The sequence below is a fragment of the Bacillus sp. BSL6 genome (assembly GCF_052928345.1).
Map to the genome: position 1 here is coordinate 115,344 of NZ_JAVGCW010000001.1, position 57,671 is coordinate 173,014.

At 37.8% G+C, this 57,671-nt stretch carries 63 protein-coding genes and 1 other annotated feature (1 of these 64 only partly in view); of the genes, 43 read left to right on the forward strand and 20 right to left on the reverse strand.

Annotation, left to right across the window (positions count from 1 at the left end; genetic code table 11):
• Positions 1-19: the 3' end of a tetraprenyl-beta-curcumene synthase family protein gene (locus RCJ96_RS00735; protein WP_001102453.1), read on the forward strand. The gene continues 1,046 nt to the left of window position 1, outside the view; only the last 19 of its 1,065 coding nucleotides appear in the window; its start codon lies off the left edge, out of view; its stop codon occupies positions 17-19.
• 60 nt (positions 20-79) lie between these two features.
• Positions 80-292: a hypothetical protein gene (locus RCJ96_RS00740; protein WP_270796646.1), complete on the forward strand. Its 213-nt coding sequence runs from the start codon at positions 80-82 to the stop codon at positions 290-292.
• 36 nt (positions 293-328) lie between these two features.
• On the opposite strand, the gene RCJ96_RS00745 is transcribed toward RCJ96_RS00740, so the two are convergent.
• The 6 genes from RCJ96_RS00745 to RCJ96_RS00770 form a co-directional block, all read right to left on the reverse strand.
• The gene (locus RCJ96_RS00745) at positions 329-1,630 is read right to left on the reverse strand and encodes a PepSY-associated TM helix domain-containing protein (protein ID WP_270796645.1); all 1,302 of its coding nucleotides are present in this window, start codon (positions 1,628-1,630) and stop codon (positions 329-331) included.
• Positions 1,631-1,785: 155 nt separating this feature from the next.
• On the reverse strand, positions 1,786-2,460 hold the full coding sequence (locus RCJ96_RS00750) for an aspartate/glutamate racemase family protein (protein ID WP_416504477.1): 675 nt from the start codon (positions 2,458-2,460) through the stop codon (positions 1,786-1,788).
• Between the two features lie 24 nt (positions 2,461-2,484).
• Positions 2,485-3,165: an ABC transporter permease gene (locus RCJ96_RS00755; RefSeq protein ID WP_139872601.1), complete on the reverse strand. Its 681-nt coding sequence runs from the start codon at positions 3,163-3,165 to the stop codon at positions 2,485-2,487.
• Positions 3,166-3,183: 18 nt separating this feature from the next.
• Entirely contained in the window at positions 3,184-4,017 is an 834-nt protein-coding gene (locus tag RCJ96_RS00760) for an ABC transporter ATP-binding protein (RefSeq protein ID WP_074610482.1), read from the reverse strand.
• Between the two features lie 191 nt (positions 4,018-4,208).
• On the reverse strand, positions 4,209-4,781 hold the full coding sequence (locus tag RCJ96_RS00765; protein WP_000764489.1) for a class I SAM-dependent methyltransferase: 573 nt from the start codon (positions 4,779-4,781) through the stop codon (positions 4,209-4,211).
• On the reverse strand, positions 4,778-5,737 hold the full coding sequence (locus RCJ96_RS00770; protein ID WP_416504476.1) for a TIGR01212 family radical SAM protein: 960 nt from the start codon (positions 5,735-5,737) through the stop codon (positions 4,778-4,780). Before RCJ96_RS00770 ends, RCJ96_RS00765 begins: the two co-directional genes overlap by 4 nt.
• A gap of 111 nt (positions 5,738-5,848) precedes the next feature.
• Here RCJ96_RS00770 and RCJ96_RS00775 point away from each other — a divergent pair, with 111 nt between their 5' ends.
• The 11 genes from RCJ96_RS00775 to RCJ96_RS00825 all read left to right on the forward strand — a co-directional run bounded on the left by RCJ96_RS00775 (position 5,849) and on the right by RCJ96_RS00825 (position 18,652).
• On the forward strand, positions 5,849-6,112 hold the full coding sequence (locus RCJ96_RS00775) for a YtzC family protein (RefSeq protein ID WP_071728744.1): 264 nt from the start codon (positions 5,849-5,851) through the stop codon (positions 6,110-6,112).
• Positions 6,113-6,127: 15 nt separating this feature from the next.
• Positions 6,128-6,277: a glycogen biosynthesis protein GlgD gene (locus RCJ96_RS00780; protein WP_074610480.1), complete on the forward strand. Its 150-nt coding sequence runs from the start codon at positions 6,128-6,130 to the stop codon at positions 6,275-6,277.
• Between the two features lie 135 nt (positions 6,278-6,412).
• Positions 6,413-7,435, forward strand: coding sequence for a DUF418 domain-containing protein (locus tag RCJ96_RS00785; protein WP_270796669.1), 1,023 nt, complete (start codon positions 6,413-6,415; stop codon positions 7,433-7,435).
• Positions 7,436-7,772: 337 nt separating this feature from the next.
• Positions 7,773-8,534 carry an ABC transporter ATP-binding protein gene (locus tag RCJ96_RS00790; protein WP_000165840.1) on the forward strand — a complete coding sequence of 254 codons (762 nt, stop codon included), beginning with the start codon at positions 7,773-7,775 and terminating at the stop codon, positions 8,532-8,534.
• A gap of 18 nt (positions 8,535-8,552) precedes the next feature.
• Positions 8,553-10,412 carry an FtsX-like permease family protein gene (locus RCJ96_RS00795; protein ID WP_270796639.1) on the forward strand — a complete coding sequence of 620 codons (1,860 nt, stop codon included), beginning with the start codon at positions 8,553-8,555 and terminating at the stop codon, positions 10,410-10,412.
• 329 nt (positions 10,413-10,741) lie between these two features.
• A complete protein-coding gene (locus RCJ96_RS00800) occupies positions 10,742-11,308 on the forward strand; it encodes a tyrosine-type recombinase/integrase (RefSeq protein ID WP_270796638.1) in 567 nt (188 codons plus the stop codon).
• A 33-nt stretch (positions 11,309-11,341) separates the two neighbouring features.
• A complete protein-coding gene (locus tag RCJ96_RS00805) occupies positions 11,342-11,839 on the forward strand; it encodes a cation:proton antiporter regulatory subunit (protein WP_001026041.1) in 498 nt (165 codons plus the stop codon).
• 3 nt (positions 11,840-11,842) lie between these two features.
• A complete protein-coding gene (locus tag RCJ96_RS00810; RefSeq protein WP_416504475.1) occupies positions 11,843-13,066 on the forward strand; it encodes a cation:proton antiporter in 1,224 nt (407 codons plus the stop codon).
• 367 nt (positions 13,067-13,433) lie between these two features.
• The gene (locus RCJ96_RS00815) at positions 13,434-14,627 is read left to right on the forward strand and encodes an MDR family MFS transporter (RefSeq protein ID WP_074610797.1); all 1,194 of its coding nucleotides are present in this window, start codon (positions 13,434-13,436) and stop codon (positions 14,625-14,627) included.
• Between the two features lie 186 nt (positions 14,628-14,813).
• Positions 14,814-15,036: a binding site (T-box leader), on the forward strand.
• A 65-nt stretch (positions 15,037-15,101) separates the two neighbouring features.
• A complete protein-coding gene (leuS, locus tag RCJ96_RS00820; RefSeq protein WP_270695414.1) occupies positions 15,102-17,510 on the forward strand; it encodes a leucine--tRNA ligase in 2,409 nt (802 codons plus the stop codon).
• A gap of 203 nt (positions 17,511-17,713) precedes the next feature.
• Positions 17,714-18,652, forward strand: a complete 939-nt coding sequence (locus tag RCJ96_RS00825; protein ID WP_446699713.1) for a hypothetical protein — start codon at positions 17,714-17,716, stop codon at positions 18,650-18,652.
• A gap of 44 nt (positions 18,653-18,696) precedes the next feature.
• On the opposite strand, the gene RCJ96_RS00830 is transcribed toward RCJ96_RS00825, so the two are convergent.
• From RCJ96_RS00830 to RCJ96_RS00850, 5 genes are all read right to left on the reverse strand, one after another.
• A complete protein-coding gene (locus tag RCJ96_RS00830) occupies positions 18,697-19,119 on the reverse strand; it encodes a hypothetical protein (RefSeq protein ID WP_000180554.1) in 423 nt (140 codons plus the stop codon).
• A 188-nt stretch (positions 19,120-19,307) separates the two neighbouring features.
• On the reverse strand, positions 19,308-19,493 hold the full coding sequence (locus RCJ96_RS00835) for a hypothetical protein (protein ID WP_000038782.1): 186 nt from the start codon (positions 19,491-19,493) through the stop codon (positions 19,308-19,310).
• A gap of 92 nt (positions 19,494-19,585) precedes the next feature.
• Entirely contained in the window at positions 19,586-20,671 is a 1,086-nt protein-coding gene (locus RCJ96_RS00840; RefSeq protein ID WP_074610791.1) for a Ger(x)C family spore germination protein, read from the reverse strand.
• Positions 20,641-21,741, reverse strand: a complete 1,101-nt coding sequence (locus tag RCJ96_RS00845) for a spore germination protein (protein ID WP_074610789.1) — start codon at positions 21,739-21,741, stop codon at positions 20,641-20,643. Before RCJ96_RS00845 ends, RCJ96_RS00840 begins: the two co-directional genes overlap by 31 nt.
• 17 nt (positions 21,742-21,758) lie before the next feature.
• Positions 21,759-23,885, reverse strand: coding sequence for a spore germination protein (locus RCJ96_RS00850; RefSeq protein ID WP_416504759.1), 2,127 nt, complete (start codon positions 23,883-23,885; stop codon positions 21,759-21,761).
• A gap of 152 nt (positions 23,886-24,037) precedes the next feature.
• On the opposite strand from RCJ96_RS00850, the gene RCJ96_RS00855 reads away from it, so the two are divergent.
• A complete protein-coding gene (locus RCJ96_RS00855) occupies positions 24,038-25,162 on the forward strand; it encodes an alpha/beta fold hydrolase (protein ID WP_416504758.1) in 1,125 nt (374 codons plus the stop codon).
• A 49-nt stretch (positions 25,163-25,211) separates the two neighbouring features.
• Here RCJ96_RS00855 and RCJ96_RS00860 read toward each other — a convergent pair whose 3' ends face one another.
• Positions 25,212-25,394, reverse strand: coding sequence for a hypothetical protein (locus RCJ96_RS00860; RefSeq protein ID WP_000171893.1), 183 nt, complete (start codon positions 25,392-25,394; stop codon positions 25,212-25,214).
• 200 nt (positions 25,395-25,594) lie between these two features.
• On the opposite strand from RCJ96_RS00860, the gene RCJ96_RS00865 reads away from it, so the two are divergent.
• The 6 genes from RCJ96_RS00865 to RCJ96_RS00890 all read left to right on the forward strand — a co-directional run bounded on the left by RCJ96_RS00865 (position 25,595) and on the right by RCJ96_RS00890 (position 31,662).
• Complete coding sequence (locus RCJ96_RS00865) at positions 25,595-25,900, forward strand: rhodanese-like domain-containing protein (protein WP_000141212.1); 306 nt, start codon at positions 25,595-25,597, stop codon at positions 25,898-25,900.
• A gap of 77 nt (positions 25,901-25,977) precedes the next feature.
• Positions 25,978-26,199, forward strand: a complete 222-nt coding sequence (locus tag RCJ96_RS00870) for a spore germination protein (protein ID WP_074610782.1) — start codon at positions 25,978-25,980, stop codon at positions 26,197-26,199.
• Positions 26,200-26,222: 23 nt separating this feature from the next.
• Positions 26,223-26,546 (forward strand): hypothetical protein, encoded by a 324-nt coding sequence (locus RCJ96_RS00875; RefSeq protein WP_001110853.1) that lies wholly within the window; start codon positions 26,223-26,225, stop codon positions 26,544-26,546.
• A 595-nt stretch (positions 26,547-27,141) separates the two neighbouring features.
• Complete coding sequence (locus tag RCJ96_RS00880; RefSeq protein ID WP_446699741.1) at positions 27,142-29,445, forward strand: beta strand repeat-containing protein; 2,304 nt, start codon at positions 27,142-27,144, stop codon at positions 29,443-29,445.
• A gap of 173 nt (positions 29,446-29,618) precedes the next feature.
• Positions 29,619-30,632: a GTP 3',8-cyclase MoaA gene (gene moaA / locus RCJ96_RS00885; protein ID WP_074609925.1), complete on the forward strand. Its 1,014-nt coding sequence runs from the start codon at positions 29,619-29,621 to the stop codon at positions 30,630-30,632.
• Positions 30,633-30,648: 16 nt separating this feature from the next.
• Positions 30,649-31,662, forward strand: coding sequence for a molybdopterin-synthase adenylyltransferase MoeB (locus tag RCJ96_RS00890; protein WP_046198214.1), 1,014 nt, complete (start codon positions 30,649-30,651; stop codon positions 31,660-31,662).
• 38 nt (positions 31,663-31,700) lie between these two features.
• Here RCJ96_RS00890 and moaC read toward each other — a convergent pair whose 3' ends face one another.
• The gene (moaC, locus tag RCJ96_RS00895; RefSeq protein WP_000094140.1) at positions 31,701-32,186 is read right to left on the reverse strand and encodes a cyclic pyranopterin monophosphate synthase MoaC; all 486 of its coding nucleotides are present in this window, start codon (positions 32,184-32,186) and stop codon (positions 31,701-31,703) included.
• 83 nt (positions 32,187-32,269) lie between these two features.
• Between moaC and moeA the strand changes: the two genes are divergently transcribed.
• The 9 genes from moeA to RCJ96_RS00940 all read left to right on the forward strand — a co-directional run bounded on the left by moeA (position 32,270) and on the right by RCJ96_RS00940 (position 38,574).
• Positions 32,270-33,559, forward strand: a complete 1,290-nt coding sequence (gene moeA, locus RCJ96_RS00900) for a molybdopterin molybdotransferase MoeA (protein WP_000229682.1) — start codon at positions 32,270-32,272, stop codon at positions 33,557-33,559.
• Positions 33,523-34,047, forward strand: a complete 525-nt coding sequence (gene mobB, locus RCJ96_RS00905; RefSeq protein WP_416504756.1) for a molybdopterin-guanine dinucleotide biosynthesis protein B — start codon at positions 33,523-33,525, stop codon at positions 34,045-34,047. Before moeA ends, mobB begins: the two co-directional genes overlap by 37 nt.
• A gap of 44 nt (positions 34,048-34,091) precedes the next feature.
• Positions 34,092-34,358, forward strand: coding sequence for a MerR family transcriptional regulator (locus RCJ96_RS00910; protein ID WP_000816197.1), 267 nt, complete (start codon positions 34,092-34,094; stop codon positions 34,356-34,358).
• Positions 34,355-35,512 (forward strand): RNA-guided endonuclease InsQ/TnpB family protein, encoded by a 1,158-nt coding sequence (locus RCJ96_RS00915; protein WP_270796736.1) that lies wholly within the window; start codon positions 34,355-34,357, stop codon positions 35,510-35,512. The genes RCJ96_RS00910 and RCJ96_RS00915 overlap by 4 nt, the downstream gene beginning before the upstream one ends.
• A gap of 155 nt (positions 35,513-35,667) precedes the next feature.
• Positions 35,668-36,132, forward strand: a complete 465-nt coding sequence (moaE, locus tag RCJ96_RS00920) for a molybdopterin synthase catalytic subunit MoaE (protein WP_270796734.1) — start codon at positions 35,668-35,670, stop codon at positions 36,130-36,132.
• A 2-nt stretch (positions 36,133-36,134) separates the two neighbouring features.
• Positions 36,135-36,368 (forward strand): molybdopterin converting factor subunit 1, encoded by a 234-nt coding sequence (gene moaD / locus RCJ96_RS00925; RefSeq protein ID WP_000621794.1) that lies wholly within the window; start codon positions 36,135-36,137, stop codon positions 36,366-36,368.
• Positions 36,369-36,461: 93 nt separating this feature from the next.
• On the forward strand, positions 36,462-36,881 hold the full coding sequence (locus RCJ96_RS00930) for a DUF3888 domain-containing protein (RefSeq protein WP_074609935.1): 420 nt from the start codon (positions 36,462-36,464) through the stop codon (positions 36,879-36,881).
• A 36-nt stretch (positions 36,882-36,917) separates the two neighbouring features.
• Positions 36,918-37,775 (forward strand): glucose uptake protein GlcU, encoded by an 858-nt coding sequence (gene glcU, locus RCJ96_RS00935; protein WP_416504755.1) that lies wholly within the window; start codon positions 36,918-36,920, stop codon positions 37,773-37,775.
• A 13-nt stretch (positions 37,776-37,788) separates the two neighbouring features.
• A complete protein-coding gene (locus RCJ96_RS00940; RefSeq protein WP_074609938.1) occupies positions 37,789-38,574 on the forward strand; it encodes a glucose 1-dehydrogenase in 786 nt (261 codons plus the stop codon).
• Positions 38,575-38,646: 72 nt separating this feature from the next.
• Here the strand turns inward: RCJ96_RS00940 and RCJ96_RS00945 are convergent, their stop codons facing one another.
• On the reverse strand, positions 38,647-39,141 hold the full coding sequence (locus RCJ96_RS00945) for a CarD family transcriptional regulator (protein ID WP_001982618.1): 495 nt from the start codon (positions 39,139-39,141) through the stop codon (positions 38,647-38,649).
• A gap of 255 nt (positions 39,142-39,396) precedes the next feature.
• On the opposite strand from RCJ96_RS00945, the gene RCJ96_RS00950 reads away from it, so the two are divergent.
• The gene (locus RCJ96_RS00950) at positions 39,397-39,633 is read left to right on the forward strand and encodes a DUF2553 family protein (protein ID WP_000533800.1); all 237 of its coding nucleotides are present in this window, start codon (positions 39,397-39,399) and stop codon (positions 39,631-39,633) included.
• A 1-nt stretch (position 39,634) separates the two neighbouring features.
• Positions 39,635-39,817, forward strand: coding sequence for a sporulation protein Cse60 (locus tag RCJ96_RS00955; RefSeq protein ID WP_000621751.1), 183 nt, complete (start codon positions 39,635-39,637; stop codon positions 39,815-39,817).
• A gap of 34 nt (positions 39,818-39,851) precedes the next feature.
• On the opposite strand, the gene RCJ96_RS00960 is transcribed toward RCJ96_RS00955, so the two are convergent.
• Entirely contained in the window at positions 39,852-40,079 is a 228-nt protein-coding gene (locus tag RCJ96_RS00960) for a DUF3973 domain-containing protein (protein WP_000498984.1), read from the reverse strand.
• A gap of 425 nt (positions 40,080-40,504) precedes the next feature.
• Between RCJ96_RS00960 and RCJ96_RS00965 the strand changes: the two genes are divergently transcribed.
• A complete protein-coding gene (locus tag RCJ96_RS00965) occupies positions 40,505-40,936 on the forward strand; it encodes an SRPBCC family protein (protein ID WP_270796731.1) in 432 nt (143 codons plus the stop codon).
• Positions 40,937-41,260: an ArsR/SmtB family transcription factor gene (locus RCJ96_RS00970; RefSeq protein ID WP_000098837.1), complete on the forward strand. Its 324-nt coding sequence runs from the start codon at positions 40,937-40,939 to the stop codon at positions 41,258-41,260.
• 31 nt (positions 41,261-41,291) lie between these two features.
• Here RCJ96_RS00970 and RCJ96_RS00975 read toward each other — a convergent pair whose 3' ends face one another.
• The gene (locus tag RCJ96_RS00975; protein WP_074609942.1) at positions 41,292-42,728 is read right to left on the reverse strand and encodes an MDR family MFS transporter; all 1,437 of its coding nucleotides are present in this window, start codon (positions 42,726-42,728) and stop codon (positions 41,292-41,294) included.
• A gap of 223 nt (positions 42,729-42,951) precedes the next feature.
• Positions 42,952-44,223 (reverse strand): NAD(P)/FAD-dependent oxidoreductase, encoded by a 1,272-nt coding sequence (locus RCJ96_RS00980; RefSeq protein WP_074609946.1) that lies wholly within the window; start codon positions 44,221-44,223, stop codon positions 42,952-42,954.
• Between the two features lie 253 nt (positions 44,224-44,476).
• Here RCJ96_RS00980 and RCJ96_RS00985 point away from each other — a divergent pair, with 253 nt between their 5' ends.
• Together RCJ96_RS00985 and RCJ96_RS00990 are read left to right on the forward strand one after the other, a co-directional pair.
• The gene (locus RCJ96_RS00985) at positions 44,477-46,129 is read left to right on the forward strand and encodes a putative polysaccharide biosynthesis protein (protein ID WP_416504754.1); all 1,653 of its coding nucleotides are present in this window, start codon (positions 44,477-44,479) and stop codon (positions 46,127-46,129) included.
• A gap of 41 nt (positions 46,130-46,170) precedes the next feature.
• Positions 46,171-46,899 carry a pseudouridine synthase gene (locus RCJ96_RS00990; protein ID WP_001234931.1) on the forward strand — a complete coding sequence of 243 codons (729 nt, stop codon included), beginning with the start codon at positions 46,171-46,173 and terminating at the stop codon, positions 46,897-46,899.
• Between the two features lie 81 nt (positions 46,900-46,980).
• On the opposite strand, the gene RCJ96_RS00995 is transcribed toward RCJ96_RS00990, so the two are convergent.
• Positions 46,981-47,202, reverse strand: coding sequence for a DeoR family transcriptional regulator (locus tag RCJ96_RS00995; RefSeq protein ID WP_000805512.1), 222 nt, complete (start codon positions 47,200-47,202; stop codon positions 46,981-46,983).
• A 357-nt stretch (positions 47,203-47,559) separates the two neighbouring features.
• Between RCJ96_RS00995 and pepV the strand changes: the two genes are divergently transcribed.
• The 4 genes from pepV to RCJ96_RS01015 all read left to right on the forward strand — a co-directional run bounded on the left by pepV (position 47,560) and on the right by RCJ96_RS01015 (position 53,037).
• Positions 47,560-48,966 (forward strand): dipeptidase PepV, encoded by a 1,407-nt coding sequence (pepV, locus tag RCJ96_RS01000; RefSeq protein ID WP_446699714.1) that lies wholly within the window; start codon positions 47,560-47,562, stop codon positions 48,964-48,966.
• A gap of 219 nt (positions 48,967-49,185) precedes the next feature.
• Positions 49,186-49,731, forward strand: coding sequence for an RNA 2',3'-cyclic phosphodiesterase (gene thpR, locus RCJ96_RS01005; protein WP_000433233.1), 546 nt, complete (start codon positions 49,186-49,188; stop codon positions 49,729-49,731).
• Between the two features lie 137 nt (positions 49,732-49,868).
• Positions 49,869-52,010, forward strand: coding sequence for a type I pullulanase (gene pulA / locus RCJ96_RS01010; protein ID WP_416504752.1), 2,142 nt, complete (start codon positions 49,869-49,871; stop codon positions 52,008-52,010).
• Between the two features lie 229 nt (positions 52,011-52,239).
• Positions 52,240-53,037 carry a phosphotransferase family protein gene (locus RCJ96_RS01015; RefSeq protein ID WP_001055736.1) on the forward strand — a complete coding sequence of 266 codons (798 nt, stop codon included), beginning with the start codon at positions 52,240-52,242 and terminating at the stop codon, positions 53,035-53,037.
• A 3-nt stretch (positions 53,038-53,040) separates the two neighbouring features.
• Here RCJ96_RS01015 and RCJ96_RS01020 read toward each other — a convergent pair whose 3' ends face one another.
• Positions 53,041-53,319 (reverse strand): YtzH-like family protein, encoded by a 279-nt coding sequence (locus RCJ96_RS01020; protein ID WP_001122234.1) that lies wholly within the window; start codon positions 53,317-53,319, stop codon positions 53,041-53,043.
• Between the two features lie 232 nt (positions 53,320-53,551).
• Between RCJ96_RS01020 and trmB the strand changes: the two genes are divergently transcribed.
• Both trmB and RCJ96_RS01030 read left to right on the forward strand, forming a co-directional pair.
• Complete coding sequence (gene trmB, locus RCJ96_RS01025) at positions 53,552-54,205, forward strand: tRNA (guanosine(46)-N7)-methyltransferase TrmB (RefSeq protein ID WP_001239380.1); 654 nt, start codon at positions 53,552-53,554, stop codon at positions 54,203-54,205.
• Positions 54,206-54,274: 69 nt separating this feature from the next.
• A complete protein-coding gene (locus tag RCJ96_RS01030) occupies positions 54,275-55,129 on the forward strand; it encodes a YtnP family quorum-quenching lactonase (RefSeq protein ID WP_416504751.1) in 855 nt (284 codons plus the stop codon).
• A 195-nt stretch (positions 55,130-55,324) separates the two neighbouring features.
• Here RCJ96_RS01030 and RCJ96_RS01035 read toward each other — a convergent pair whose 3' ends face one another.
• A complete protein-coding gene (locus RCJ96_RS01035) occupies positions 55,325-55,636 on the reverse strand; it encodes a PepSY domain-containing protein (protein WP_000118540.1) in 312 nt (103 codons plus the stop codon).
• Between the two features lie 148 nt (positions 55,637-55,784).
• Between RCJ96_RS01035 and RCJ96_RS01040 the strand changes: the two genes are divergently transcribed.
• Both RCJ96_RS01040 and RCJ96_RS01045 read left to right on the forward strand, forming a co-directional pair.
• Positions 55,785-56,858 carry a M42 family metallopeptidase gene (locus RCJ96_RS01040; RefSeq protein ID WP_002170155.1) on the forward strand — a complete coding sequence of 358 codons (1,074 nt, stop codon included), beginning with the start codon at positions 55,785-55,787 and terminating at the stop codon, positions 56,856-56,858.
• A gap of 280 nt (positions 56,859-57,138) precedes the next feature.
• Positions 57,139-57,648 (forward strand): DUF84 family protein, encoded by a 510-nt coding sequence (locus RCJ96_RS01045; RefSeq protein ID WP_416504750.1) that lies wholly within the window; start codon positions 57,139-57,141, stop codon positions 57,646-57,648.
• Positions 57,649-57,671 lie beyond the last annotated feature (23 nt).

The following is a 57,671-nucleotide window of genomic DNA, read 5'->3' on the forward strand; positions in this document are numbered from 1 at the left end:
AAAGAAAACGGCGCAGTGATGAAGAAAACCACTCATGTAGAGTGGTTTTTTGTTGTAATATGGTAAAGGTGGTGGCGAAATGAAGCAATTGTTTCAAAAGCTATATGACCATATTGAAATAACATTACTCGTGCTACTCTCCATTTCATTTGTAACTGGAATGTATATGATGATGAATAGGCCGAGTGGTCCTACTATAATGGATTACGTACCACAAGTAATAATTGGCGCAATTATTATAGTAGATATTGTTTTTTTAATAAGTAGTAGAAAAAAAGAAAATAGTAAATAAAAAGCATTTGTACATGGGAGTACAAATGCTTTTTCATTATGATCGTATTTTGGAAAATACATATATAAGAAGTTCAATCGCAAAAATAACTAAAACAGACAATCCGAATAAAGGCATGACAGCGCCTAGTATAACCATCATGATAAAGAAAACGATTATGCTTTTCTTATCTCTTTGTTTTGGTGGTGCTGCTAATTTTCCTTTCGGCTTTCTTGCTAACCACATTTTTATTCCGTAATAAATAAGAAGTAATAAAGATAATGTCGTTAGTAAGCATAATATTTTATTTGGCCATCCGAATAAATGACCTTCGTGAAGCGGGATACCGTAAGTGAACCATTGTGCAAATAAGCCATAATCGCGGTAGTCCGTTTTGGAAATGAGCTCTCCACTATATTGATCAAAGTAAGCTGTTATTTCTTCATTTGGTGCGACATCCATACCTGTAATACCAGAACCGCTCGATTTCGAAACGGTGAACACACCTTTCGGATCAGCTGGTAGTGAAATAACATATGGTTTCTTTATTTTAATTCCGTTTCGCAATTCATCGACAGAAATTGCTTTTGGCTCATTTGAATTCGATTCAGGAGGTGCTTCTTTTCTAGTTGCCCACGGCAATTCTTTTACCTGCGATTCAGGAGGTGCCATATACAATTTTGGATATCCGAGTGATTCATTTGACGATGCAATTTTATAAATTTGGTTACCCATAAATCCTGACCACGGCAATCCAGATGCAACTAACAAAACGAGAGGAATTGTAAATATAATACCGATAATAGAATGACGTCGTTTTGCTTTTTCTCTCTTATTGGATGCCGGTGTGTTTTTGAATTGGCGTATACTCATATACAACCCAGTCACAATTAAAAAGATTGTCCAGCATGCCGCAAGTTCTACCGTATAGTTAACGACAGTGCCACCAACTAAAAGAGAACTATGTAATTCCCTCATAATATTGGCAAACGTTTCACTTGCGTTTTGATCCCCAACAATTTGATTATTACTATCTAAATACACATATTTTTGTTGTCCAGTATACTCATTTGCAATCGTAAGTCTCGTATTATAATCCCCATCAAACTCACTAATTTTCGCCACACTATAATGTGGATATTTTTTCTCTGTTAAGGAAATAGAATCAGCCATCGAAATAGATTCTGTTTGGGCGCTCTTCCCAAAATATAAATCTTTATAGATGTAATCTTCAACCTCTTCCCGAAATAAATACCCAATTCCGCTCAGTGACAAAGTAATAAGAAGCGGCGTAATAAAAAGCCCAGCATAAAAATGCCAACGCCAAAAAATATAATGAAGCGAACGATTTACTTTCATACTCTTTGTTCCCCTAACCTTCCCTATATGAATAACTACTTATTTAATATAGCGGGATTAAGTGTGATTACTTTGAAAGAATTGTGAAGAAAGTTAAAAGTTTTGGGGATTTTTATCAAACAAAAAACACATTTCAAAAGTGATGTTTTCTATGTTTATGAAGATCTCTTTGTATTTGATAGATACATCCTAACAACCGCTTTCGCAAGACATTGAGAGGAATCAACAAAATCCTCATTCGCCACCACATTCAAATCGGTACATGCAATAATTGCGGTATCGACTTCATCTCTCAATTGTAAAACGAGCGTATTCCACAATTCGTGAGCTTTTTCAATCTCTCCAGATTTAATACAAGTAATAATTTGATTAATCATTTCCTGCCATGTTTCATGATGAATGTATTCTATATTCCGCTTTGCAATCCCATCTTGGTAAATACCAGCTTGAACAGTAGCTTCTGTTGCAAGAAGAGCGACTCTTTTTGCAGTTTCAGGAATCGCTTGTAACGTTTCATCAACTATATTCAAAATAGGAATAGAAAGAGATTGCTGTAATTCTTCAAAATAAAGATGCGCTGTATTGCACGGCATAGCGATAAAGCTTGCGCCAGTACTCTCGAGTTTTTGTGCTCCTTCAATAATCGCTTTTTTCATCGCTTCATGATCAATAGGGCGATCCATGTAAAACGGTGTTTGGCACGAATAGATCATCATATGAGGAAAGTCCATGTCATGCTTTGCTCCGTATATTGTTTGGCACTCTGCTACAACTGTATCGACGAATGGTCCAGTTGATTTTGGCCCCATTCCTGCTAGTATTCCAATCATTGTTTCGTCTCCTTTCATATGTAATTAAAAACGTTTTTTGCGAACGATAAAAAGAAATAAGGTAAATAATAAAAATGAATATACGATAGCCCATGCTGTCAGCCATAGCGTGTGAGTCAGTATATTATATTTGTATTGTCCAAGCATTAGAAAGCTTTCGACAGGTGGTAAAAACCATAAGAACTCTTTTTTAAACCGGATAGATGCAATCGTTATAAGCAATATAAATGTAAGGCTAAGCCAAGCAGTGCCTGCTTTTTGAATCGTATTTCTAGTAAATAATGTTGCGATTGAAATTCCTAGTATAGAGAAAGACATGTGAGAGAGAAATCCGACTAGAAATAAAGAAGCTGTCATTTTCTCATTAAACATTTGCAAAATAATGGGATAGATTACGGATATAAAAGATAATACAGTACAAATGAGAAGAGCCGTAATATATTTACCAACGTATAATGCGGAAATGTTATTTGTATGTGAAATAGTGATTTGCTCTTGTACAGGGTCTTCCGTATGAAAAATTGTAACTGTAATCCAGGCAGATAATAAATAAAGCGCGAGAGCTGTTTCTAAATATGTCGGTACAATAGGAGTCGGTTTATATGCATATACAAAAAGTAAGCTCATAAAGTACATCGCAATAGGAGGGACGTACTTATACGATTTTGTATAGTCGAGAAAGTGATAACGAATAAGGGCAAACATAATGAACCTTCTTTCGATTTAAAAGTTAGGTTGTAGCAGTGTGATAGATGCTTTTTTATGTAATAAAAACTGAAGCATTTCGTTTGTATATTCTTTTTCGATTTGTAATTGAATAAGGTTTTGATTTGAATTGTGTGCAACGTGTATAAAACCGGATTGTTTTTGTAGTTCTATCGCTGAAAATGTTTCGTGAACAATTGCTTCAATATAGACTTGTTCTGCTCCTTTTTGTGCAGAGATATTTTCTGTGATTGTATGATTTGCTAACGTCACAATTCTATCAGCGAAGTTTTCTAATAGTTGTTTTTCGTGACATGTAAATAACACGGATATACCTTGTTGTTTTAATGAGAGTAAAATATGTTCTAATTCTTGCTGAGAGTTAGGATCGAGCCCAGAAAGCGGTTCGTCTAAAATTAATAAATGTACGTCCGTAAGTAACGCTTGCATAATGCCTGTTTTTTGTTTCATACCTTTTGAAAAGTTTCGTACAACGGAATGTCTTGCATGAAGTAAATGAAACCTTTCAAGAAGCAGCGGAATTTTATCTTTTACATATTTTGTTGATAAACCGTGAATGCGGCCGAGATGAAATAGATAATCCTCTAATGTAAAACGAATCCCTTCAGGAAAATGCTCAGGTACATAGCCGATTTGTATATGTTCTTTCCTTTGAATTGTCCCTGCCGTAGGTGAAATAAAGCCTGCAATTATTTTGAGTAGAGTACTTTTTCCAGTCCCGTTCCCGCCAATAATGGCGAGTGCTTCTCCTTCTGGAATGGATAAATCAATCTTGTCTAGTATAAGTGATTTGCCATACTTCTTTTGAATTCCCTTTAGTTCTACTAGCAAAGTTCTATCCTCCTATACAGTGTATATATCAATTATATAGGAGAATAAAAAAAGACGTGCAATAAGTGCACGTCTTTTTTTGTTATGTTTTGTCGATAAGTCGATATAGTGTGTCGAATCGTCGATATATCGAAAAAATCGTTGATATATTCTAAGTTACGATAGATATAATTGAAAAATCGTCGATATATTTATCGCTTCTCAATCGCCACAATAAATGGCGGGTTATTTTGTTGGTTAATAAAGCCGTATCGCAGTACGTGAGCTTGTTTTTGGTCTAGTTCTTCGGCAAATTTGAGAACAGCGTCGCGTTCTACTTGTCCTTCTGGGTGTCCATGGTAAATAACAAGGACGATGATACCTTCAGGTGCCATTACTTCTAATAATTGTTCGATTGCTGAGATTGTTGAGTTCGGTTTTGTAACGATATGCTTGTCTCCGCCTGGAAGGTAACCTAAGTTGAAGATAGCGCCTGTTACTTTTCCTTTTGCATCTTCTGGTAATACGGATAGAAGTGTATCGTGACTATCGTGAACTAAAACAGTACGTTCGAAAAGTTCTTTTTCTTTTAGACGAGTTGTTGAGCTTTCAATTGCTTCTTTTTGAATATCAAATCCAAATACTTTTCCGTTATCGCCAACGATTTCAGCTAGGAAGCAAGTGTCATGCCCATTGCCTAAAGTTGCATCTACAGCGTAATCGCCTTCTTTAACAGCCGTTTGCAGAAGCGTGCGAGCAAACGGTAATACACGTTCTAATTTCATTTTTGTTTCTCCTCATTTGCATATTTTCCTTGCCAGCTTCCGCGGCGCACAAATTCTGCATCGATGGAATTTAATACTTCCCATTTATTTAAGCTCCACATTGGACCAATCATTAAATCAGGTGGACCGTCACCTGTGATGCGGTGCACAATTACGTCCTCTGGAATGATTTCAAGTTGATCAACAACGAGACTTACGTAATCCTCAAGAGAAAGGAACTCGAGTTGTCCTTTTTCATATTGCTTCACCATTGGCGTTCCTTTTAATAAGTGAAGTAAGTGGATTTTAATTCCTTGTACATCAAGCTTCGCTACTTCACGAGCTGTTTCCATCATCATGTCGTAATCTTCAAGAGGAAGACCGTTAATAATATGAGAGCAAACTCTAATGCCATGCTTGCGTAATTTATTTACACCTTCCACATAAGAAGGATAATCGTGAGCACGATTAATAAGGTTTGCAGTACGTTCATGAACCGTTTGTAGTCCGAGTTCAACCCAAAGATACGTGCGTTTATTTAAGTCCGCTAAATATGCAATGACATCGTCCGGTAAACAATCTGGGCGAGTCGCGATAGAAAGACCGACAACGTCTTTTTCTGCTAGAAGCGGTTCGAATTTTTCTTTTAACACTTCAAGTGGTGCATGTGTATTTGTGTACGCCTGGAAATAAGCGATACATTTTCCGTCTTTCCACTTTGAGCGCATTTTTTCTTTCATTTCATGATATTGCGTTATAACATCATCGCGGCGATCGCCAGCGAAGTCACCAGATCCGGCAGCACTGCAAAATGTACAACCGCCGAAAGCAACTGTACCGTCACGGTTCGGGCAATCGAAGCCAGCATCTAATGAAACTTTAAAGATTTTTTCACCAAATTCATTTCGTAAATGGTAATTCCATGTATGATAACGTTTATTGTCGTTTGTATATGGAAAAGGGTTTTGAACCTTCATTACTTTCCCTCCTAAGCCGAGTCAAAATGAAACAAAATCCATTATAACATACTCATAAGGTAGAGATGGAAGGGACACACTAAAGGGGAATTGAAGCAAGGAGGGACAATTATGGCAGAGCGTCAATCACTTGAATCGTATATTACACAAGCGGAACAAGTTGTGGAATATGCGAAAGAACAATTAGATCTTGGTATGAGACAAGAACATTATAATACGATGGAGTATGCAGATGCGCAGTTACAATTAGAACAAGCATATAACGATTTACAAACGATGCAACAACATGCGAATGATGAGCAACGTGAGCAGTTAAATAGAGCGCGTATGGCAATTCGCCAATTGCAACATCAAATGATTATTACACCGCACTAATAAGGAGTGAATGTAATGGCGAAACGTTCAGATCAAAATAATCCAGAACAAAAAACGCAAAATGGACATAACGCAGAGTTTTCGAATGAATTTGATCCAGTGGTTCAAGTAAAACAGCGTAATAGTAAAAAAGGACAACCGCAAAAATCAAAACAATCAGAGTAAACCAGGTCGCAATATGACCTGGTTTTATTTTGCTATATGACAATAATGTAAGATTGCTGTAAGGTTTACCGATAGTTGTAAAATCACATTTCCAGTAGAGTAAGGGAGGATTAAATTTTGGACAAGGAGTTGCTTATGGGGAACAATATTACAAACAAACGAATTGATGAGTTAGATTACATTCGTGGCTTTGCACTACTGGGAATTATTTTAGTAAATATTCTTGCACTACTTAACATTAAAATTCCAGATCCTAATACAGTGGATGCTAGTTATCAAAGGTTTTTATACTTATTTGTAGAAGGGCGTTTCTTCTCAATCTTCTCATTCTTATTTGGAGTGGGATTCTATATCTTTATCTCTAGAGCAATTGCAAAGGGGAAAAATGGATATGTTTTATTTTTCCGCCGCTTAGTTGCACTATTTATTTTCGGTTTGATTCATCAAATGTTTCAGCCTGGAGAAGCACTAGCGTTATACGCAATTTGCGGGTTAATTGTTTTACCGTTTTATAAGGCGAAAAAAGAAGCGAACCTAGTACTAGGGCTTATTTTAACAATTACCTTCAGTGTAATGGGAGCGAAAGAACTATTACCACTTGGCTTAATTTTATTAGGGCTTGCTGCAGGACAGTATCGTGTATTTGAAAATCTTACGCAGAACATAAAGAAAGTCGCTATTTTTACAGGTATTATGTTTGTTTTAAGCGTAATAGCTGTATGGTATCAATATGGGCACGTTCCTGCTATCCCATTTATAAATGGGATAGTGGAAATTGAAGATGGAACAGTGGATGCTGCAAGCCAATTTTTAAAAATTGGTATTACAGTTGGACCAATTATTTCAGCTTTCTATGTTGGAGCATTAATTTTACTACTACAATTAAAACTAGTTCAAACATTGTTAGCACCACTGAAATACTACGGTCGTATGGCTTTAACAAATTATATCGGTCAAACTGCAATGATTTTAATTGCAGGCAGTGTATGTAACTTTGCAGGAAATTTAACTTACATGCAGACGTTATATGTGTGTATTGCAATTTATGCAATTCAAATTGTGTTTAGTGTGATTTGGATGAAAATCTTTAAAATGGGTCCATTAGAATGGATTTGGCGTGTTATTACGTATTGGACGGTAACGCCTTTAAAGAAATAAAGAGAGAAGTGGGCTGTTCCTTTTGGGGAACAGCCTCTTTATATTGTCGGCTTTTGTCGATAAGTCGATATATTTTGAAAATCGCCGATAAAAGTGAGGGAATCGCCGATATATTTTGAAAATCGCTGATAAAAGTGGAAGAATCGTCGATATATTTGAAAAATCGCCGATATAATTTCATTTACCGATTCACTATGTCACTAGTAGTAAAAGCCAAGCTTACAAACAAACCTTTTTATCTTACAAAAGTGTAAGGTAAATGTAATGTTAACAAATAGCAGTTCAGCTCCAAAAGGCGCAAAATAGGTAATGGAAAAACAAGCGTAGGAGGATATATATGACGAAACCAGTTGTAGACGTGAAAAACGTTCAAAAAGTGTACGGTAAAAAAGGTGAGAACCAATCACACGCATTAAAAGGTGTATCATTCTCAATTCAAGAGGGTGAGTTTGTTGGCATTATGGGACCATCTGGTTCTGGTAAAACGACATTATTAAATGTAATTTCAACGCTTGATAAAGCAACGGGCGGCGTTGTTGAAATTGCGGGTACGGATATTACGAAAATGAAGCAAGGTGAGCTTTCTGATTTCCGCTCGCAAAAATTAGGATTCATCTTCCAAGACTTTAACTTATTAGAGAACTTATCTATTTATGAAAACATCGCATTGCCACTTTCACTTCAAGGTGTTCCATCGCGTAATATTGGGCCGAAAGTAGAAAAAGTAGCAGATATGTTAGGTATTTCAGCAATTCTTCAAAAGTATCCATCTGAAGTATCTGGTGGACAAAAGCAACGTTCCGCAGCAGCACGGGCTTTAGTACATGAGCCAGCTATTATTTTAGGGGACGAGCCAACAGGAGCGCTTGATTCTAAAAACGCGACGAGTTTACTTGATGCGATGACAAACTTAAATCAAGAGCAAGGCGTATCTATTATGATGGTTACTCACGATCCGTTTAGTGCAAGTTACTGTCAGCGTATTTTATTCATTCAAGATGGTGAGCTATATAAAGAAATTCACCGAGGTGGTACACGTGAAGAGTTTTATAAAGAAATTTTAGATGTGCTAGCAGACTTAGGCACACAAAAAGCGTAAGAAAGGAGGTTCTAAGGCATGTTATTTAAACTTTCCATGTCAGGACTAAAGAGTAAGCTGAAAGATTATATCGTCTTACTTGTTGGTCTTGTCATGTCGATTTCAATTTTTTATATGTTCCAAACGTTAGCGTTAAACGAAGCCTTCCTTAAGGAAAATTCTACGATTGGCCAAATTGGATTTGTATTCCAAGCAGGTTCATTTTTACTCGCTATTATAACGTTCTTCTATATTCTATATGCGAACTCTTTCTTACTATCTCTTCGTCAAAAAGAGTTTGGTATGTATATGATGTTAGGAGCGAAAAAACATAAAGTTACATTACTTATGTTTATTGAAACAATCGTATTAGGCGCTGCGTCTCTTGCGATTGGTATTATAGTTGGTGTAGGACTTGCAGAAGGTATCGGACAGCTATTAATGAAACAATTAGAATTTGCTGGTAAAGGCTATAAAGCATTTTACCTGCCATCTATGACTGTTACGTGCATCTTCTTCTTTGCACTATTTGTATTATCGGCAATTATGAACAGTATTAAATTATCACGTATTTCTGTACTGCAACTTGTACATGCAGACGCACAAACAGAACGTGTTGCAGTAAAAGGAAAAATGACAGGTGTAGTTGCCTTCCTTGCGGTTATTTTATTAGGCATTGGCTATGCATCAATGATTTACATGGCAAAACTAAGAGAAATGGGAATCCTTATTGCATTAATTACAACGACAGCTGGTACTTACATGCTATTTGGATCACTTCTTCCGGTTATTATTAAAAAGTTAAAAGGTAATAAAAAGCGTAGTGAAAAAGGACTTAACGCTTTTACATTTGCACAATTAAACTTCCGTATTAATAGCTTAACAAAGGTGCTTGCAACGGTAGCGATGTTAGTTGCTCTTGGAGCAGGGGCAATTTCAGGTGGTATGGCGTTTAAAAATAACGCTATCAAACTGTCTGATGGTTTAGTAATCTATGATTCAGTTGTTCATAATCCTACAGCTGAAGAAAAGAAAATTTTAGACGGTATTACATTTAAAGAGAAAAGCGAATATCGCTACAAAGTTGATGATAAATACGTTTATTATGTAAAAGAAGATTTAGAAAAAAACCGTCCTTTTGTAAAAGATATGACAAATATGAAGTCGATGAAGGATTTAGTGAATACAAAGAAGGTTTCACAGGAACTACCAGTAGGTGCAGTTTCTAGAGAAATGAATGAAAAAGATGCGAACGCTAAAGAACTTCCAGAAGAATGGGTTGATGCTTTTAGCACAATTCATCCGTATTATATATACGAAGATCATGCAATTAAAATTGTAGATCAAAAAATGTACGATGGGATAAATGGTAAAGAAGGTATAGCATTTATCGGAAAAGCAGATGATTTCTTAGTATATACAAAAGAATGGAAAAAACTGGACGAGTTGCAGCTAGATAAATATAAAAATGTAAAAGCTGAAAGATTAAATAGTAAATATCAAACTTACGACATGTTATACGGCGTTGCGAGCGGAACAGTGTTTATGGGATTCTTCCTTGGAATTGCTTTCTTAGCAATGATGGCAAGCTGTCTCATGTTTAAAATTCTTTCTGGTGCATCAAAAGATATTACGCGTTATCAAATGCTTCGTAAAATCGGTGTGCGCCGTGAATTATTAACGAAATCCATTTATAAAGAATTATTCTTAGTCTTCCTATTCCCAGCAATTGTAGGTATTGCTCACGTATTAGTTGGTATGAATATTTTCGGATTTATTTTAATCGATCCGTACTTCCGTATTTGGGTACCAATTGTAATTTTCGTAGTTATTTACACGATTTATTATTTCATTACCGTTCAATTGTATAAAGGAATTGTTCTTCCGAAAGAAGATTAATAAAAAACCGAGCGAAACTGCTCGGTTTTTATTATTTTCAGAAAAAACACTTTAATGTTACTGAAATGTATAATATAATGTAAATAAGTAACATAACATGTAAGTGTCAGCAATAGAAAAATGAAAGGAGGAATCCAATCTGTAGAAAGAGGCTGAACTTGTATCCCCCTATTGTTCCTACCCCACTGTATTTGCACAATTATAAATTTCCAAACCTAAAAGTATATTGTAAAAATAATGGATAATACATGGAAATCTCATAGCGTGATAAGGTAAAATGGACAACATGATGAGAAAATTACCGTTCATAAGATGAGGAGAATACATGTATGGAAGTTGTAGAGGCATTAAAAAATATAAGCCAAATTGAGGCGATGAAAAAGTATTTAAAAGAGCACTCGCAGCGAGATTATCTTTTATTTGTTATTGGAATTAACACAGGATTAAAAATTACTGAGCTACTTAGTATGAAATTTGAAGAGGTATTAAATGAAGATGGAACTGTTAAAGAGTTTTATTCTCTTCCTGTGAAAGATGAAAAGTTTAAACAAGATATTTATTTAAATACAAAAGTAAAAGAAGCACTTTTAGAGTACGTACAATCTATTGATGTGAAAAGAGAAAACTACGTATTTCAATCTAATAAAACGAAAAATTCAATTACACGTCAACAAGCGTATCGTGTAATTCATAATGCTGCTGAAGCGGTTGGGATTGTTGGTAAAATCGGAACAAACTCAATGAGAAAAACGTTTGGATTTCATGCATATAAAAGAGGGATAGCGATTGCACTATTGCAAAAGCATTTTCATCACGCAACGCCATCAGAGACACTCAAGTATTTAGGAATCTCAAAAGATGAAGAATTTAAAACAGAGATTGATGTTGATTTGTAAAAGCCGTAACTAAAAAATTTAGGAGGCGGGAATATGAATATTCGAGAGAGTGAATTACCGGGTATTGGATGTAAGTTTGAAGTAATTACAAAAGGTAATGAAAAGCTGGTTATTGTTATTCACGATGATGGCCGAAGAGAAATGTATCATTTTGATGCAGATCATGATGAAAGTATTTCAAGTATTTCTCTTCGTGATTCGGAGGCGAGACAAATTGCAGCTATATTGGGCGGAATGGTATATAGACCACAAGCGTTAGACACAATTGAGATGGCTTTCGAAGGACTATCAATTGAATGGTTTAAGGTGGAAAATAACGCACCAGTCGTACAAAAAACAATTGGTAGCTTACATGTCAGAAAAACATATAACGTAACGATTATTGCTATTTTAAAAAAGAATATGAAGAAATTCTTTAATCCAGGTCCAGACTCTATTATTGAAGCTGGCGATATGCTCGTGTTATCGGGCGCGAGACATGAAGTGAAAAGAATTATTAATGAATTGCTTTCAGCAGGAGGTGATTCATAATCGATGGATACTTTAATCTTTGAAGTTGGAACTGCGTTAGTATTAGTAGCTTTTGCAGCTATCCTCGCTGCGAAGTTAAAGTTCTCGATTATTCCGTTTCTCATTATACTCGGTATGTTAGTGGGGCCTCATGCCCCTGATTTAGGACTTATCGATTTAAGGTTTATTGAAAGCGGAGAAGTTATTTCCTTCCTCGGCCGTGTTGGCGTCATATTCCTCCTATTCTATTTAGGCCTAGAATTCTCAATAAAAAAATTAATTAAATCAGGAAAATCAATTGCTTTTGGGGGGACTGTCCACATATCACTTAATTTCCTATTAGGTTTGCTTTATGGATATGTGATGGGCTTCCCCTTATTAGAGACGTTAATTATTGCTGGAATCATTACAATTTCATCAAGTGCAATTGTTGCAAAAGTCATTGTTGATTTAAGAAGATCTGGTAATAAAGAGACGGAGCTGATTTTAGGAATCATTATGTTTGATGATATTTTTTTAGCGGTATATTTATCAGTCGTTTCAGGATTAGTACTCGGAGGGGCAACGTCATTTGCAGGTGCTCTTACATCGGTGTTAATCGCAGTAGGGTATATGCTACTATTCTTTGTAATCGCTAGAAAAGCTACGCCGTTCTTAAATAAAATATTAGATATTTCCTCAAATGAAATTTTTATTATCGTAATATTTGCTATTTTATTCTTCGTAGCAGGGTTTTCAGAAACAATTCATGTTGCGGAAGCGATTGGAGCTTTATTATTAGGACTCGTCTTTTCTGAAACGGAGCATAGTGATCGAATTGAGAAGCTCGTTGTCCCATTCCGTGATTTCTTTGGAGCCATATTCTTTTTCAGCTTCGGTTTAAGTATAGATCCGTTTTCACTTGGAGGCGCAGTATGGTTGGCATTAGGAGCAGTTTTCATTACTTTAATCGGTAATTTTACTGCTGGAATGGTTGCGGGACGTAAAGCCGGGTTATCCCATAAGGCTTCTATGAATATAGGTTTAACACTCGTATCACGCGGGGAATTTTCTATTATTGTAGCGAATATCGGCATTGCCGGTGGCTTAATGGCAACGATTAAACCGTTCTCTGCTTTATATGTTTTAATATTGGCATCGTTAGGACCGTTATTAACGAAAGAGTCTGGGAGAATATACTCTCTACTAGATAAGGTATTTAAATGGAGTGCTAAAGAACGTGCAAAGCGAGAAAAAGAAGTTGGGTAATATATAAAGAGGCTGCATGAAGTTCATGCAGCCTCTTTATATAGTGTTGCTGTTGTCGTTTTTTGTCGGTAAGTCGATATATCTTAATAATCGCTGATATATTTCGAGAATCGTCGATATATTTTAATAATCGCTGATATATTTCGAGAATCGTCGATATATTTTAATAATCGCTGATATATTTTAATAATCGCTGATATATTTCCAAAATCGCCGATATATTTTCAAACACCAATCAATATAATTTCCTTTACCGACAAACTATTATCTGAATTTCATCAACTATTAATCAGTTGCCTTCCTATTTAAAAAAGACTACAATTTTACTGTTATAGATGAACGAAAAAATAGAATAGGAGGGGAGACTATGCCAAGGAAAGTATGGCTATTAGTAGCTGGGATGATTATTAATGTCACGGGTGCTTCTTTTTTATGGCCTTTTAATACAATTTATTTGCATGATCACCTAGGAAAATCTTTATCTGTGGCCGGAATGGTATTAATGATCAATTCGCTTACTGGTGTAATTGGAAACTTGCTCGGCGGTGTTTTATTTGATAAATGGGGCGGTTATAAATCAACTTTAGTAGGAATTGTCATTACACTCGTATCGATTTTAGGTCTTGTGTTCTTCCACGGTTGGCCGTTATATGTTGTTTGGCTAGCGTTAATCGGCTTTGGTTCTGGAATGGTCTTCCCATCGATGTATGCGATGGTTGGTACGGTTTGGCCAGAGGGCGGAAGACGAGCATTTAATGCGATGTATGTTGGACAAAACGTTGGTATTGCGATTGGAACAGCGTGTGGTGGATTAGTTGCATCGTATCGTTTTGATTATATTTTCTTAGCAAACTTTATTTTATACTTTGTTTTCTTCTTAATTGCTTTTATTGGATTCCGTGGTATGGAAGACAAGAAAGAGCCAGGAGTACAAAAAGAAGTGGAAACGAAAAAAGGTTGGTCGCTTACACCTGGATTCAAAGCACTTCTTATCGTATGTGTAGCATATGCTTTATGCTGGGTTACATACGTACAATGGCAAGGAGCAATTGCAACACATATGCAAGAGTTAAATATTAGTCTTCGTCACTATAGTTTATTATGGACGATAAACGGAGCGATGATTGTTTGTGCGCAGCCGCTAGTTAGTATGCTAATTCGCTGGATGAAGCGTTCTTTAAAACAACAAATTACGATCGGAATCATCATTTTTGCGGCGTCATTCATCGTATTAAGTCAAGCGCAGCAATTTACGATGTTCCTCGTTGCGATGGTAACATTAACAATTGGTGAATTATTTGTATGGCCGGCAGTTCCGACCATTGCAAATATACTTGCACCAAAAGATAAGTTAGGGTTTTATCAAGGTGTTGTAAATAGTGCGGCGACTGTAGGAAAAATGTTCGGTCCGGTCGTTGGCGGAGCAATTGTTGATTTATATAATATGGAAGTATTGTTTATAGCAATCATGGTAATGCTTGTAGTAGCGCTTATCGCAACGAGCATTTATGATAAACGAGTAAAAGTAGAAGAAACAGTTGAAGAAAAAATTGCAGTTTAGTTTGACGGAACATGTTAACATGTTTTAGAATATATTTAAATAAAACAACCTTTGGAACAAGGGAGATAGCTCGGGTGTCTTAAGACGAATTCGTTAGTTAGTAAGAGTAACGATTAACCGAGAAGCCCTGCTTTAAGTAAGCTCTTATGAGATACGAGGCGGAGGTAGTTCACTTAACTCATATTTGTAATAACAGTGAGAAGGAGTAGTAGTAATAGAAGCTGGTTTAGAGAGTTGACGGTCGGTGCAAGTCAATCCACGTTTCGTTATGAACTCGCCTTTGAGTTGCAGTTGTGAAACTAATAGTAGCAATTGCCGTCAATCCACGTTACGGATCTAAGCGAATGTATATTTTTTGTACATTAATTTAGGGTGGTACCGCGGGAATCTATAACCTCTCGTCCCTTTCTAGGGATGAGAGGTTTTTTGTATTTTGGGCGGTGAAAATAAATAGAATTTTAAGGAGGGTATCTCATGAGCTTTAATCATCAAGAAATTGAGAAGAAGTGGCAAGGGTACTGGGAAGAGAATAAAACATTCCGTACGCCAGATGAGACAGAAAAACCAAAATTTTATGCACTAGATATGTTCCCATATCCATCAGGTGCAGGCCTACACGTAGGACATCCAGAAGGTTATACAGCAACGGATATTTTATCTCGTATGAAGCGTATGCAAGGGTATAACGTTCTTCATCCAATGGGATGGGATGCATTCGGTCTTCCAGCAGAGCAATATGCACTTGATACTGGAAACAGCCCGGCTGAATTTACAGAGCATAATATTAATACGTTCCGTAACCAAATTAAATCATTAGGTTTCTCTTACGATTGGGACCGTGAAGTAAATACAACAGATCCAAACTACTACAAGTGGACACAATGGATCTTCCTAAAACTATTTGAAAAAGGCTTAGCTTATGTTGATGAAGTACCTGTAAACTGGTGCCCAGCACTTGGTACAGTACTTGCAAACGAAGAAATCATTGACGGTAAGAGTGAGCGCGGTGGACATCCAGTTGAGCGTCGTCCGATGAGACAGTGGATGTTAAAAATTACAGCTTACGGAGATCGTCTATTAGAAGATCTAGATGAGCTTGATTGGCCAGAAAGCTTAAAAGATATGCAACGTAACTGGATCGGTCGTTCTGAAGGTGCCGAAGTACACTTCAATATCGATGGTACAGACGAGAAGTTCACAGTTTTCACAACGCGTCCTGATACATTATTTGGTGCAAGCTACTGTGTACTTGCTCCGGAACATGCACTTGTTGCTGATATTACAACTGCTGAACAAAAAGAAGCTGTAGAAGCTTACATTAATTCTGTAAAAATGAAGAGTGATTTAGAGCGTACAGAACTTGCGAAAGAGAAAACTGGTGTATTCACTGGTGCTTACGCAGTTAACCCAGTAAATGGTGAGAAATTACCAATCTGGATCGCTGATTACGTTCTTGCAACTTACGGAACAGGTGCTGTAATGGCAGTTCCAGCTCATGATGAGCGTGACTATGAATTCGCATCAACGTTCAATCTTCCAATGAAGGAAGTTGTAAAAGGCGGAGACATTACGAAAGAAGCATACACAGGTGATGGTGAACACGTAAACTCAGCATTCCTTGATGGTTTAAATAAAGAAGAAGCAATCGCAAAAATGATTGAATGGCTTGAAGTAACGAGCGCAGGAAATCAAAAAGTAACATACCGTCTACGTGACTGGTTATTCAGCCGTCAACGTTACTGGGGTGAGCCAATTCCAGTTATTCACTGGGAAGATGGCACAATGACAGCTGTAAAAGAAGAAGAATTACCATTAGTTCTTCCGAAAACAGACAACATCCGTCCTTCAGGTACAGGTGAATCACCACTTGCTAACATTGACGAGTGGGTAAATGTTGTTGATCCTGAGACTGGTAAAAAAGGTCGTCGTGAAACGAACACAATGCCACAATGGGCTGGTAGCTGCTGGTATTACTTACGTTATATCGATCCAAACAATAGCGAAGCACTTGTAGATCCTGAAAAAGTAAAACAATGGCTTCCAGTTGATATTTATATCGGCGGAGCAGAGCACGCTGTACTTCACTTACTATATGCTCGTTTCTGGCATAAAGTATTATACGATATCGGTGTAGTTCCAACGAAAGAGCCGTTCCAACAATTATTCAACCAAGGTATGATTCTAGGTGAAAACAACGAGAAAATGAGTAAATCAAAAGGTAACGTTGTAAACCCTGATGATATCGTAGCAAGCCACGGTGCAGATACACTTCGTCTATACGAAATGTTCATGGGACCATTAGATGCTTCAATCGCTTGGTCTGAAAATGGTCTTGACGGAGCTCGTCGTTTCCTAGACCGCGTATGGCGTCTATTCGTTCAAGATAACGGTGAATTAAGTGAGAAAATTACTGATGCACCAAATAAAGAGCTTGAAAAAGCTTACCACCAAACAGTGAAGAAAGTAACAGAAGACTATGCAGAGCTTCGCTTCAACACAGCGATTTCTCAAATGATGGTATTCATCAACGATGCATACAAAGCTGAAACGCTTCCGAAAGAATATGTAGAAGGTTTCGTAAAAATGATTGCACCAGTTGCACCTCACATCGGGGAAGAGCTATGGAGCAAACTTGGATACAATGAAACAATCACATATGCAAGCTGGCCAACATTTGATGAGTCTAAACTTGTAGAAGATGAAGTTGAAATCGTTGTTCAAGTTATGGGTAAAGTTCGCGCAAAACTAACAATGAGTAAAGACGCATCAAAAGAAGAAATGGAACAACTTGCACTTGAAGCAATTCAAGACCAAATTGAAGGGAAAACAGTTCGTAAAGTAATTGTTGTTCCTGGAAAACTTGTTAATGTTGTTGCAAATTAATTTATTCTAAATAAAAGCTCAGAGTATTTATGCTCTGAGCTTTTTTGTGTAGAAAATAATTTCTGAATCACCTTAGTCTAAGTTTTCAATTATTCCACTACGTACAAATAAAAGAGCGGAATTCCAATACAGACAAACACCTATTTTTCTATAGGAAATATGATAAAAAAGGTAGGCTAAATTGAGTAGAAGAGGTGAAAGGAATGAAAGGGATGGACAATAATGCACCACACGGATTTTTCGGAGGTGGATCAGATAGTTATGAACAAATGATGTTAATGGGAGGAGCTGGCCAACAAGGATACGGTGGAATTCCGAGCTGGATGGGCGGAACACCTGGAGGATTTTCCACATCAGTAGCTGGTGTACAAACAGGAATTCCAACATTAACAGGAGGATTTCCATCATCGGTAGCCGGAGTGCAAACAGGAATCCCAACATTTGTAGGCGGAGCAGCGGGAGGAGTACCAGTAGGCGTACCAACTGCATTTCCATCTTTCGTTGGAGGCGTACAAACAGGATTTCCGGTACCAGGAGTAGGTGTTGTGGCAGGAGGGATAGGTGGTTTTCCGCAAGTTGTTCATGATCATCACGGACACCACCATCAAGGTCATCATGGACACCATCACCACCAAGGTCACCATGGTCATCATGGACACCATCACCACCAAGGTCACCAAGGTCATCATGGACACCATCACCACCAAGGTCACCATGGTCATCATGGACACCATCACCACCAAGGTCACCAAGGTCAACATGGACACCATCAACAACAAGTACATCACCACGGACACCATCATATACATCCGCAGGCTGTTCTTTATCAAACTCACCAAGGTCAACATGGACATCATCATCAAGGCCACCAAGGTCATCAAGGTCAACATGGACACCATCACCATCAAGGTCACCAAGGTCACCAAGGTCAACATGGACACCACGGCCATCAAGGTCACCAAGGTCACCAAGGTCACCAAGGTCATCAAGGTTACCAAGGCCAACAACACCAACAACACCAACAGTATCAACAACAATCTTCTCCTTGGACAGGTGGAATTGGGGCAGGAGGAGCAGGGGCAGCGGCGGGAGCAGCTAGCATTGGTGGAGCAGCAGGGCATGCTGGACACGTGGGTCATTAATGAATGGCAGAAAAAAAGACATAATAAAAAACTGCTAGGATTTCCTAGCAGTTTTTTTCAGCTTCTTGGCGTTGACGTTCGATTTCAGCACGAAGTTGTGGTTCTGGTGCTTGCCAGCCTTCAGGTTTTAGAATTTTGCCGTCGCCTTCGCGGAATCGGGGTTTCCCGTCCGGGAATAGTTTTGCCATGTTTGCGTTATTTACAATTTCGAATCCTTTATCAGGACGTACGCCCATTTCGGCAAACGTGCCGAATGCAAAGTAAATAAGGTCAATTAGTGCATCGTATTGATCTTCAACAGTCGTTGCTTCTAGAAATTCTTCTAGCTCTTCTTGCATAAAACTTGCACGGATTTTTGCACGTTCTTCTGTTAATTTTGTTGGAGTGTTTGTCACTGGATGTCCGAATACTTCATGCATTTTCGCAACAAGTTCGTACCCTTTATCTAAACCTTTTTCGTTTGTCATGTTGTTTCATCCTTTCTCGCTTTGTCCGAATCTCATTGTAACATAGGGTGATTATGAAATGAAAAGGGACTGTTTAAAAGTTGTATCTTTTAGTTAAGATAGGGAAATATTATATCGACTAAACGACAAAACATAATCCATTAATAAAAGAAAGCCATCCCGGAATATTTTTGGGACGGCCCTGCTCGTTATTTTTCTTCTTTTATTAAAATGGATAAAATAAGGTCGATGCCAAACATACCAACGAGCAACATTGGTATAACGACAAGTAAATAACGTGTGAAGGAAACATTTTTTAAATATGTATGAGCAAATAAAAAGACGCCGAGAAATAAAATACCATTTAAAATAGGCTTTACTAATTTTTTAGACATAAGCTCCCCCATAAATATCTTCTCTCTCTCTATCTAAAATAAAAACTCCTCTTTCCGTTGTATCATGCTGGAGAGAGGAGTTCAATCATTTCTCATTCAATTACACCAGAATTTGTAATATTTACGGTGTATTTTATAGTAACTGGAACATCTTTATACATTTGTCTCCATTCTTCTAATTTGAATGGACGATAATGTTGCTTATACCTAGCTCCTAGCCCGAGAGGATCAACACCTAAAGATTTAAACTGCTTAATTAATTTAGCAGCTTGTATATTTAATTGTCTTTGGACATCTTTTTCAATGTTTTTTGTGTTCTTATTATTTTCTAAGTTAATTTGTTTTGATAGTTCTTGGATACGTGCATCAAGATGAACGTGAATGAAAAAAGAAGGCTTCCCGTTTTTTATTTTTATATCGTAAGTTGGAATAGAACGAATATTATTAATCATTACGTATGCAGAATCTGTTTTGAATTCATGTGAATCTAATTTATGTTTCTCTAATAGTCCTTTAAAGATGAACATATCTTTTTCTGCAATTTTACCAATATATTTATCCTTTTTAAAAAGACCAATTCCGTTAATTTTTATTTTATCACCATGTTTCTTTAAAATTGGAATATAGTAGTCTTGCCCTTCTTGATAATAACGGAATGCTCCTACATGCAGGTTATCCGTTGGTAAAGGACCAGTCTCCATATTATGTTCTAGCATTTTTTTTATATAAATTGCAACGTTGTATGAAGTCGAATATTTGCCTTTTAAAAGTTCAGTACCATTACCCTCTAATAAACCAACATATAAAGCATTCCCTATGTTTACATCTCGAAGTAATGTATCGAATGAGGTAGACATTCCTTTCTTCGCAAGTTTTATCGTATATAGAGCAACACGCATTTGTCCGCTAGCAAATGGTTGAGAAGACTCTAAAGATGTGTTTGCTTTTACTTGTTTTACCGCATTTGCAGTTCCTTCAAAAACTTGAACTTTATTTCCCTTTTTCTGAATCGGACAAACGAATGTTACTTTTACTTTATTATCTTTTGCTGTATCAAAAACTGTTCCTTGAATCAGCTGTACATCGTCGATAATATTTTTTTGTAAACATCCAGTTAAACTAAAAAGTGTTATACAAGAAAGAAGTATTAATTTGCTTGTGCTTTTGATTTTTTCCATTTTCTTTTCACCCACACAATAATAAATAGGATTGGGATGTATACATAAATGAGCCAAAAACTAACTTTTGCTGCATTACTAATAAAATTATTAATATCATGTCTGTTTGTTAAAAGTTGTGAAACAATGAGAGTGATAAAGATAAAAGCAATTAAAACACCTCTTTGTTTGACACGAAATATTTCATGCGTTGCTCTCGTTGCTGCCCATAAGGGAAGGATAAAACTTGTAATAATCACGAGTGCATAAGCGGAAATTGCGATATATTCGAGCCTCTCTATAAATGGTAATTGAATGACTTGGGTCATAGAAAGTTGTGGCCATATCGTTTTTAACAATTGTTTTTCACTAAAAAATGCAAAGGCTAAAAGGGTGCTAAATACATATAGAAGATTTGAAAATAGTGCCCCGTATTGAGCGTATTTATGAGACTGCATAGGTTTTTTTACAAACGGATAAACCATGAGATAAACCTCAAAACCGGTCATACTGTAGATTGACAGTTGAGCAGATTTTAAAATATCTGAAAAAGAATGCGTAAATATAGGTAGTAAATTATCCCAATGTGAATATTTCAAAACGAATAAGCTTAGAAATAAATATCCTAATGTACCACCAACAGAGATGACACAAATGCCAGTAATGACACGAAATCCAGAAGAGATAATGTAATAGCTAACTAAGCACAAAAAGAGTGTTAACATAAAAGTGGAAGCGGTAGGAAACATCCATACTTGAATAATTTCAACATACGTTCGAATAACCGAAATACTGACGATTAAAAAATAAGCTGCAAAGATGATATTAAATACATTCCCTATCCACTTTCCAAACATTTGCCTTTGTAAATCAATTAAATTTCCATTTGTTTCTTTTAATAAAAAATACATCATCCATATTAGGAGATGGATACAGAGTCCTGTGATTAGAACGCCCATCCAGCCGTCGTATCCAGCGGCCTTTGCAATGATTCTAGCGAAGCCAAGAACGCCAGCTCCAAACTGTGCACCGTGAATTAAGAAGAAAACAAAGATAGGAGATATTTGATATTTTTCTTGAACTTTACTCATCCAATGCACCTCATTTCTTAATCATCAAAGTCCGATCTATGTTTCGTTGAAATTCCTTTTGCTGATTTTTTTACATGTTGTGGCCTTGCTTGTACATCACGTGTATCAATCATTGTTAAAGGGAAACGAATCCAAGAATCTTTAACAGATTGTTGTCTTGTTGGATAAAACAAAGCGTATGGCTTACGTAAGGAAGTAAGTCTAAATAGATGAGTAAATAAGAAGATAAATCCAAGAGAAATCCCGAAAAGTCCTCCTATTTCTGCAAATATGAGAAATGGGAAGCGCAGTAATCGAACCGCATTACCCATTTTATAAATAGGTGTAATAAAGGAAGCGAGTGCTGATAAGGCGACAATAATTAATAAAATATTACTCGTTAAACCAGCTTGTACAGACGCTTGCCCGATTACGATACCGCCTACAATACCGAGCGTTTGACCAACTTTCATCGGTAACCTCGCGCCAGCTTCCCTCAGTAAGTCGATTGCAAGTTCTAAAAAGAGTGCTTCAATTAAAGGCGGGAATGGTACTTGTGCTCTTGATAAAATTAAAGTTTCAAGCAAATCACTCGGAATGAGTTCATAATGATAATTTAAAACTGCAACGTATAACGGTGTAGCGCATATCGAGAATAGAACGGCGATAAGGCGTAAAATCCTTGAAAATGTAGCGTATAGCCAAGAGACGTTGTAGTCTTCTGGTGAAATGAAAAAATCGAAATAGGATACAGGTGTTAATAAAACACTTGGAGAACCGTCCACAAAAATAGCGATTTTCCCATCGATTAGTGCTTTTGTCACTCTATCAGTGCGTTCTGTATTGATATAGAGAGGGAAAATCGATTTTTCTCCCATCAATTCTTGTATATAAGCACTATCATTAATTTGATCATATTCAAGAGCACGTAAAGACTCTTCTAGAAAATCAACATTATCTTTTTCAGCAAGGTTGTCTAAATACATCATGACAACTTTTGTTTTGGAAAATTCACCGACAATCATTTCTTTTGTTTGTAAATCTAAAACAGGAAGACGTTTTCGAACTAAATTAATATTTGTATCAATATCCTCTACAAAACCTTCTTGCGGACCAATAACAGTTGATTCGTTTAAAGGAGGAGTTGGTGCACGATAATTATCAATTGCAATATTTGCGAGCATACATTTTTGATCTTGTTGATTTACTTGAACAATCGCATGCCCCTTTAAAACCATGTCCTCAATTTTTTGTAAATCGTTCGTAATTGTAATGCCGCTCATCGGAATATGTTCCTTCAGCTCTTCTAGTGATGCGTTAGGTCGTTCTAAAAGAGTGGGCATTAAATACTTTTGCAATTTCTCACCATCAAGTGAAGGACGATAGTAAGAAATCCAATAAGGCATCGTTTCATCGTCAGATGTATGATAATTCACAAAATCACTAGACTTTTTCAGTTTTTCTATTAAATCTTGTAAAGAATGAATACGATCTTTTTCTGGTTTCGAAAAATCATAAATACTATTACCTTTAGAATTTTGCTGTTTATCCTGATCTGAGTTGTCTTGTTTAGAGTGTTGCTGTTTATCTTGTGCTAAATCATCTTGCTTGGAGCTTTGCTGCTTATCCTGGGATGAATCATCCTGATCGGAGTCGTTCTGCTTAGAATGCTTCTGTTGCCCTTGATTCGAGTCGCCTTGCTTAGAGTGTTGCTGTTGCCCCTGATCGGAGTCGTCTTGCTTAGAATGCTTCTGTTGCCCTTGATTGGAGTCGTCTTGCTTAGAGTGTTGCTGTTGCCCCTGATCGGAGTCGTCTTGCTTAGAATGCTTCTGTTGCCCTTGATTGGAGTCATCTTGCTTAGAATGCTTCTGTTGCCCTTGATTGGAGTCATCTTGCTTAGAATGCTTCTGTTGCTCTTGAGAAGATTCATCTTGTTTAGCACTTTGTTGCTGATTGTGATTCGATTGATTTTGCTGATTATCTTGAGAAGATTCCTTGTGTTCCTCTTTTTTTTGCTCGTTATTGTTACCTTTATTATGTTTCGTACTTCTAGTCTGTTCTTTGTTGTCATCCTCTTGATTGTTAGGTTTTTGCTCCGAATTATCTGTTTCGTTTTTCTCTGTTGTATTTGATTTTTTTTTCTTACGTAGCCAATTCCAAATCATATGTATGCCCTCTTTGATTGTGTAATATAGTGCTATTTTGTGGCTAATTTTGTATATTATTCATTTATTTATGAAAAGAAGGAGGAGATTGGTTTGCATAGAAAAAATCTTTTAGTAAGCAGTTCATACTATGACGAGAAGAGGGCGAGTCTGTGAAAATTGTAAAAAAGGAGAAGTTTATTTTAAAGGAGTTTACATTTGAAAATGGTAGGACAATTCCTGTTCAAATGGGGTATGAGACGTATGGTACTTTAAATAGAGAGAGATCCAATGTGATTTTGATTTGTCATTATTTTAGTGCAACTAGTCACGCGGCAGGAAAATATACAGCGCATGATGAGGAGTCTGGCTGGTGGGATGGTTTAATTGGACCGGGAAAAGCAATTGATACAAATGAATACTTTGTTATATGCACTGATAATCTTTGTAATGTGCAGGTGAAGAACCCTCATGTAATTACAACGGGACCGAAATCGATTAATCCGAAAACTGGAGATGAATATGCGATGGACTTTCCGGTTTTTACATTTCTTGATGTAGCTCGTATGCAATGCGAGTTAATAAAAGATATGGGAATCACAAGGTTACACGCTGTAATGGGACCGTCAGCTGGCGGGATGATTGCGCAGCAATGGGCTGTTCATTACCCTCATATGGTAGAGCGGATGATTGGTGTTATTACGAACCCACAAAATCCAATTATTACGTCGGTAAATGTAGCGCAAAATGCAATTGAGGCTATCCAACTGGATCCAAGTTGGAAGAGCGGGAAATATGGAGAAGAGCAGCCAATGAAGGGGCTTCAGTTAGCAAATAGAATGATGTTTATGAACGCGTTTGATGAGCATTTTTATGAAACGACATTTCCTCGTAATAGTATAGAAGTAGAACCGTATGAAAAGGTTTTTTCATTAACATCATTTGAGAAAGAGATAAATAAATTGACATATAGAAGTATAGAGTTAGTAGATGCAAATTCGTGGATGTACACTGCGAAAGCAGTTTTATTACATGACATTGCGCATGGATTTTCGTCTTTAGAAGAGGCGCTGTCTAATGTAGAAGCAAATGTACTTATGATTCCGTGTAAACAAGATTTGCTTCAGCCGTCACGTTATAATTATAAAATGGTAGACCTATTGCAAAAACAAGGGAAGTATGCAGAAGTATATGAGATAGAAAGTATAAATGGGCATATGGCGGGAGTATTTGATATTCATTTATTTGAAAAGAAAGTGTATGAGTTTTTAAATCGGAAAGTATCTAGTTTTGTGTAGAAAATAAATGATGTGAAAAAGGTGCAATGTATGTAGTAGGCACCTTTTTTTACATGATTTGTAGGCGGAAAATATATGTGGCAATTGCTATACCGAAGAATGCAATACTAAGTAATAGAAATAAGAATGACATTTCTTGTGGTGATTTTATCTTTTTATTATTTTTCATACTAAGTGCAATAATTGCAGCGAGTAAGAACACAATGCTCATAATGAAAAGAAAAAGTGTCATTTTAATCGACTCCCTTCATAAAACAAGTATATTGAGGATACAATGCACGAGTTATGTTTGTAAAGAATAAGTTTTGCGAGAAAATTGAGAAATAAATTCTCCGTTCTTTGCGTTCTTTCTTTCGCATGCTAAAATTGATGAGGAATGATTATTCAAGGAAGAAACTAAAGGTTTGTATTGTATATAAGGAGGAACGAAATATGACAGAAGTGAAAACAATTACTACAGAAGAAGTACAAGAGCGTTTAGAAAACGGAGAAACGTTATTTTTAGTAGACGTAAGGGAAGATGAAGAAGTAGCGGCAGGAAAAATTCCAGAAGCTGTACATATTAAAATGGGCGATATCCCAAATAAAGTAGATTTCTTTGATAAAGAGAATGAATATATCTTTATTTGTCGTTCGGGAATGCGCAGTGAAAATGTATGCCATTATTTAAATGAGCAAGGATTTAAAACAGTGAACATGGTAGGCGGCATGCTTCAATATGAAGGAGAAACGAAATAAGTAGTTTAAAAAACTTGAAACGAGTCTGTTTCAAGTTTTTTTCTTTTGCATACAGTGTACAAAAGGGGGATAGGTAAATGGGGATTAATATGCGTAAAGTAAAAATTATTAACAATACAGGAGCTGTTAATGTTGGCGACTGTTATAATATCGCGCCTTTTGCTGTATCGAAAGCTTATGCGGGTGCTGGAGGATCAAGTGTAGCTATTTTTTTAAATGGAAAAAGGCAGCCACCAGAGGTGATTCGAACATCAGTATTTCTTCCACCATTAGCAACGAGTACACGTACGTTGGGTTAGTAAAGGAAAGGTAGAGTGTTAGTATGCCAGCACATATAAAAGAGTTTGTTATTGTGAATAATACTGGGAATATATTTACGGGTGATAATTTGAGTGATACGTCATTTACTGCTTCGAAATCGTATAGTGGTTCAATGGGATGCACTTGGATTGACGTTGTTACAGTAATAGGGACGGAGACGAAGCTTTGTTTACAGCCGGGTGATTCGGTGACGACAACATATACAAGAGGCACCCCTGCTGGTACTGTAACAGGAACAAATATGGGGCAAAGTGTAAATGCATCGGGTATAGCACAAGCTGTCCCTAATACAGATAATATGGATTCAGTTGCTGGACTCCCCTAAAATCATAGGGGAGTTTTTATTTGTAAGAAGAGCTTATGTAGCATGAAAAGCGGAGTAATTGTTTGAAAAATAGTATTGGAAACCTCTTTGGAAAATACAATTCAAATAGAAGGTGATTTTTTATCCCACTTTAATGGGCAGTAAGATTCCCCCTCAAAATTCAGCGAAAGCAAAGAAGCTAGGTGGGGGTCGGGCTGCCTATAAAAGTTCGATTGGTGAGGGCTGATTAAAGTTTCACTTTATGTGAAGCATATTTTGTAATTGTATTTTGCTGTTGAAGGTGGTGGGAGTAGTGGAAGGAAATGATGAAAATTTAAAAATAAAAAGGTCGATACATTCTAATTTTAAGTTATCACCAGATCTTGTTGGTCCTACTTTTCCTCCAGTGCCAACTGGAATGACAGGGACGACAGGGCCGACGGGGAGTACGGGATCAACGGGAAGCACGGGTTCAACGGGAGATACGGGCCCGACCGGAAGTACAGGACTAACAGGAAATACCGGGGAAACGGGAAGTACGGGACCAACCGGAAATACCGGGTTAAGGGGGAGTACAGGACCAACAGGAAGTACAGGACCAATAGGAAATACAGGAGTGACAGGGGATACGGGATCAACAGGAAGCACAGGTCCAACCGGAAGCACGGGATCAACGGGAGATACGGGTCCAACGGGAAGTACCGGATCAATTGGAAATACTGGGGCAACCGGAAGCACGGGATCAACGGGAGATACAGGTCCAACGGGAAGTACCGGATCGACGGGGAACACTGGTCCAACGGGAAGTACGGGAGCAACGGGAAGTACGGGAGCAACGGGAAGTACGGGAGCAACGGGAAGTACGGGAGCAACAGGAAATACAGGGGCAACGGGAGATACGGGCCTAACCGGAAGTATGGGCCCAACAGGAAGCACGGGTTCAAAGGGAGATACGGGCCCGACCGGAAGTACAGGCCCAACCGGAAATACAGGAGTGACAGGAGTGACAGGAGTGACAGGAGTGACAGGAGGAACGGGCCCAACGGGAAGCACCGGCCCGACCGGAAGTACAGGATCAACGGGAAGTGCAGGAGCAACAGGAAATACAGGGGCAACGGGAGATACGGGCCCGACCGGAAGTACAGGACCAACAGGAAGTACAGGACCAACCGGAAATACGGGAGCAACGGGAAGTACGGGAGCAACAGGAAATACAGGGGCAACGGGAGATACGGGCCCAACAGGAAGCACAGGATCAACGGGAAGCACGGGTTCAACGGGAGATACGGGCCCGACCGGAAGTACAGGACCAACAGGAAATACCGGGGAAACGGGAAGTACAGGACCAACAGGAAATACCGGGGAAACGGGAAGTACAGGACCAACAGGAAATACAGGAGTAACGGGAAGTACGGGAGCGATAGGAAATACAGGGGCAACGGGAGATACGGGCCCAACAGGAAGCACAGGATCAACAGGAAGCACGGGTTCAATGGGATCAACGGGAAGCACGGGAGCAACGGGAGTAACAGGAAGTACGGGAGCGACCGGAAATACAGGGGCAACGGGAGATACGGGCCCAACAGGAAGTATGGGCCCAACAGGAAGCACAGGATCAACGGGAAGTACGGGGGCGACAGGAGTAACAGGAAATACAGGAGTAACAGGAAATACAGGGGCAACGGGAGATACGGGTCCAACCGGAAGTACCGGATCGACGGGGAACACTGGTCCAACGGGAAGTATAGGACCAACAGGAAATACAGGAGTGACAGGAGATACGGGCCCAACGGGAAGCACAGGCCCGACAGGAAGTACGGGATCAACAGGAAGCACGGGTTCAACGGGAAGCACCGGCCCGACAGGGAGTACAGGAGCCAAGGGAAGTGCAGGAGCAACAGGAAATACAGGGGCAACGGGAGATACGGGCCCAACAGGAAGCATAGGCCCAACGGGAAGCACGGGTTCAACGGGAGTAACAGGCCCAACCGGAAATACGGGAGCGACGGGAAACACGGGTCCAACAGGAAGTACGGGAGTAACCGGAAACACGGGAGTGACAGGAAGTGCGGGTCCAACAGGAGAAACGGGAGTGACAGGAAGTACGGGTCCAACCGGAAATACGGGAGCGACGGGAAACACGGGTCCAACGGGAGAAACGGGAGCAACAGGAAGTACTGGGGTAACAGGAAGTACGGGAGCAACCGGAGAAACAGGAGTGACAGGAAGTACGGGTCCAACAGGAAATACGGGAGCAACAGGAAGCACCGGAGCAACGGGAAACACGGGTCCAACAGGAGAAACGGGAGCAACAGGAAGTACTGGGGTAACAGGAAGTACGGGAGCAACGGGAAATACAGGTCCAACAGGAAATACGGGAGCGACGGGAAACACGGGTCCAACAGGAGAAACGGGAGCAACAGGAAGCACCGGAGCAACGGGAAGTACAGGTCCGACCGGAAGCACCGGAACAACAGGAGATACCGGTCCAACAGGAGCGACCGGGGTTAGTACAACTGCAACGTACGCGTTTGCGAATAATACATCAGGAAGTGTTATTTCTGTTTTGTTAGGTGGCACGAATATTCCGTTACCAAACAATCAAAATATTGGACCGGGAATAACTGTTAGTGGTGGGAATACTGTATTTACAGTTGCGAATGCAGGGAATTATTATATAGCCTATACAATTAATTTAACAGCAGGTTTACTTGTGAGTTCCCGTATAACTGTAAATGGCAGTCCGCTTGCGGGAACGATAAACTCCCCGACAGTGGCTACTGGTTCATTTAGTGCAACGATAATTGCTAGCTTGCCTGCTGGAGCTGCTGTTAGCTTACAATTATTTGGAGTAGTTGCGTTGGCTACATTATCTACGGCAACGCCAGGAGCTACTTTAACGATTATTAGATTGAGTTAATAAGAAGAAAACCTTGGGGCTTTTATGCTTCAAGGTTTTTTATCTCCTTATTTGTATGTAGTCTCATTGATTAGGAAAGTTTTACTTTATTCACATGAGTAAAAACATCGCAGTTCGAAAATATATTATAATAGAATGAAAAGAGAGAAATTTGGCAGAAAGGGAGGGTGGCGATGCAGGAGATGGTTACAGATTTTTTTGGACGCCCGCTTCAAGATTTGCGTATATCTGTCATTGATCGTTGCAACTTTAGATGTACATATTGTATGCCAGCGGAAGTGTTTGGGCCAGATTATGCTTTTTTGAAAGATGAGTTTTTAATGACGTTTGATGAAATTGAGCGTTTAGCAAAACTATTTGTTAGCATCGGTGTACGAAAAATTAGACTTACTGGTGGCGAGCCACTACTTCGTAAAGATTTAGCAAAACTTATTGCACGTCTCGTGAAAATTGACGGGCTATTAGATATAGGGTTAACGACCAATGCAATTCATTTAACGAAGCAAGCAAAAGTATTAAAAGAAGCTGGATTACATAGAGTAAATGTTAGTTTGGATGCAATAGATGATGATGTATTTAAGGCTATTAATGGCCGAAATATTAATACAAAGCCTGTTATAAAGGGAATTATGGCTGCAAAAGAGGCTGGGCTTGATGTAAAGGTAAATATGGTTGTGAAAAAAGGGATGAACGACCATCAAGTACTTCCAATGGCTGCGTATTTTAAAGAGCAAGGAATCTCGCTTAGGTTTATTGAGTTTATGGATGTTGGTAGTACAAATGGATGGAACTTTGATCAAGTTGTTACGAAGCGAGAGTTAATTGAGATGATTCATCGCGTGTATCCGCTTGAGCCAGCTGAAGCGCATTATTTTGGTGAAGTTGCGAAGCGATATCGTTACGTTGGAACAAATGTTGAAGTCGGTTTTATTACTTCTGTTTCTGAGTCCTTTTGTTCCTCTTGTACGAGAGCGAGAATTTCAGCAGATGGAAAGTTTTATACTTGCTTATTTGCGACAGAGGGACTCGACCTAAGGGAACTTCTTAGAGGAAATCTTTCGGATGAGGAGTTAGTAAGCGTTATACAAGATGTATGGATGAATAGAAAAGATAGGTATTCGGATGAACGGACGGAAGAAAGTGCAAAAAATCGTCCGAAAATTGAAATGTCTTATATAGGGGGATAAGAAGGGAGGCTATCGTATGCAGGAGCGATATTCAAGGCAAATATTATTTTCTGGTGTTGGAGAAGAAGGACAGAGAAAAATTAGAGAGAAGCATGTGCTTATTATTGGTGCTGGAGCTCTTGGTGCAGCAAATGCAGAAGCGATTGTTAGAGCAGGTGTTGGAAAAGTAACAATTGCGGATCGTGATTATGTAGAGTGGAGTAATTTACAAAGGCAACAATTATATACAGAAGAAGATGCAAAGCAGTATAAACCGAAGGCGGTAGCAGCGGCAGAGCATTTAAAAGCGATTAATTCTGAGGTGGAAATAAATCCGGTTGTGACTGATGTAACAGTGCAGGAAATGGAAGAGTTAGTGAAGGGTGTAGATTTAATATTAGATGCGACAGATAATTTTGAAACGCGTCTTCTTATTAATGATATTTCACAAAAGTATAATATTCCATGGATATATGGTGGTTGTGTCGGAAGCTACGGAGTAACGTATACAATTGTACCAGGAAAAACACCGTGTTTCCGCTGTTTAATGGAGCATCCAGCAAGCGGAGCAACATGTGATACGGCTGGTATTATACAGCCGGCGGTGCAATTAGTAGTTGCACATCAAATAACGGAAGCGCTGAAAATATTAGTAGAAGACTATGGGGCGCTTCGCGAAACGATGTTATCGTTTGATCTTTGGAATAATCAACAGATGGCATTTAAAGTGAATAGACAGAAAAAAGAAACGTGTTTATCTTGCGGAAGATTACGTACATATCCGAGTTTAACATTTGAAGCACAAACGAAAACAGAAGTGTTATGTGGACGAAATACAGTACAAATCCGTCCAGGTGTGCGGAATGAATTTAATTTAGAAGAAATTAAAAAGCGCTTACAAAGAAGTGTAGATGTAAAGGCTACTCCGTATTTAGTATCGTTTCTGGTAGAGGAATTTCGTTTTGTTTTATTTACAGATGGCAGAGCTTTTATTCATGGGACGAATGATATAAATGTAGCAAAACGTTTATATGCAAGATATATAGGTTGAACCTAAAGGGAAGTCCTTTAGGTTCAACAGGGAGAAGGTTAAGACTTTCTCGCATAATCTCCACTTTTTCCACCTGTTTTTTCAAGTAAGTACGTTTCGCCAATAATCATACCTTTATCAACAGCTTTACACATATCGTACACAGTAAGAGCGGTAGCGGAAGCAGCTGTTAAAGCTTCCATCTCAACACCGGTGCTACCTTCTGTTTTAACTTTTACTTCAATCAGTAATCGATATTGTTCATCGGATTGTTTCCAATCGAAAGAAACGTCAACACCTTTTAATAATAAAGGATGGCACATTGGGATAATGTCAGAAGTGCGTTTTGCAGCCATAATACCAGCGATTTGTGCAACTGCTAATACGTCACCTTTCCCGATTTCATTATGAGAGATTTTATCGTAAATTTCTTTCGTAACGACAATGCTAGAGCACGCAATTGCTGTTCGAACGGTTGCTTTTTTATCGCTTATATCAACCATTTTCGCACGTCCTTGGTCATTAAAGTGTGTGAATGAAGACATGGAATTCCTCCTTGAAGTAATTTCTATTTAATATATAAAGTTTAATCGAGATAAAAAAAATTGCAAATATGGGGTGAGAAACGATGGTAGAAAAACGAATTCCGATTCAAGTTGCTGAGGCAGTAGAGAGAGTAATGGAATATGCGAAAATTGGTGAAGTAGAAGAGGTTTCTATTACGGAAAGTTACGGGAGAATTCTTGGGGAGGATGTTGTCTCTGATCATGACGTTCCTCATTTTGATCGTTCTCCTTACGATGGTTTCGCAATTCGAGCAGAAGATACGAAAGAAGCAAATCAAGAGAATGCAATTGAGTTTGAAGTAATAGGAGAAATCGGGGCTGGATCTGTTTTTACAGAAGAAGTAGGATCTTTTCAGGCGGTTCGTATTATGACAGGAGCAGCTATTCCAGCAGATTGTAATGCAGTCGTAATGCTAGAATTGACGGAAGGTTTTGAGAAGAACGGAAAAACATATATGAAGTTAAAGCGTCCTTTTCATAGTGGCGACAATGTGTCATTTAAAGGAGAGGATATAAAACAAAATCAAGTTCTCGTTAAGAAAGGTGCTGTAATCAATCCAGGTGTTGCGGCCTTATTAGCGACGTTTGGATACAGTAATGTGAAGGTTGTAAAACAGCCAGTTGTTGGTATTGTGACGACAGGAAGTGAATTGTTAGAAGTACATGAGTCATTACAGCCGGGGAAAATTAGAAATAGTAACTCTTATATGATTGCCGCCCAAATTATGAAAGCTGGGGGTAAAGTCCGTTATTATGGTCAACTTGCCGACGAGTTAGATGCATGTTTTACAGCCGTTCAATCGGCGATAGAAGAGGTGGATATTTTAATTACGACAGGCGGTGTGTCGGTAGGAGATTATGACTACTTACCGGCTATTTATGAAAGGTTACAGGCGAATGTACTCTTTAATAAAATAGCGATGAGACCGGGCAGTGTAACGACAGTAGCTGAAGTGGATGGAAAGTTACTTTTCGGTTTATCAGGGAATCCGTCAGCTTGTTATGTGGGATTTGAGTTATTTGTGCATCCGGTTATAAAAACTTATTTGTATGCGAAGGAACCACACGTATATAGAGCAGATGCTATTTTACAAAAAGATTTTCCAAAACCAAATCCGTTTACTCGTTTTGTAAGAGCAAAGGTGACAATCGTGGACGGGGCATTACACGCGATGCCAGTCGGTTTAGATAAATCGAGTGCGGTATCTTCACTTGCAGATGCGAATGCTTTTATTGTGTTGCCTGGAGGAACGAGAGGCTTTGAGACAGGGATGAAAGTGTCTGTATTATTGTTAGAGCACGCTGAGGGATGTGATTGGCCGTGGGCAAAGCCCCTTCAATCTTACAAATAGTAGGGTATCAAAATAGCGGGAAAACAACACTTGTTGAGAAAATTGTACATGTATTAACTGAAAGCGAAATGAAAGTTGCTACCATTAAACATCACGGACACGGAGGTTTTCCAGAAGTAGCGCAAAAAGATAGTGAAAGGCACCGAAAGGCCGGTGCTATCGTAAGTAGTGTAGAAGGTGCTGGATTACTTTCCCTTTCTTCATTAAGAGAGGAATGGTCTTTGCAAGAAATTATTCGCTTATATGAGTTTTTTGAAGTAGATACAATTTTAATTGAGGGTTATAAACAAGAGAGCTATCCAAAAGTAGTGTTACTTCGTTCTGCGGAAGATATTGAGCTTTTACATAAAGTAGAGAATATAGTAGCAATTATTACGTGGTATGATGCTTCTGCAAACTTACGAGAAAAATATAAAGTATTTCATATAACAGAAGAAGATTTGTATATAGATTGGTTTGTACAAACGGTAAGGAGAAAGAAACAGTAAACAAAAACATAGACAAAAGTAGGCATATATAATAAAAAGTACTTATGAAACAATATAAACCGAAAGAATTTTCAGAAATGCTTCTTAATGTTTCTGTTAAGACATTACGAAGGTGGGACAATCAAGGTGCTTTAACTGCTTACCGAAACCCAAAAGGAAGAAGATACTATACAGAAGAACAGTATAAGGAATATATGGGTATTCAAGAAGAACTTGTTCAGGATTTAATATCTATCATTCATGTATTTAGCTGTAGAATATATGGGTTGAGAAAATACAAAAAGAAAATGTCGGAGGATGAAGACTTATGAAAAGAGCATATTTAATAGAAATCAAACCGACAACTGAACAAATTAGTAAAATCCGTCAAACTATTGGGGTGTGTCGATATGTATATAACCTGTATATCTCTAAAAATAAAGAGGCATATGAGTCGGAGGGGAAATTTCTTAGTGGCTATGACTTTTCTAAATGGCTAAACAACATTTATACAAAAGAGTGTGACCAGTGGATTAAAGAAGTGTCGAGCAAAGCGGTAAAACAAGCGATTATGAATGGAGATAAAGCTTTTAAGCGATTTTTTAAAGGGTTATCCAAATTTCCACGATATAAGAAAAAGAAGAAGCAAGATGTGAAATGTTATTTTCCTAAAAACAATAAAACAGATTGGACAGTAGAAAGACATAGAGTAAAAATCCCCACAATTGGTTGGACAAGGTTAAAAGAATATGGATATATCCCTAAAAATGCAACTGTAAAAAGTGGCACAGTATATCAAAGAGCAGGAAGATACTATGTTTCTATACTCTGTGAAGTGAAAGAGGTAAAACCAAATTCAATTCTCAATGCAGTAGGTATAGGAATTGATTTGGGAATTAAAGACTTCGCTGTACGTAGCGATGGAAAAACTCACAAAAATATAAATAAAACAGTACAAGTAAAAAAGATAGAAAAACGGTTAAAACGTGAACAACGCTCTTTATCACGCAAATTTGAAAATATAAGAAAGAGAGGTGAACAACCTGTTACTAATAAAAGAGCGAATATAAACAAAAATATTCTTAGGGTGCAAAAACTACATGCTAGGCTAGCAAATATTCGATTAGCGTATGTAAAGTCTATTGTAAATGATGTGGTGAAAACCAAGCCAACGTTTATTACAGTAGAAGATTTGAATGTGAAAGGTATGATGAAGAACAAACATCTATCTAAAGCTGTAGCGCAACAATGTTTTTATGCTTTTAAAACTTTGTTATCAACGAAATGTAGGGAATATGGAATTGAACTACGGCAAGTGGACAGATTCTATCCATCTTCTAAAATATGTTCATGTTGCGGTCAAAAAAAGTCGGATTTAAAGCTGTCTGACCGAGTATATACATGTGATTGTGGAAATGTAATGGATAGAGATTTGAATGCGTCAATCAACCTTTTACAAGCAAAAAAATATACAATACTAACGTAAATAGATTGTATATATGTACGGTGGGCTACATCGGAATTTACACCTGTGGAGTGTCACAGCAAACTGTAGTAGCAAGTGATTAGCGAGGCAGGGCACGTAGAAGCAGGAATACTCTAAGAATATACATTTGTCTATATTTTTAGTAGCAGTGCGAAATGACAAATACGTATTATGAAGTAATTGATACAGAAATCTCCATTGAAGAGATAGCGAAGAGAGTAATTCGCCGCGAATGCGGTGCTGTTACAACATTTATTGGAACGGTTAGAGAGTTTACGAAAGGGCGTCGTACATTATACTTAGAATATGTCGCTTATAAAACGATGGCAGAAAAGATGCTAGAGAAAATCGGATCAGAAGTGAAAGAGAAATGGCCAGGTACACACGTTGCGATTACACATCGCATCGGTACACTGCAAATTTCTGATATTGCGGTTGTTGTGGCTGTTTCAACGCCGCATCGTAAAGCGGCTTATGAAGCAAATGAATATATTATGGAACGCATAAAACAAATTGTTCCGATTTGGAAAAAGGAGTTTTGGGAAGATGGAGACTCTTGGATTGGCGATCAATTAGAAAAAACGCCATATCCGGCGGGAGAGCCTGGGAAGGAGCTATAAGTATGATTCGAGTATTGTTATTTGCGAACTTACAAGAAGAAGCAGGAAGAAGTGAATTACAAATAGAGAAAGAAAGTATTACGGTTGCAGAGTTAAAAGATGTTGTTGCAAAAGAATATAATGTACCAGTCACAGAACCAATTATGGTTGCGATTAATGAAGAATATGCAAATGAAGAGGATACGATTCAATCTGGTGATGTTGTTGCACTAATCCCACCAGTGAGCGGTGGTTAATATTGGATTCATTAAAACGACTTTCCTATGTAGGGAAAGTCGTTTTTTTATGGCGTTTTTGAGAACACTAACGTATAGAACAAGGAGGGCGTTATGAAAAAAATATGTGTAATGCTAACAATGATATGTTCTATCTTTTCTTTATTGCCAAGCTATTCTTTGGCAAAAGAATCGAATGAACAACTTTTAGAAAGTGCGCTATTAAATCGATATTATTCTGTGATAAGACAAGTGACAGAAGATCAATATGAATGTGCTTCAGTTATAAATATAAAGCGTCTCGGCAAGAACGGTGAGTTCGTTCCTAAATATGAAGTTACGCTACAATTTCTTACATTTCAAGGAGCGCATAACCCGCCGAATGATAAAGTTACGCTTACTTTGGAAGATTATTTAGATCACGTAAAGATAAAGAAAGTGGAGCGAGAAAAGAATGTTTCTGGTGCTATTGCAGAAAAGGTTTGTGAAAGGGAAAAAGAAAAAATAAAAGCTCACTCTACTGATTCAGAGTGATAACCTATGACATTTAGTAAAGAAAGGTAATGAGCGATGGATATATTTTTAGCGATTTTACCAGCTATATTTTGGGGAAGTATTGTGCTATTTAACGTAAAACTGGGCGGGGGGCCTTATAGTCAAACGCTCGGTACAACGTTTGGCGCACTTATTTTCTCAATTGTTGTTTATATTTTTATGAAACCAGTATTGACTCCTACTGTTATCGGAGTTGGGATTGTATCAGGTTTATTTTGGGCGCTTGGTCAGGCGAATCAATTAAAAAGTATTGATCTAATGGGCGTTTCAAGGACGATGCCCATTTCAACGGGACTTCAATTAGTTTCGACGACTTTATTTGGAGTTATCGTATTTCATGAGTGGTCCACAACAATATCAGTCATCCTTGGTGTATTGGCGCTTGTTTGTATTATTATTGGTGTTATTTTAACATCGCTTCAAAGTGAAGAAGAAAAGAATGCAGAGCAAGCGGGGAATTTTAAAAGGGGCATTATCATTTTATTAATTTCAACAGTCGGTTATTTAGTTTACGTAGTAGTGATTAGACTATTTAACGTAGATGGTTGGTCAGCTTTGTTACCACAAGCAGTTGGTATGGTGTTAGGAGGGATTTTGCTTACTTTTAAACATCATCCATTTAATAAATATGCAATACGAAATATTATTCCGGGATTAATTTGGGCAGCTGGAAACATGTTTTTATTCATTTCACAGCCGCGTGTTGGAGTAGCAACAAGTTTCTCGCTATCGCAAATGGGAATTATTATTTCGACGCTTGGCGGGATTCTTATATTAGGTGAAAGAAAAACGAAACGCCAATTAACGGGTATCGTTGTCGGTATCGTTTTTATTATCGCAGCCGGAATTATGTTAGGTATTGCAAAAAGTTAAAGGAGGTATGGAAATGTATAGTGATTTAGAAGGAAAGGTTGTCGTTATTACAGGATCAGCAAGTGGTCTTGGGAGAGCAATGGGAGTAAGGTTTGCTGCGGAGAAAGCAAAGGTAGTGATTAATTATCGCTCACGGGAGTCAGAAGCGAATGATGTGTTAGAAGAAATTAAAAAGGTAGGCGGAGAAGCGATTGCTGTAAAAGGTGATGTGACGGTCGAATCAGATGTGGCGAATCTCATTCAATCTGCTGTGAAAGAGTTTGGTACGCTTGACGTTATGATTAATAATGCAGGGATAGAAAATGCGGTACCATCGCATGAAATGCCGCTTGAAGATTGGAATAGGGTAATTAACACAAATTTAACAGGTGCTTTTTTAGGAAGCCGTGAAGCGATTAAATATTTTGTAGAACACGATATTAAAGGATCTGTCATTAATATGTCGAGTGTTCATGAGAAAATTCCGTGGCCGCTATTCGTGCATTATGCAGCCAGTAAGGGCGGTATTAAATTAATGACAGAAACGTTAGCGATGGAATATGCACCAAAAGGTATTCGAGTAAATAATATTGGACCAGGTGCAATTAATACGCCGATCAATGCAGAAAAGTTTGCTGATCCTAAAAAACGTGCTGACGTAGAAAGTATGATACCGATGGGCTACATTGGAAAACCAGAAGAAATTGCAGCAGTCGCAACTTGGCTCGCTTCGTCAGAGGCTAGTTATGTAACTGGAATTACGCTATTTGCAGATGGCGGAATGACGTTATATCCATCGTTTCAAGCTGGACGTGGGTAATAGAAAAGGACGAAGAGATAAAACTCTTCGTCCTTTTTTTACAAAAAAAAATAGCGGCCAGCTATTTTAAATTTAGTGATTCATTGTATCTTGAAGATATTCTGTTGCTTGATGTTCAGAAACATTTTGCACGAGTGCAACTTCACTAATCATCATTTTTCGGGCGTTATCTAGCATTTGTTTTTCGCTCGCATTTAAAGCTCTCTCTTTATTGCGGCGAAGTAAATCCCGAACAACTTCTGCACTATCTTGCAGATTGCCGTTTTTCATTTTTTCCATATTCATTGTATATCTTTGTTTCCAGGAAAGTGATGTATCTGATTCCCCGTTTTGAAATTCAAGAAGTATATCATCTAACGTACCTTTATCTACGATATAACGAATACCTGATTTTTGTAATTGATCCATCGGAAGCATTACTTGCATATCTTTACTAATGATACGTATTACACAATATTGACGTATTGTTCCTAATATTTCTTTCTCTTCAATGGCTTCGATGACTCCTGCGCCGTTCATTGGATAAACGATTTTATCACCAATTTGAAACAAATCATCCACCTCCATATGTGGTAACCATCTTTAATGATAGCATAAGTGAATGGAAATGTCAAATTTTATATAATACCATAATAATTATAATTGAGTCAATAAGTAAAAGCTCTTTTTATATATATTTTTTTTGCTTTTATTTATGGATGATTTTTTTAGGAAAATAGTACAGGTGGAGAAAGGAGGCATATCCACTTATTTTTAAGCATAAAATGTAAAATCGCTAATACAATATACCTAAATCCGTTCTTTGCAAAGGAGGGAGAGAAGGTGGGGCGCACAATAAAAATTGATATTACAAATAAAGTGGTAGCTAAATTTAGACCAGATTATTTGGAATTGTATACGAGTAAATTTATGATAGGTAAGTTTTATGTCTATACTGAAGGTAAACAATATGTGTTAGAAGACGGATATATATATGAAGACGGAAAGTTTTATCGCATCATAGATACGCACCGTGGCAATAATCAAGCGGCGGAGGGCTGCGATCTAGGATGGTGTTAACATGATTCGTGTAAAAGTATTTGATGAAAGTCACGAAAAAGACTTAGAAGACGCTGTAAATGTTTTTTTGAAAAAGATTGATGATAGTAACTTTGTAGACATTAAGTACCAAGTCGGTGTTTCTATTAACGATGACGAAAATCAAATTTATTGTTTTTCAGCAATGATCGTTTATAAAGCATAAAAAAGAGCTGGATGAGCCAGCTCTTTTTTATGCTTTATGTTGGGACAACATGTGTTGGTAATACGTTCATAATAGATTGGGTTGCGCCTAATTTCTTTGTCGTTAAAAGAGGCTCCCCTGTCTCATGATTTTGGGCATCTTTACACATACCAAGGTGATAACGATCACCTAAAAATGGATCAATATAAAAACCGTTTTTGAATACTTTATCATTCGGATGTTTTTCATGGTGAATATCAGAGCAGTTAATGCAATAGAACATAGCTTTCATCCCCTTTTTTATTTTTGTTTGAAAAAAGTGAGTCAGTAGTCATTTCGCTCCTAAGGAAATGTTGAGGAGAAGAGAAATAACTACCTACTCAAATGGTGGGCATATTCCTTCTGATTTTTCATATCTCGCGTAGTGTCCCTGAGGGAAGGAGGAGAGACGAAATACGCATGATATACGTAAGGCGCTTCTTTCAAGATGAATGATGGAGTTTCATGTTGAGAGAAGTTTTTATTTTTTGTTGCCTTTGTGAGTATATTATGAGGAAATGCGCAGAGGGTGTTTGTCCTGTTGAAAAAATGTTGAGAATTTCTCAACAGTAAAAAAGAGTTAGCGTTGACATGAAACTAAAAGGTGTTATATTATCGAAGTGTAACCAAAAGGTGTTATATTTGATTGCCGAATAAAGGAGAATGAAAATGGAAGAACAAAATACATTAAATGATATTAAACAAACAATCGTTTTTAACGCGTCTATTCAAAAGGTGTGGAATGTAGTATCAACTGCAGAAGGGATTGCCTCATGGTTTATGCCAAATGATTTCGTATTAGAGGTAGGACATGAATTTCATGTACAATCACCATTTGGACCATCACCATGTAAAGTATTAGAAATCGATGAGCCAAATCATCTATCTTTTTCATGGGATACAGATGGCTGGGTTGTTTCATTTCATCTGAAAGACTTAGGGGATAATAAAACAGAATTTACGTTAATTCACGGCGGCTGGAAACATCCTGATGAAATTCTTCCGAAAGCGAATGCGAAGAGCTCTATTATTCGCGACAGAATGAGCGGAGGCTGGGTAGCAATTGTAAATGAAAAACTGAAAAAGGTTGTCGAAGGCTAAGTGTCCTCATCAGCAGCGAAATATGATGTATTTCAAGCAATTGCTGATCCAACCCGCCGAGAAGTAATACGGTTATTAAGCGATAAAGAGTTACCGATTTCCAAAATAACGGATCATTTTCCGATGAGTCGTACTGCGGTTGTAAAGCACCTTCATATTCTTTCGGAAGCGAATTTAGTAAGTGGAAGAAAAAGCGGAAGAGAGAAAATATATCGCTTGCATCCAGAACCATTAGAGGAATTACAACAGTGGCTCTCGTATTATGAACGTTTTTGGGATAATAAATTGTCCATGCTGAAACATATTGTGGAGAATGAAGAGTAAAAGAGGATGACCATTTTGGTCATCCTCTTTCTTATTGCTCACTTGTTTGTGTAGCGGGCTTTAATAAAAGCCAAGCGATAATTAATGTACATACTGCCAATACGAAAGTGCTCATATAAATGACGTGTACACTTGATGCTAATGCAGATTGTGATTCAGTTACTACGTTTGCTGTAGCTCCGCCGTGTCCGCCAGATACAAGATCAAGGTTTTTAATGCCACGTGCGTGAATCATCGTATTAAAGATTGTACCGAATACTGCCGCACCTAATGTTTGGCTAAATGTATTAATAAATGTGTTTAAACCAACGGCTGTTCCGCGTGTATGAGCTGGTACGGCTGCTTGAATTGTTACCATGTAAATCGGTGTCACAAGTCCCATTCCTAATCCGAATAATCCGACTGCCACATAAATAAGGAACGATGGTGAATGTGTTGATAATGTAAATAATAAGAACGTAGCGACTGATAAAATGCTAGCCCCAAGTAAAATGATTTGTTTCGTTTTTAATTTTCCTACTAAGTTACCAGAGAAAATAGCTCCAAATGTCCACATAACAGGGATTGGCATTAAAATAAGTCCAGCTTCTGTCGCATTTTTTCCTAATACTCCTTGGCTCCAAATTGGAAGGTACATTGTAATACTAATAATCATTGCGCCAGCGATAAGCGTTAATATATTTATCGTAGATAATGTACGGTTAGAGAAAAGTGCTAGCGGAATTAATGGTTCCGGAGATTTTTTCTCGATGAATAAGAAAATAATGAATGAAACGACGGCGAAGATTAATAGGCCGATAATTGTTATATCTCCCCAGTTTTGCTTACTGCTACCTGTTAATAATGCGTATAGTAGAGCAATCGTACTTAGTGAGAATACTGTTGCACCAAGATAGTCGATATGGTGCTTAGCAGGCTTAATAGATTCTTTGTAATAAATTGCAATCATTAAGCAAGCGATAATTCCAAATGGAACGTTTAAGAAGAAAATATAACGCCAAGAAAGAGAATCAACTAAAAATCCGCCGACTAATGGTCCGATAACACCTGAGACGCCCCAAACAGCACTCATCCAGCCTTGTGCTTTCGCGCGGTCTTTCGCTTCGCTATATAAGTCTCCAATAATCGTCATTGTGATCGGCATAACAGCACCAGCACCGATACCCTGAAGTGCGCGGAAGAAGATTAATTGTTCCATTGATGTAACGACACCGCAAAGTGCAGAGCCGACTAAAAAGATTGTAGCTCCGATGAGTAAAACTTTTTTACGGCCAAATAAATCAGCTAGCTTTCCGTATATTGGAGTTGAAACCGCTGTGGCAAGCATGTAAATTGCGTAAACCCAGCTAACAAGTTCAACACCTGACAAATCACTCGTTATACGAGGGATTGCTGTACTAACAATCGTTCCTTCTACTGCAGAAAGAAACGTCATTAGCATTAAAGACATCATGACTTTTTTTCTCATATGTTTTCCCCTTACCCTTTTTCAAATATTCAACAATATAAAATATAAAGGTACTAAGGTATATAAAGCAACAAAAAAGCAATGGGAAGTTAAGGGGAGGGGATATTTGTCGTTTTTTGTCGGTAAGTCGATATATTTGAAAAATCGCCGATATAAGTAGCAGAATCGCCGATATAATTTCATGTACCTATAAAAAAAGAAACAGGAATCCCTGTTTCTCAGTTTAATATTGCATTTTCGCGTTTTCTCCAGCTGTCGTTCCGGCAATTCTACCAGTAACGAGAGCAGATGTAATATTATAGCCACCCGTATAACCGTGAATATCAAGAACTTCTCCGCAGAAATATAAGCCGTTCGTGAATTTAGAAGACATTTCTTTTGGGTTAATTTCTTTAACAGATACACCGCCGCCAGTAACGAATGCTTTTTCAATTGACTGCGTACCATTTACATTTACAGTAAATTCTTTAAAGTCTTTCACAAGTGCACGAATCTTCTCATGAGATACTTGTCCAGCTTGTTCGCTACCGTCAATTTCATTTCTTTCTAATAAGAATAGGAAGTAACGTTCAGGTACATAACCTTTTAACACGTTTTTAATTCCTTTCTTCGGATCTTCTTTCATTTGTTTCAGCATGCGCTGGAATAGTTGTTCACTATTTTCTTCTGGCAATGCATCGATACTCATTTGCACTGTATTCGTTTTGAACTTCTTCAGTGCTTTTACAACGAATTGACTACAGCGAAGGGCAGCAGGACCAGATAGGCCGAAATGAGTGAAGAGCATGTCCATTTTGTGAGAAATGATAGCTTTTCCTTTCGGGTTTAATACGCTTAAGTTTACATCTCGTAAAGCAAGGCCTTGTAGTGAACGGTCTCGAATAAATGGTTCGTTTGAAAGGATGGGTACTTCTGTTGGGAATAATTCTGTAATTGTATGTCCAGCTTTTTTAGCCCAAGCATATCCGTCGCCAGTAGAACCAGTTTGAGGAACAGATTTTCCGCCAACAGCGATAACGACGTGATTTGTTTCTAGCACTTCGCCAGTCTTTAGTACGACTGCTTTCGTTTGACCATTTTCATATTCAATCGTTTCAACAGGTGTATTTGTGCGGATCTTTACACCTAAATCTTTTAATCGTGTTAAAAGTGCGTCTACTACCGATTGCGCTTTATTTGAAACAGGGAACATGCGGCCATGATCCTCTTCTTTCAGTTTTACACCAAGATTTTCGAAGAATGTAATAATATCTTCATTATTAAAAATAGAAAAAGCGCTGTATAAGAAGCGGCCATTTCCTGGTATATGTTTAACGATCTCATCAAGTGGTAGACGGTTCGTTACGTTACAGCGGCCGCCACCAGAAATCGCAAGTTTACGCCCTAGTTTATTTCCTTTATCAAGAAGTAAGACGCTTGCGCCTTCTTCTGCAGCACCGATTGCAGCCATTAGCCCAGAAGGCCCGCCGCCGATGACAATAACATCATAATGCATAATATATCGACCTCATTTTCTACATTTCCTGCCTAAAAGAATAGCATGTTTTCCCTTAAAAGAAAAATAGAGTGAAGTACTGCTTAAGGAGAGAATTGTGGTACAATACAAAAGTTAGAGTTCAGCACTATCCTGCTATTTGTGGGCCATAGGACTAAAACCTTATGAGTTAGGGGAAGTCTAATAGTTCTCGAATGCTCGAATAGTAAATTAATTATAGTTTCACTTTATGTAGATGTAGGAGGATTTTTGTATGTCCGATTCGAAATTTCTGCGCGGAACGCTTATCGTTACGTTAGGGACATTTTTAGTGAAGTTCTTAGGCATGATTTACGTCTTTCCGTTTCATGCATTAGTAGGGACAGAAGGCGGAACGCTCTATACATATGGATACATTCCATATACGATCTTTTTAAGTATTGCAACGGCAGGGGTGCCGCTTGCTGTTTCAAAATTCGTTTCCAAATATAATGCGCTTGGCGATTATAAAACGAGCCGGAGAATGTTCCGCTCGGGAATGGTTATGATGATAGTAACAGGAGTTCTTTCATTCCTAGTACTGTACATGACGGCGCCGTTGTTTGCAGAAGCAATGCTTGGTAAACAAAGTGTACACAGTAATATAGGAGAAGTTACGACGATTATTCGTCTTGTAAGTTTTGCGCTTATTGTTGTACCGGCAGCGAGTTTAATTCGTGGTTATTTCCAAGGTCACCAATCGATGGGACCAACTACTGTTTCGCAAATTATTGAACAAATTATTCGTATCGTCTTTTTATTAGCGGGTAGTTTTATCGTTATTAAAGTACTTGGCGGTACAGTTGCAACAGCAGTTGGGGTAGCGACATTTGCAGCATTCGTTTCAGCAGTTGGAGCGCTCGGTGTACTCATTTGGTACTGGCTAAAGCGTAAAAAACATTTGGATCAATATTTAATTGAACAAACTGTACCAGAATCGACAGTGAGTACTGTTCAATTATTTAAAGAATTATTTGCATATGCGATTCCTTACGTTGTAATTGGGTTAACAATTCCTTTATATCAACAAATTGATACATTGACATTTAACTCAATTATGCAAGCGATTGGCCAAGGTGATATTGCAGAGCGAGCGCTCGGTATTTTCACAATGTGGACGCATAAATTAATTATGATTCCTGTATCACTTGCAACAGCGTTTAGTTTGACGCTTGTACCAGCGATTACAAAATCATTTACTGAAAAGCAATACCGTTATTTAAAGTTACAAATTACACAAACATTCCAGGCAAATATGTTCTTAACATTGCCAGCAGTTGTCGGTATTTCATCACTTGCATATCCGATTTATACTGCGTTTTACGATTCAGACCTATTAGGTGGACAAGTATTAATGTGGTATGCTCCAGTTGCGTTGTTATTCGCTTTATTTACAGTAACAGCGGCAATTCTGCAAGGTATTAACCAACAAAAGCATGCGATTATCGCACTTATAATGGGTGTTATTTTGAAATTTGTATGTAACGTAATCTTTATTCGTTATTTCGGTACAGTAGGGGCAATTCTAGCAACAGCTGTTGGTTTCTTAGCTTCTGTTTGGTACACAAATCAACAAATTAAAAAATACGCACACTATTCATTCGGTGTTGTATATAAGAGAACATTCCAAATTGCAGTATTAACATTTGTAATGGTTGTGGTCGTAAAACTATCACAATGGATTCTATCCTTCATGATTTCGCCGGATGGCCGAATTGGCGCTCTTATTACAGTTGCGATTTGTGCAGGTCTTGGCGGTCTCGTTTACGGATTGTTAGCGATTCGCACAGGAGTACTTGAAAGAGTATTTGGCGGGGAAGCGTTAGAGAAGATCCAACGTAAACTTGGCAATAGATTCAAAATAAAGTTGAAATCAAAAGGGGCGTAATTACGTCCCCTTTTCTATGATAAATAAAGAAGGTGAAAAACGTGAGATTAGATAAATTATTAGCAAATATGGGATATGGAAGTAGAAAAGAAGTAAAGAAATTATTGAAAGACGGCGTTGTGAAAATTGATGGAATACCGGTGAAAGATGCAAAGGTTCATGTAAATGTAGAAGAACAAGAAGTTATGATTCACGGTGAAGTCGTGGAATATAAAGAGTTTGTTTACTTAATGATGCATAAACCACAAGGCGTTATTTCAGCGACAGAAGATGATAATCATGAAACGGTAATAGATTTATTAGAGTTAGAAGATGCGATTTTTAATCCGTTCCCAGTTGGAAGACTTGATATTGATACAGAAGGTTTCTTATTAATAACAAATGACGGGAAGTTATCACATCAATTGTTATCTCCGAAAAAGCATGTGCCGAAAAAATATTATGCACACGTTGCAGGAGTAGTAACAGAAGAGGATGTAAAAGAGTTTGCTAAAGGTGTTATTTTAGATGATGGCTATGAAACAAAGCCAGGTGCACTTACAATATTAAAAAGCGATGATATTTCTGAAATCGAGCTTGTCATTACAGAAGGAAAGTTCCATCAAGTGAAGCGTATGTTTGAAGCGGTAGGGAAAAAAGTAGTCTACTTAAAGAGAACAGAGATGGGGCCGTTAGTGTTAGATGAAGAGCTAGAACTTGGACAATACCGAGAGCTAACAGATGAAGAAGTAGAGATGTTAAAAACATATCAAGTAGATACTGAGAAATAGTACTATTTTTAGGCGCAGAAAAGACCCCTTTCTAATGAGTTAGAAAGGGGTATGTATTTATTTACATACAATTATTTTTCGTTATGAGGTCATTCTCACTTTCTTTCCTGTTGTTGTCCACTTACCGCGGCAAGGGCTATACACGAGTTCATTAAACTGCAACACATTTAGATCACGTTGTATCGTTCGCGGTGTGATCCCGAACTCATCTACAAGGTCTTTCGTCGTTACCGTTCCGTTTTCATTGATGTACATATAAATTGATTTAATGCGTGTTAGCATACGAGTAGTTGTAGGTTTCAAGAGAAAACCACTCCTCTACTAGTTTTTTTGACCCCATTCAGGAAAGAAGGTCGTTACTACCATTGTACTCTACATGATAAAATTCATGCTTTAATCTACTTAAATTTTACAGAAATTTAACAAATATTCATATAGAAAAATATTGGTAGTTGACATTGTATATATGGTCAGTCAACTAACACATAAAATTCTACGTAAAACGCCAAATTCCTGCAAATTTTTTTGAAAAAATAAAAGAAAAACTAATAAGAAATATCTGAAATATTACAATTGTTCGGTATTTGGTTTTCGTGTATGGCATAAGAGATTTCGGTTTGTTATGATGAAAGAAACAATATAGTGAAGGATGGATGCGTGATGTCAGCAATTAATTGGACAGAAGAAGTTGCAAAACGAAAAGATGATTTAATTCGTGATACACAACAATTTTTACAAATTAAAAGTGTATGGGAAGAAGAGTCGGCAAAAGAGGGCGCACCGTTCGGTGAAGGTGTAGAAAAAGCTTTATCTTTCATGTTACATAAAGGAGAAACGGAAGGTTTTACTTCTAAAAATTTAGAAGGGTATGCAGGTCATCTTGAAATGGGACAAGGAGAAGAATTGGTAGGTATTCTTTGTCACGTTGACGTTGTACCAGAAGGCGATGGCTGGACGACTCCTGCATATAGTGCAGATATTCGCGATGGAAAGATTTTTGCACGTGGTGCAATTGACGATAAAGGCCCAACGATGGCAGCTTATTATGCGATGAAAATTGTGAAAGAATTAGGTTTACCTCTTTCAAAACGCGTTCGTATGATTTTAGGAACAGATGAGGAAAGCAATTGGAAATGTGTAGATCACTACTTTAAAAACGAAGAAATGCCAACAATCGGTTTTGCGCCAGACGCGGACTTTCCAATTATTAATGCAGAAAAAGGAATTTCTGATATACAAGTTGTGCAAAATGGTAGTGAAGAGAAGCAAGGTACATATGAACTTGTTTCATTTGAGTCAGGTCGCCGTTTAAATATGGTTCCTGATTTTGCAGAAGCGGTTGTTACAGGAGAAGATGTAAATGCACTTACAGTAGCATATGAAGAGTATTTACAAACTGCTAAAAAAATAGGTGAAGCAATTGTAGAAGGTAATACAGTAACGTTGCAAATTAAAGGAATTTCAGCTCACGGATCTACTCCTGAAAAAGGAGAAAATGCAGGTTTATTACTGGCAAACTTCTTAACTACAGTTTCTCTTGATGGAAAAGCAAATGCATTTGCAACGTTTGCAACAGAAACATTTACTGGTGATATTTTTGGAGAAAAGGCTACGATTGCTTATAAAGATGAAGTTAGTGGTCCGTTAACAGTGAATGTTGGTCGCCTTTCTTATACGAAAGAAAATGGTGGCAATTTCGGATTAAACGTACGTTACCCAGTTACGACTAACTTTGAAGAAATGATTGCAAAGTTAAAAGAATATGTGGGTACTCATGGATTTGAAGTGGCGGATTATTCGAACTCTCGCCCGCATCACGTTGATAAAGATCACGTATTAATTCGTACGTTGCAACGTGTATACGAAGAACAAACAGGTGAAAAAGCAGAGCTATTAGCAATTGGCGGCGGTACTTACGCTCGTTCATTAAAAGCTGGTGTTGCATTTGGCCCATTGTTCCCTGGAAAAGAAGAACTTGCGCATCAAAAAGATGAGTATATTGAAATTGAAGACTTATTAAAAGCAACAGCAATTTACGCGCAAGCAATTTATGAATTAGCGAAGTAATGGATATATAAATAATAAAAGACCGTCCCGATACATTCTTTGGGACGGTTTTCTATTACGTGTCGTTTGTTGGTAAGCAGATGTTCCTTGTCGAAATGTCGATATCATTTCATCTATTAACGCGACCTGAACTTGGTTAGACTTGTAGGGAAGTTGGATTCTTTTTAATGGAATGAGATAAGAAAGAAAAGCAACAATAGAAAGAAGGAGAAGATGTACATGGAGCCACATTATTTTGTCGCGATTACGTTACCAAATCATATAAAAGAAGTGCTGTCTAACTATAGAGAGGAAATGCAGGAGGAATTACCATTTCGTTCGTGGGTACATAAAGAAGACTATCATATTACCCTTTCATTTTTAGGTAGTGCGACAGAGGAACAATTAGAAGGAATAAAGAATGGATTACAAACACTTATAGAAACGAAAGAACTATCGTTCACATTACAAGGGTTTTCAACGTTTGGTATGGAAGACAGACCGCGTATTTTTTGGGCAAAGGTAAGTGAGAATCAAGATTTGTTTCCATTACAAAAGCAAGTACACGCTATTTGTGAAGGGAATGGATTTTCTTTAGAAACGCGCCCGTATCATCCGCATATTACTGTTGCTCGTAAATGGGTAGGGGAAGAAAAGTTTAATTTAGAACATATAAAGGAAGTGCCTGAAATATCATTTCAAGCAGATACGATTACTTTATACGAATCTCACGTGAAAGAAACGCCGAAGTATAAAGCGATTGCTGAAATAAAATTACAAAAATAGAATGTATGAAAACGTTTTTTATACAGGTGAATATACTATAAAGAATAATGTGTTACTGTATAGGGCTTCGCTGATAAGAAAAGCCTTATCATTTGCAGCTCGTTTCATTTTAACTTTAAGAATGATGGTGATTTTTTATGTTGAAAGTAAAACGTCCATTTGATGCCTATTTAGATGAAATGAATAAAATTACAATTTTGCTCCCACATGCGTATGGAACAAGTCGGACATTTCGTTTGCAAGAAGGAAGTAACGTGAAAGATTTACCGATTGCTCATACAATTGCGCTTCCGGATGCAACGAAGTATGAGTGCTTTATAGAAGAGCCGCTAGATGTGGGGAAGTATTATACAGTACGAGATGAACGGAATGAAGAAACAGATTTACAAATAGGTGCTGTCATAAGAACAGAGATTTTTGATGAAAAGTATTATTACGAAGGTACAGATTTAGGTGCTGTATATCAAAAAGAAGCAACTACATTTAAAGTATGGGCTCCAACTGCGAGGCTTGCGAAAGTAAGAATTTATAAAAGTGATAAAGAATATACAGATTACGAAATGTACAGAGAAGAAAATGGAGTTTGGGCTCATACATTGTACGGCGATTTAGCCGGGGAAAAGTATACATTTCTTGTTTGTATAAATTTAATATGGAACGAAGCTGTGGATCCTTATGCAAAATCAGTGACTGTAAATGGGAAGTACGGCGTTGTTATTGATTTGGAAAAGACGAATGTAACAAAGCGAGGGCAATTACCACCTTTACAAGCAATGACAGATGCCATATTGTATGAACTGCATATTCGTGATGCTACTATTCATGAGGGCAGTGGAGTGAGTAAAAAAGGAACATATAAAGGGCTAATGGAAGAAGGAACAAAAGGACAAAATGGGACGTTAACAGGTTTGTCTCATATAAAAGATTTAGGTGTTACACATGTTGAATTATTGCCTTTATATTGTTTCGGTGGTGTAGATGAGGCAAACCCTTCCTCTGCATATAATTGGGGGTACAATCCATTATATTACAATGCGCCAACGGGATTTTATGCTACAAACCCATCTGACCCGTATAACAGGATCGTAGAGTGTAAGCAACTGATTGAAACATTTCATGAACACGGCATTAGGGTGATTATAGATGTTGTATATAATCATGTGTATGAAAGAGAGCTATCATCATTTGAAAAGCTTGTCCCAGGATATTATTTTCGTCATGGTGAGAATGGTATGCCTTCTAATGGGACGGGAGTCGGAAATGATATAGCATCTGAACGGAAAATGATGAGGAAATTCATTGTAGAGTCTATTTTATATTGGCTTACGGAATACAATGTTGATGGATTCCGGTTCGACTTAATGGGGATTTTAGATGTCGATACAATAAATATAATAGAAAAAGAAGTGCGAAACATAAAGCGAGATGCATTGCTATTAGGAGAAGGGTGGGATCTGCAAACACCACTTCCTCTAGAGGAAAAAGCAACGTTAAATAATGCAAACAAAATGCCGCATATTGCGCAATTTAATGATCAATTTCGTGATGGGATAAAGGGAAGTACCTTTCATATAAATAAACGTGGTTTTGCATTTGGTGGGCATGTAGATCGTAATCATTTGCAGTATATAGTATCAGGAAGCCTTTTGAGTATGAAAGAAACAGGTTTGTTTCTAGAGCCTGTGCAAAGCATTAACTATGTAGAATGTCATGACAATATGACGATGTGGGATAAACTAATGCGCAGTAATGAAGAGTCGGAAGAGATTTTGAAAAAACGTCACGTGCTAGCAACTGCAATGGTGATTCTGTCGCAAGGCATCCCTTTCTTACATGCGGGGCAAGAGTTTTATCGTACGAAGCAAGGGAATGAAAATAGTTATAATGCAAATGATGAAATTAATCAATTAGATTGGGATCGAAAAGAGAAAGAAATAGAGACCGTTAACTATATAAAAGGTTTAATTGCGATTCGTAAAGAGCACGGAGCATTCCGATTACAAAACGCAGACCTAATAAAAAAGCACATGACTTTTTTGCAAACATCGCCAGAAGTACTTGCATACCACTTAGAGCACGTAGAATCGTTTGGACCGTGGAAAGAGATTGTCGTTTTATTTAATAGCAGTTTAGAAGCGAAAACGGTGCAACTTCCGAAAGAAGAAACGTGGCATGTGTTAGTAAACGAAAAGCAAGCGAAAATAGAGCCAATTTCTTCATTTAGAGGAAAGGAACTTAGGCTCTCTCCAATTAGCACGTATATATTGACGATAATGTGACAAATCGCTACTTGACGGTGAGAATGTAATAAATGTAGAATTGACAAAGGTGACGATTTTGATAAGTTGTCATTCTATGGCTGGTTTTGTAAAATAAAATAGAGAGTTTTTGGCTTATGCCAAATTTTCTTTTCATTTACAGTAAAATATATATGAATCCACAACATGTGTAGAAATGTTGCGGTTTTTCTTTTCATAACTATAAAAGATAAGGATTTGTTAACGGGTAATGAATATGGAATGGTTGGAACAATTATTAGGAAAAGAGTGGAGTCTTGTACCGGCTGGTGGAGTAACGGGCGATGCATATATTGCGCAAAACGGACAACAGAAGTTATTTTTAAAGCGGAATACATCGCCCTTTTTAGCGGTATTGTCAGCAGAAGGAATTGTTCCAAAATTACTTTGGACAAGAAGGGTAACGAACGGTGATGTAATTTCTGCTCAAAAATGGCTTCCGGGACAGAAGTTAGAGCCAGAGGATATGAAACTAGAACGTGTTGCGAAACTTTTGAAGAAAATACACTCCTCTAAAGCACTTGTGCAGATGATTCAGAGACTTGGGAAGCAGCCGCTTCACGCACAAGAGTTATTACAACAACTGCAACTTGTTTTAAGAGGAGATATAAGGGATGAGGAAACAATTCAGCAAGGTCTTCAATATTTAATGGATTCATTAAAAGATATTGAATACAACGAATTCGTTGTATGCCATTGTGATGTAAACCATAACAATTGGCTATTGTCGGATGAAGATGAGTTGTTTTTAATTGATTGGGATGGAGCTGTAATTGCTGACCCAGCTTTAGACCTCGGTATGTTATTATATTGGTACATTCCGCGCCAAGAATGGAGTGAGTGGCTCGGTTATTATGATATTGAAATGGATGAATCGCTGCTTAAACGTATGAGATGGTATGTGATAGCACAAACGATTTTGTCTATTCAATGGCATACAACAAAAAAGCAGCAAGCAGAAGCTGAATATTGGCATCAATATTTACAGCAACTACTTGCTTCAGAGTAATACTTAAGAAAAATTGTCCATTCCAGCAATCCACTGAGTAAGTTGTTCTTGATTATTGGAAATGTGGTTGTCCAAATTAGAGGAAGATTTACCCGATTGACTATAAGAATATACATCGTTTAGCATTGCTTTAGCGTCACTACTTATATTATCGTTTGCGAGTAACGATTGAATGAGACGCTCTAATTGCTCGCATTCAGAAACTGTCCCGCAACAATCACTTTGGTGATTGACTAAAATATCTTTCAGCACTTCTAATTGATGTTGTTGATTAATTGGCATGAACGGATCATCCTTTCGATTGTTTTTCTCTTCTTAGAAAAGTAAGAGAAAAAGCTGTTTCGTCATGGAATGTTTAATGCTGTATGTAGTTTTTATCAAAATGGTACATCTTATACTTGAAAGAAACGGACCGAGTGCTCGTACGTACTTGGTTTTTTGTTTGGTAGATTGATTAAAACAGAAAGAAGGAATTATTCCTTTAAAATAGCTATGTAAAGAGAGGGAAACATCTATGCGTTTAAGACATAAACCATATGCAATGGATCGAATTAATGAGTATTCACATATCGTAATCGGAAACCCAGAGGAGCGCGCTGGTAACTGGAAAGAAGTATTTGGAAATGAGCAACCCATTCACATCGAAGTAGGTACAGGTCGTGGCCGCTTTATGTATGATATGGCAAAAGCGAATCCACATATTAATTATATTGGAATTGAAAAATTCACAAGTGTTGTTGTAGACGCACTTGATAAATTAATTGAAGAAGAATTACCGAACTTAAAGTTAATTAATAAAGATGCTGAAGATTTAACAGTTTTCTTTGCAAAAGGTGAGATTGATCGCGTGTATTTAAACTTCTCAGATCCATGGCCAAAGAAACGTCATACGAAGCGTCGTTTAACGTATAAAACGTTTTTACGCAATTATGAAGAAGTGTTAGTAGAAGGCGGAGAAATTCATTTCAAAACAGATAACCAAGGTTTATTTGAATATTCTCTTATGAGTATGGCTGAGTATGGTATGTTACTAACTTACTTAAGCTTAGATCTTCATAACAGCGACTTTGAAGGTAACATTATGACTGAGTACGAAGAGAAATTCTCTAGTAAAGGTCATCGCATTTACCGAGTAGAAGCAAAATATCGTACAGAGCCTATGCAGTAATGCATAGGTTTTTTGTGTCTAAAATAATCAGAATTTTATGTTAGTATTGTAAGAAAAGGGGGATGAAAAATGGAACAGTTACAAATTGGAGATATAAAAGTGACGTGGCTAAAAGGTGGGAACACACATTTAGATGGAGGAGCAATGTTTGGCGTTGTACCGAAAGTACTTTGGTCACGTAAATATAAACATAATGATACAAATCATATTTATTTACGAACAGATCCGTTACTTTTACAAACGAAAGATGGCAACATGCTCATTGATTCTGGTATAGGAAATGGTAAATTGAATGAAAAGATGAAGCGGAATCAAGGTGTAACGGAAGAGTCGTCAGTTGAGAATTCTTTAGAAAAGCTGGGACTAAAGCCTGAAGATATTCATTACGTTTTAATGACGCACCTTCACTTTGATCATGCATCTGGTTTAACGAAATGGGAAGGTGATCAACTTGTACCAACTTTTCCAAATGCGAAAGTTTACGTAAGTGAAACAGAGTGGAATGAAATGAGAAATCCAAATATTAGATCCCGTAATACATATTGGAAGGAAAATTGGGAGCCGATTGTAGATCAAGTTGTTACGTTTCAGCAAGAAATAGAAATTACGGATGAAATAAAAATGGCGCATACAGGTGGACATAGTAATGGACATGCAGTTATTGCTTTGGAAAGCAAAGGGGAAACGATGCTGCATTTAGCAGACCTATTGCCGACGCACGCCCATCAAAATGTATTATGGGTAATGGCTTATGATGATTATCCGATGACATCAATTGAAAATAAGCAAAAGTGGATGAAGTATGGAGCTGAAAAGGATGCTTGGTTTACGTTTTATCATGACGCGTATTATCGTGCAGTAAAGTGGAATGAAGAAGGGCATATTGTAGAAAAGATAGAGAGAAAAACGAGTATAGAAGCATAAAAATAGGAGGTTGTTCCAGAATATTTGCTGGAGCGATCTCTTTTTTATTGTCGGCTTTTGTCTGCAAGTCGATATAATTGGGAAATCGCCGATATAAACGGAGTTGCGCCGATATATTCGAAAAAACGCCGATATAATTTCAATCACTATCTGCAATTAAAAAATAAGAGGTTCACCTAATGGGAACCCTCCTGTTTATGCTGCTATAACCTCTAAAACAGTACCTGTTTTAGCATCAACTAAAAATTCAAATCGTTCTTGTATATCATTTAACATCGTTGTAAGACCGCCGCGATACACTTCATACGCGACATCATATTTTTCAAATGTCTCTGGAACCATATGTACCCAAGAGCCAGTAATTTCACCTTTATGACTTAATGCTTGTTTCACCATTTTCAATGCTTTTTCTGAAGAAATATGGGATTGTTCTTGTACTTTGTTTGCAACGAAATAACCAGCTGCGAACCCAACGCCAAGACCTGCTACTAAACCTTTCCAGCTCATATATTCACCTCAATTCTATAAAATAAAAATAGTGTACCGATAATAATTATAAAGCAAATACAGCTAAAAAAGAAGAAACTAGAAACATTTCGAAAATTTCGTTACAATAAAAGAGGTATTCTACTAAGGTTTGAAAGAAGGGGACTTCGTGAATAAAGAGACATTACAATTATTTCGTACGTTAACAGAATTACAAGGTGCATCAGGTTTCGAACATGATGTACGCCGTTTTATGAAGCAAGAATTAAGCAAATATGCAGATGAAATTGTACAAGACGGTTTAGGTAGCGTATTTGGGCTGAAAAAAGGGGACGAAACTGGCCCGCGTGTTCTTGTAGCAGGTCATATGGATGAAGTAGGTTTCATGATTACACAAATTACGAAAAACGGAATGCTTCGTTTTCAGCCTTTAGGCGGCTGGTGGAGCCAAGTACTATTAGCTCAGCGCGTTCAAGTTATGACGAAGAATGGCCCTGTTATTGGGGTTGTTGGTTCTATTCCTCCTCATTTATTAAGTGATGCGCAACGTGCAAAACCGATGGATATAAAAAATATGTTAATTGATATAGGCGCAGATAGCTATGAAGATGCGATTGAGATTGGTGTAAAACCAGGACAACAAATCGTGCCAATCTGCCCGTTTACGCCGATGGCAAACGAAAAGAAAATTATGGCGAAAGCTTGGGACAACCGTTATGGATGTGGCCTTGCAATCGAATTACTAAAAGAATTAAAAGACGAAACATTACCAAACACATTGTACTCTGGTGCGACTGTACAAGAAGAAGTTGGTCTTCGCGGTGCTCAAACTGCTGCAAATATGATTCAACCAGATATTTTCTATGCGCTTGATGCAAGTCCAGCCAACGACGCATCTGGTGATAAAACACAGTTCGGTCAATTAGGAAAAGGTGCTCTTCTTCGTATTTATGACCGTACGATGGTAACGCATAGAGGAATGCGCGAATTCATTTTAGATACAGCAGAAACACATAACATTCCGTACCAATACTTTATTTCGCAAGGTGGTACAGATGCGGGCCGTGTACATACAAGTAACTCAGGTATCCCATCAGCAGTGATTGGTGTTTGCGCACGTTACATTCATACACATGCTTCTATTTTACATGTTGATGACTATGCGGCAGCAAAAGAGTTAATTACGAAGCTTGTAAGAGCAACGGATAAAACGACGTTAGAGACAATTAAAAATAACGCGTAAGGAGGAAGGGCGAAAAACCCTTCTTTTTTTAGGTTGAATAGATGCTCGAACGATGTATGGTAGCGGTTAGTGCCTAATTAGTGTTCGAATGATGTATTAAGATCCCGAGTATGAAGAGAGAGGTAGGCTGTTTTTGTGTAGAGGTCCGCAATGTTACTCGATCACCTCTTCTTTTTAGAGTGAAGAGGTAATCGAGTAATTGGTCATGGTGGCGGTGCTCCCATGTATAAAGAATAACTTGATTAAAGTAAGATGATAAATTTTTATAGAGGTGAACGAAATGAAAGTAGTAGTTGGATCAAAGAATAAAACGAAGGTTGGAGCTGTGGAGAAGGTTTGGAAAGATGCCGAAATTACATCTCTTTCTGTTCCTTCAGGAGTAGCAGCACAACCGTTTTCAGATGAAGAGACGATGCAAGGAGCGATCAATAGAGCGAAGCGAGCGCTAGAGGAAGGAGAAGCTCAAATTGGTATTGGACTAGAAGGCGGCGTGATGAAAACGGAGTACGGTTTATTTATGTGTAACTGGGGCGCGCTAGCAACAAGTGATGGTAAAACGTTCGTTGCCGGCGGGGCACGTATTACGTTACCGGATGATTTTTTAGCACCTCTTGAAGGTGGTAAGGAGTTAAGTGAAGTGATGGAAGAGTTTGTACAGAGAAAAGATATTCGTAGTCATGAAGGTGCTATCGGTATTTTTACGGATGATTATGTGGACCGTACGGAATTATTTGTACACGTTGTTAAGTTACTTGTTGGGCAATATAAGTATGATGAAAAGCAAGCATAAACCTTGCACCGTGCGCGATGTAT

Coding starts and splice junctions, on each gene's coding strand:
- RCJ96_RS00740 (WP_270796646.1), top strand. CDS start 80: ATGAAGCAATTGTTTCAAAAGCTATATGACCATATTGAAATAACATTA.
- RCJ96_RS00745 (WP_270796645.1), bottom strand. CDS start 1,630: ATGAAAGTAAATCGTTCGCTTCATTATATTTTTTGGCGTTGGCATTTT.
- RCJ96_RS00750 (WP_416504477.1), bottom strand. CDS start 2,460: ATGATTGGAATACTAGCAGGAATGGGGCCAAAATCAACTGGACCATTC.
- RCJ96_RS00755 (WP_139872601.1), bottom strand. CDS start 3,165: ATGTTTGCCCTTATTCGTTATCACTTTCTCGACTATACAAAATCGTAT.
- RCJ96_RS00765 (WP_000764489.1), bottom strand. CDS start 4,781: ATGAAATTAGAACGTGTATTACCGTTTGCTCGCACGCTTCTGCAAACG.
- RCJ96_RS00770 (WP_416504476.1), bottom strand. CDS start 5,737: ATGAAGGTTCAAAACCCTTTTCCATATACAAACGACAATAAACGTTAT.
- RCJ96_RS00775 (WP_071728744.1), top strand. CDS start 5,849: ATGGCAGAGCGTCAATCACTTGAATCGTATATTACACAAGCGGAACAA.
- RCJ96_RS00780 (WP_074610480.1), top strand. CDS start 6,128: ATGGCGAAACGTTCAGATCAAAATAATCCAGAACAAAAAACGCAAAAT.
- RCJ96_RS00785 (WP_270796669.1), top strand. CDS start 6,413: ATGGGGAACAATATTACAAACAAACGAATTGATGAGTTAGATTACATT.
- RCJ96_RS00790 (WP_000165840.1), top strand. CDS start 7,773: ATGACGAAACCAGTTGTAGACGTGAAAAACGTTCAAAAAGTGTACGGT.
- RCJ96_RS00795 (WP_270796639.1), top strand. CDS start 8,553: ATGTTATTTAAACTTTCCATGTCAGGACTAAAGAGTAAGCTGAAAGAT.
- RCJ96_RS00800 (WP_270796638.1), top strand. CDS start 10,742: ATGGAAGTTGTAGAGGCATTAAAAAATATAAGCCAAATTGAGGCGATG.
- RCJ96_RS00805 (WP_001026041.1), top strand. CDS start 11,342: ATGAATATTCGAGAGAGTGAATTACCGGGTATTGGATGTAAGTTTGAA.
- RCJ96_RS00810 (WP_416504475.1), top strand. CDS start 11,843: ATGGATACTTTAATCTTTGAAGTTGGAACTGCGTTAGTATTAGTAGCT.
- RCJ96_RS00815 (WP_074610797.1), top strand. CDS start 13,434: ATGCCAAGGAAAGTATGGCTATTAGTAGCTGGGATGATTATTAATGTC.
- leuS (WP_270695414.1), top strand. CDS start 15,102: ATGAGCTTTAATCATCAAGAAATTGAGAAGAAGTGGCAAGGGTACTGG.
- RCJ96_RS00825 (WP_446699713.1), top strand. CDS start 17,714: ATGAAAGGGATGGACAATAATGCACCACACGGATTTTTCGGAGGTGGA.
- RCJ96_RS00830 (WP_000180554.1), bottom strand. CDS start 19,119: ATGACAAACGAAAAAGGTTTAGATAAAGGGTACGAACTTGTTGCGAAA.
- RCJ96_RS00835 (WP_000038782.1), bottom strand. CDS start 19,493: ATGTCTAAAAAATTAGTAAAGCCTATTTTAAATGGTATTTTATTTCTC.
- RCJ96_RS00840 (WP_074610791.1), bottom strand. CDS start 20,671: ATGGAAAAAATCAAAAGCACAAGCAAATTAATACTTCTTTCTTGTATA.
- RCJ96_RS00845 (WP_074610789.1), bottom strand. CDS start 21,741: ATGAGTAAAGTTCAAGAAAAATATCAAATATCTCCTATCTTTGTTTTC.
- RCJ96_RS00850 (WP_416504759.1), bottom strand. CDS start 23,885: ATGATTTGGAATTGGCTACGTAAGAAAAAAAAATCAAATACAACAGAG.
- RCJ96_RS00860 (WP_000171893.1), bottom strand. CDS start 25,394: ATGACACTTTTTCTTTTCATTATGAGCATTGTGTTCTTACTCGCTGCA.
- RCJ96_RS00865 (WP_000141212.1), top strand. CDS start 25,595: ATGACAGAAGTGAAAACAATTACTACAGAAGAAGTACAAGAGCGTTTA.
- RCJ96_RS00870 (WP_074610782.1), top strand. CDS start 25,978: ATGGGGATTAATATGCGTAAAGTAAAAATTATTAACAATACAGGAGCT.
- RCJ96_RS00875 (WP_001110853.1), top strand. CDS start 26,223: ATGCCAGCACATATAAAAGAGTTTGTTATTGTGAATAATACTGGGAAT.
- moaA (WP_074609925.1), top strand. CDS start 29,619: ATGCAGGAGATGGTTACAGATTTTTTTGGACGCCCGCTTCAAGATTTG.
- RCJ96_RS00890 (WP_046198214.1), top strand. CDS start 30,649: ATGCAGGAGCGATATTCAAGGCAAATATTATTTTCTGGTGTTGGAGAA.
- moaC (WP_000094140.1), bottom strand. CDS start 32,186: ATGTCTTCATTCACACACTTTAATGACCAAGGACGTGCGAAAATGGTT.
- moeA (WP_000229682.1), top strand. CDS start 32,270: ATGGTAGAAAAACGAATTCCGATTCAAGTTGCTGAGGCAGTAGAGAGA.
- RCJ96_RS00910 (WP_000816197.1), top strand. CDS start 34,092: ATGAAACAATATAAACCGAAAGAATTTTCAGAAATGCTTCTTAATGTT.
- RCJ96_RS00915 (WP_270796736.1), top strand. CDS start 34,355: ATGAAAAGAGCATATTTAATAGAAATCAAACCGACAACTGAACAAATT.
- moaE (WP_270796734.1), top strand. CDS start 35,668: ATGACAAATACGTATTATGAAGTAATTGATACAGAAATCTCCATTGAA.
- moaD (WP_000621794.1), top strand. CDS start 36,135: ATGATTCGAGTATTGTTATTTGCGAACTTACAAGAAGAAGCAGGAAGA.
- RCJ96_RS00930 (WP_074609935.1), top strand. CDS start 36,462: ATGAAAAAAATATGTGTAATGCTAACAATGATATGTTCTATCTTTTCT.
- glcU (WP_416504755.1), top strand. CDS start 36,918: ATGGATATATTTTTAGCGATTTTACCAGCTATATTTTGGGGAAGTATT.
- RCJ96_RS00940 (WP_074609938.1), top strand. CDS start 37,789: ATGTATAGTGATTTAGAAGGAAAGGTTGTCGTTATTACAGGATCAGCA.
- RCJ96_RS00945 (WP_001982618.1), bottom strand. CDS start 39,141: ATGGAGGTGGATGATTTGTTTCAAATTGGTGATAAAATCGTTTATCCA.
- RCJ96_RS00955 (WP_000621751.1), top strand. CDS start 39,635: ATGATTCGTGTAAAAGTATTTGATGAAAGTCACGAAAAAGACTTAGAA.
- RCJ96_RS00960 (WP_000498984.1), bottom strand. CDS start 40,079: ATGTTCTATTGCATTAACTGCTCTGATATTCACCATGAAAAACATCCG.
- RCJ96_RS00965 (WP_270796731.1), top strand. CDS start 40,505: ATGGAAGAACAAAATACATTAAATGATATTAAACAAACAATCGTTTTT.
- RCJ96_RS00975 (WP_074609942.1), bottom strand. CDS start 42,728: ATGAGAAAAAAAGTCATGATGTCTTTAATGCTAATGACGTTTCTTTCT.
- RCJ96_RS00980 (WP_074609946.1), bottom strand. CDS start 44,223: ATGCATTATGATGTTATTGTCATCGGCGGCGGGCCTTCTGGGCTAATG.
- RCJ96_RS00985 (WP_416504754.1), top strand. CDS start 44,477: ATGTCCGATTCGAAATTTCTGCGCGGAACGCTTATCGTTACGTTAGGG.
- pepV (WP_446699714.1), top strand. CDS start 47,560: ATGTCAGCAATTAATTGGACAGAAGAAGTTGCAAAACGAAAAGATGAT.
- thpR (WP_000433233.1), top strand. CDS start 49,186: ATGGAGCCACATTATTTTGTCGCGATTACGTTACCAAATCATATAAAA.
- pulA (WP_416504752.1), top strand. CDS start 49,869: ATGTTGAAAGTAAAACGTCCATTTGATGCCTATTTAGATGAAATGAAT.
- RCJ96_RS01015 (WP_001055736.1), top strand. CDS start 52,240: ATGAATATGGAATGGTTGGAACAATTATTAGGAAAAGAGTGGAGTCTT.
- RCJ96_RS01020 (WP_001122234.1), bottom strand. CDS start 53,319: ATGCCAATTAATCAACAACATCAATTAGAAGTGCTGAAAGATATTTTA.
- trmB (WP_001239380.1), top strand. CDS start 53,552: ATGCGTTTAAGACATAAACCATATGCAATGGATCGAATTAATGAGTAT.
- RCJ96_RS01030 (WP_416504751.1), top strand. CDS start 54,275: ATGGAACAGTTACAAATTGGAGATATAAAAGTGACGTGGCTAAAAGGT.
- RCJ96_RS01035 (WP_000118540.1), bottom strand. CDS start 55,636: ATGAGCTGGAAAGGTTTAGTAGCAGGTCTTGGCGTTGGGTTCGCAGCT.
- RCJ96_RS01045 (WP_416504750.1), top strand. CDS start 57,139: ATGAAAGTAGTAGTTGGATCAAAGAATAAAACGAAGGTTGGAGCTGTG.